The organism is Nocardia caishijiensis NBRC 108228 (genome assembly GCF_001612825.1).
GTDB lineage: Bacteria > Actinomycetota > Actinomycetes > Mycobacteriales > Mycobacteriaceae > Nocardia > Nocardia caishijiensis.
In genome coordinates, this window is record NZ_BDBE01000039.1 from 1 (window position 1) to 57,671 (window position 57,671).

Genomic DNA, 57,671 nt, shown 5'->3' on the forward strand with positions numbered 1-57,671 from the left:
CCCAGCGGAGCACTATCGAGGGTGTCGCAACTTCCATCGAGGTCGAGGGAAGTCCCAGTCGACGATAAGACACGAACGAAGCCGGGGCCACCGGTGTCCGGTGGCCCCGGCTCCGTGTCGAGCTGGATCAGCCGAGGTTCTTGTGGAAGAACGGCACCAGGCTCTCCAGCGCTTCGCCGGTGGGGCCGGGCTGGTCGTAAAGGTCGTAGTGCGAGGCACCCTCCACCACGACGAGCTGCTTCTCCTTCGACGCGGCACGACCGTAGAGCTCCATGCTCAACCGCTGCGACGCGAAGGCGCCGGGCTTGTCGCCGATGACGACACACAGCGGCTGGGTCAGGAAGACCTCGACGCGGTCATAAGCATCCCAGTCGGCGAGGGCGGCCTGGCGGCCGAAGTTGAAGCTGGTCTTGCCACCGGGGGCCTGACCACGATCAGTCTTGTAGTAGTCGGTGGCTTCGAGCACATCGATATCATTGACGCCCGCCTGCTTGGCCGCGTCGACCGACGGCGGCAGCAGATCGTTGATCACCTGGGCCGCACCGCGTGCCTCCGCGGTGCGCTGCGCGGCGATGGCCTCGAGCATGCCCATCGGGTTGTACTCCGAGAACCCCTCACGCATCAGCCGACCGACGTTGCTGCCGACCACGGTGCCCAGCGCCTTGATCCGGCGGTCGATCTTGGTGGCAGCCACGGCGTAACCCGCGCCACCGCAGATCGCCAGCACACCGATGTTGTCCGCGTCGACGTACGGCAGGGTCACGAGATGGTCGATCACGAAGCTGAAGTCGCTGGTCCGGAAACCGGGATCCTCGACCGAGCGCGGATCGCCACCACTGTCACCCTGGAAACTGGCGTCGAACGCCGCCACCACGAAGCCGGCCTCGGCCAGCGCCTTGCCGTAGATGTTGCCCGAGGTCTGCGCCTTGCAGCTGCCGGTGGGATGGGCGGAGACGATGGTGGGATACACCTTCGACTCGTCGAAACCCGGCGGGAAGTAGATATCGGTCGCGATGTCCCAGGCCCAGCCCTTGACCGCCACTGTCTTGATGTTGTCTGCCATGACCTTTCCTTCTCCCATTCGCTAGCTACTCACTGGCTATAACTACAAGCTACGGCCGCCTCAACGGTGATAGAAGGGCAGAACAGTGCCTAGGAAGAATCCTTCCCACTCTGACCCGATGTCGCCGACCGGAGCATGGGGGCACAGCTACCCGCCCGCTTCGCCTTCGATCGAACCGGTGATAGGACTGAACTGATGAGCGGCACCGCGTCGCTGACCGCCACTTCATGACGCGCGCTTCTGTCGAAAGGCCGGGCTGAGATCGGTTAAGTCGGTGCGATTTATAGTTAGATACGCATATCTCCACTTCTAACTATTCTGCCGACCCCACACGAAATCGAACCGAAACCATGGCTGGCAAGCAGCCTGCGCAGCAATTGAGCGAGAACACGGCTGCGGCAGCCATCTAGTTAGCCGCCTGATCGCTAGGTATTGAATCTCCCCCGCGTGTCGATATTCCGACACGCCGATGGCCGGGTGACCTGAACACAAGCGCCTACATGTGCGCAGCTGAGAGTCGGGGCTGAAGCGGTCCTGCGGAAACACCGAACTGCGACGCGACCAGTGGATCACCGTAAGGTGGGCCCGCAGTTGAGATTCGAACCCGCTGCTAGACCACCCAAGTGGATCGTGTCAGCGCGTTCCGTCTGTGACCGTTTTTGTGACCGTTTTGAGCGAGACACGCCGGTATCCGCGGTGATCTCCGGTGACGACGGAGGCCCGCATCGGATGTCTCCGATGCGGGGCCTCGAACGAAAAGTGCTGCTACGAGCTACTTTTCAATCACTCGCCATCACTACTTCTGCGCAGCCTTGAACTCACGACGGCGACGGTGCAGGATCGGCTCGGTGTAGCCGTTGGGCTGCTTGGTGCCTTCCAGGACCAGTTCCTTGGCGGCCTGGAACGCAATGGAGTCGTCGAAGTTCGGCGCCATCGGGCGGTAGGACTTGTCGCCCGCGTTCTGCCGGTCGACGACGGGGGCCATGCGCTCGAGGCTGGCGATCACGTCGGCCTCGGTGACGATGCCGTGGCGCAGCCAGTTGGCGACCAGCTGGCTCGAGATGCGCAGGGTGGCACGGTCTTCCATCAGGCCGATGTCGTTGATGTCGGGCACCTTGGAGCAACCGACACCGTGATCGATCCAGCGGACCACGTAGCCCAGGATGCCCTGGGAGTTGTTGTCCAGCTCCTGACGCTTCTCCTCGTCGGACCAGTCGGTGGACTGAGCCAGCGGGATCTCGAGGATCTGGTCGACGGTGGCGCGCGGGCCGCCCTTGGCGATCTCGGACTGCCGCTTGAACACGTCCACCTGGTGGTAGTGGGTGGCGTGCAGGGTGGCGGCGGTCGGCGAGGGCACCCACGCGGTGTTGGCGCCTGCCTTGGGGTGGCCGATCTTCTGCTCGAGCATGCCCGCCATCAGGTCGGGCATGGCCCACATGCCCTTGCCGATCTGAGCCTTGCCGGGCAGGCCCTTGGCCAGGCCGGTGTCGACGTTCCAGTCCTCGTAGGAGGTGATCCAGGTCTGGGTCTTCATCTCGGCCTTGCGGACCATCGGCCCGGCCTCCATGGAGGTGTGGATCTCGTCGCCGGTGCGGTCCAGGAAGCCGGTGTTGATGAACACCACGCGGTCCTTGGCGGCCTCGATCGAGGCGGCGAGGTTGACCGTGGTGCGGCGCTCCTCGTCCATGATGCCGACCTTGAGGGTGTTGCGGGTCAGGCCGAGGACGTCCTCGATCCGGCCGAACAGCTCGTTGGTGAATGCGGCCTCGTCGGGGCCGTGCATCTTCGGCTTCACGATGTAGACCGAGCCGGTGCGCGAGTTGAGGCGCTGGGTGTCGCCGTTGAGCGAATGGACGGCGATCAGCGAGGTGATCAGCCCGTCCATGATGCCCTCGGGGACCTCGTTGCCCTCGGCGTCGAGGATCGCGTCGGAAGTCATCAGGTGGCCGACGTTGCGGACGAACAGCAGCGAGCGGCCGTGCAGCACCAGTTCGGAACCGTCGAGCGCGGTGAAGACGCGGTCGGGGTTCATGGTGCGGGTGAAGGTCTTGCCGCCCTTGGTGACCTCTTCGGCCAGGTCGCCCTTCATCAGGCCGAGCCAGTTGCGGTAACAGACGACCTTGTCCTCGGCGTCGACCGCGGCGACCGAGTCCTCGAAGTCCATGATCGTGGTGAGCGCGGACTCGAGCACGATGTCTTTGACGCCTGCGGTGTCGGTGGAACCGATGGGCGAGGAGGGATCGATCTGAATCTCGATGTGCAGACCGTTGTGCTTGAGCAGCACCGAGGTGGGGGCCTCGGGGTCACCGAGGTAGCCGACCAGCTGCGAAGGATCGGCCAGGCCGATGTCGGTGCCGTCTTCCAGGCCGACCTCGAGCTCGCCGTCGACGATCTTGTAGTACGACGAGCCGATGTGCGAACCGGTGATCAGGGTGACGGCGTCGTCGAGGAAGTTGCGGCCCCACTCGATGACCTTGTCGCCGCGCACGCGGTTGTAGCCGGTGCCCTTCTCGGCGCCGTTGGCCTCGGAGATGGCGTCGGTGCCGTAGAGCGCGTCGTAGAGCGAACCCCAGCGCGCGTTGGCGGCGTTGATCGCGAACCGCGCGTTCATCACCGGCACCACGAGCTGCGGGCCCGCGGTGGTGGCGATCTCGGCGTCGACGTTGCCGGTGCCGATCTGGAACGGCGCGGGCTCGGGCCGCAGGTACCCGATCTCGGTGAGGAACTGCTTGTAGGCGCCCTTGTCGTAGTTCGCGCCGGGGCTCTCCTGGTGCCAGGCGTCGAGCTTGCCCTGGATCTCGTCGCGTTCGGCCAGCAGGGCACGGTTGCGCGGGGCAAGGTCGTTGATGACCTGTTCGGCGCCTGCCCAGAACGCGGCGGAATCTACGCCGGTACCGGGAAGCGCCTCGTTCTCGATGAAATCGTGGAGAACGCTCGCCACTCCGAGCCCGCCGACCTGAATCCGCTCTGTCATCTACTGCCTCACTTCGGTTGAAAACCGGCTGGAAAAAGTCGATGTCATGTTACCCGTGGGTACAGGTGACATCGCGTGTGGGTGGAACGCCCGGCGGACGTCACGCATTCCGCCACGCCGAATCGTCGGGGGCCGACGGCTGGGCGTGGCGAACCACCTCTCGATTGTAGGTTCCCGCCCACTGGCGTCGTGCCGGGCCGAACACGGGTACAGCAACCACCGGAGGTCCACAAAATGGCGAGGTGGACGCACTAACCTTCGTCGCATGGGTGCCCCCAGCAATCCCGGCGACGACAGCACGCCCGGCGGGGCGACACAACGGCCGATCCACCCGGTGGCCGACAAGCGCTCGGTGAACAAGCCCGTGTTCCTCACCGCCGCCGGGCTCGTGCTCGCCTTCGCGGTCTGGGCCCTGGCCTCGCCGACGAGCGCGGAGAGTGTCGTCGGCGAGGTGAAGACCTTCATCTCCACCTGGTTCGGCTGGTGGTACTTCGTGCTGGCCACCGTGATCCTCGGACTGGTCGTGTTCCTCGGCGCGGGCCGGTACGGCCGGTACCGGCTCGGGCCGGAAGAGTCGCGACCGGAGTACAGCCTGTTCTCCTGGACGTCGATGCTGTTCGCGGCGGGCATCGGCATCGACCTGATGTTCTTCTCCGTCGCCGAACCGGTCTACAACTACCTGCACCCGCCGGAGGGGCCAGCCCGGACCGACCACACCGCCCGCGAAGCGGTGACCTGGACGATCTTCCACTACGGCATCACCGGATGGGCGATGTACGCGCTGATGGGCGGTGCGCTGGCGTACTTCGCGTTCCGGCACAACCTGCCACTGACCATCCGCGCCGCCCTCTACCCGATCTTCGGCAAGCGGGTGCACGGGCGCTGGGGCGAAGCCATCGACGTGGCGGCGGTGCTCGGCACCATCTTCGGTATCGCCACTTCGCTGGGCATCGGCATCGTCCAGCTCAACTACGGCCTGCACGAACTGTTCGGCGTGCCACAGGGCAAGGCCGCCCAGATCGGGTTGATCGCCCTGTCGGTGGCGATCACCACCATCTCCGCGACCACCGGCGTGGACAAGGGCATCCGGCGGTTGTCCGAACTCAACGTCATCATGGCGATCGCCCTGTTGATCTACATCCTGGTGGCCGGTCGCACGTCGTTCCTGCTCAACGGGCTCACCCAGAACGCGGGCGACTACCTGTCGACGTTTCTGGACCGCACCCTGAACACCTTCGCGTGGGAACGCAATCCGGAGACGCCCAATCAGCCCTCGACGTGGCTCGACAGCTGGACGCTGTTCTTCTGGGCCTGGTGGGTGGCGTGGGCGCCGTTCGTCGGGCTGTTCCTCGCGCGCATCTCGCGCGGACGCACCCTGCGCCAGTTCATCTTCGGTGTGCTGGTCGTGCCGTTCAGCTTCACCCTGCTGTGGATCTCGGTGTTCGGCAACAGCGCGTTGCAGGTGGCGCGCACCGACGAGCAGTTCGCCGAACAGACCGCGGCCCGTGCCGAACTGGGCTTCTACTCCCTGCTCGAGCAGTACCCCGGCGCCACCTTCCTGCTCGGTATCGCCACCGTCACCGGGCTGCTGTTCTACGTGACCAGCGCCGATTCCGGCTCGCTCGTGATGGGCAATTTCACCTCGAAGCTGCCCGATCCGATGGCGGACTGCGCGCGGAGCACGCGCATCTTCTGGTCGGCCGCGATCGGGCTGCTCACCCTGTCGATGCTGTTCGCGGGAGCGGGCGGATCCATCACGACGTTGCAGAACGCGACGATCATCATGGGTCTGCCGTTCTCGTTCGTGCTGGCGCTGATCGGGATCGCCATGCTGCGCGCGGTGCGCAACGAGTCGTTCAAGATCGACAGCTACCGCGCCGCGTTGCCCAACGCCATCGCCGCGGGACGCGGACCGAGCGAGCACGGTAGCTGGCGGCGCAGACTGCTCGCCACCGTCCACTACCCCGGCCCGGCCTCGACCCGGAAGTTCCTGAACAACACCGTGGTCCCGGCCATGCGTGAGGTCTCCGAGGAGCTGGCCAGGATGGGACTCACCGCGCACGTCGACGAGTCGGGCACCCACGAGGGACTGCCGTATCCGAGGTTGATCGTCGACCAGGGCACCGAGACCGGTTTCGAATACGGGGTGTGGCCGGTTTCGGCGCCCGCGCCGTCGTACGCGGTGCTGGCCCAGCGCTCGGGTGACCGGTACTTCCGCTGCGAGGTGTACCTGGCGGAGGGCTCGCAGGGCTACGCGCTCAACGGGTACAGCCGCGAACAGGTGATCGGCGACATCCTCGACCAGTACGAACGTCATCTCGGCTATCTGTACCTGCGCCGCTCGGCCACTGATCACCACGAACCCGAATCCGTCGACACCGACGAATCGTGAAGGGACAACCATGAGCCAGACCCTCTACATCGATGGCACCTGGCGCGCGGCGGCGTCGGGCCTCACCCGTGAAATCCGCTGTCCGGCGGACAATTCCGTGGTCGGCACCGTCGCCGAGGCAGGACCGGAGGACACCGGGACCGCCATCACCGCCGCCCGGCGTGCCTTCGACACCGGACCGTGGCGCACCACCACCGCCGGGGAACGCGGTGATCTGCTGCTCGACATCGCCGACGCGATCGAGCGCAGACGCGAACAGTTCGTCGGCGCCGAGACCCTCGACACGGGCAAGCGGCCCTACGAGTCCGAGATCGACATGACCGATATCGAGAACTGCTTCCGGTACTTCGGCAAGCTCGCCGCCGAGGACGCGGGCCGGGTGGTCGACGCGGGCAACGCCGACATCGATGCGCGCATCGTCTACGAGCCGGTCGGGGTGTGCGGGCTCATCACACCGTGGAACTATCCGCTGTTGCAGGCCGCGTGGAAGGTGGCTCCGGCGCTGGCCGCTGGCAACACCTTCGTCCTCAAACCCGCCGAACTCACCCCGCACACCGCGATCCTGCTGATGACCGTCCTCGACGATCTCGGGGTTCCGCCGGGCGTGGCCAATCTCGTTCTCGGCGCCGGGCCGACGGCGGGTGCGCCGCTGTCATCGCATCCCGACGTCGACCTCGTGTCGTTCACCGGCGGGCTGTCCACGGGTCGCGTGATCGCCCGCGAGGCGGCGGCGACGGTGAAGAAGGTGGCTCTCGAGCTGGGCGGCAAGAATCCGAACATCGTCTTCGCCGACGCCTGCGACACCGACGAGCGCCTCGCTGTCTGCGTCGACAACGCCCTCAACGCGGCCTTCCTGCACTCCGGTCAGGTGTGTTCGGCGGGCGCGCGGCTGGTGATCGAGGAGTCGGCCCACGACCGGTTCGTCGACGAGTTGGTCCGACGCACCCGGCAGATCCGCCTCGGCCTGCCGTTCGCCGACGGCACCGAGACCGGCCCGCTGATCTCCTCCGCGCACCGCGACAAGGTGGCGGCCTATGTGGAGCAGGCCCGCGCGGACGGTGCCGATATCCGCACCGGCGGCACCTTCGCCGTCGGCGACCAGGGGTCGGGCACGCTCGACAACGGCTGGTTCTATCTGCCGACCGTCATCGATCGGGCGAATCGCACGATGGCGTGCGTGCACGACGAGGCCTTCGGGCCGACGGTCACGGTGGAGACCTTCACCACCGAGGAAGAGGCGATCGCCATCGCCAACGACACCGAATACGGCTTGGCGGGCGCGGTGTGGTCCAGCGATTCCGCGCGGGCGCGGCGGGTGGCGGCCCGGGTGCGCGCGGGCACGGTGTGGGTGAACGACTTCGGTCCGTATCTGCCGCAGGCCGAGTGGGGTGGTTTCGGTCGCTCCGGTGTCGGCCGCGAACTCGGGCCGTCCGGGCTGCACGAATATCGCGAGGCCAAGCACGTGTACGAGAACCTCCGGCCGGGGATCACCGGCTGGTTCGAGCTGCGGGAGGACCAGCGGTGAATTCCTACGACTATGTGATCGTCGGCGCCGGTTCGGCGGGTGCGGCGCTGGCCGCACGCTTGTCGGAAGACCCGTCGGTGACGGTGTGTCTGCTCGAGGCGGGCCCGTCCGATGTCGACGATCCGGCGATCCTTCGCCTGGACCGCTGGATGGAACTGCTGGAATCCGGCTACGACTGGGACTACCCGATCGAGCCGCAGGAGAACGGCAATTCGTTCATGCGCCACGCCAGGGCCAAGGTGCTCGGCGGCTGCTCGTCGCACAACAGCTGCATCGCGTTCTGGGCACCACGCGAGGACCTCGACAGCTGGGAACGCGAACACGGCGCGACCGGTTGGGGCGCGGACTCGGTGTACCGGCTCTACAGCCGCATCGAAACAAACGATGCCCCCGGCGAGCACCACGGTCGCAGCGGGCCGGTGCACATCATGACGGTGCCACCGAAGGACCCCTGCGGTGTGGCGGTGCTCGACGCCTGCGCGGAGGTCGGGATTCCGCGTGCGGAGTTCAATGCCGATCGCACGGTTGTCAACGGCGCCAACTTCTTCCAGATCAACAGCCGCACCGACGGCACCCGTTCCTCGTCGTCGGTGAGCTATCTGCACCCGATTCTGGACCGGCCGAATCTCACCATCCGGACGGGTGCGTGGGCCAAGCGGATTCTCATCGAGGACGGGCGCGCGGTCGGTGTGGAGTACACCGACAACGCTTTCGGCCGGTCCAGCCGGGTCACCGCCGAGCGCGAGGTGATCGTCTCGGCCGGGGCGATCGACTCACCGAAGCTGCTCATGCTGTCGGGGATCGGACCGGCAGATCACCTGCGCGAGAACGGGATCGAGGTGCTCGCCGACTCACCCGGCGTCGGGGCGCACCTGCAGGATCATCCCGAGGGGGTGATCGGCTTCGAGACCAAGCAGCCGATGGTGCGCACCTCGACGCAGTGGTGGGAGGCGGGCATCTTCACCACCACCGTGGACGGCCTCGACCGGCCCGATCTGATGATGCACTACGGTAGCGTTCCCTTCGACATGCATACCCTGCGCCAGGGGTATCCGACGGCCGAGAACACCTTCTGCCTCACGCCCAACGTCACCCACGCTCGTTCGCGCGGCACCGTGCGGTTGCGGTCGCGCGACTTCCGCGACAAGCCGCGCGTGGACCCGCGCTACTTCACCGACGCCGAGGGACACGACATGCGGGTGATGATCGCGGGGTTGCGGAAGGCCCGCGAAATCGCCTCCGCCGCAGCGCTTTCGGAGTGGGTCGAGCGGGAACTATACCCGGGACCACAAGTACGGACCGATGCCGAACTGGCCGACTACATCCGCCGCACCCACAACACCGTCTACCACCCGGTCGGAACTGTGCGGATGGGCGTACTCGACGACCCGATGAGCCCGCTCGACCCCGAACTGCGGGTGAAGGGTGTCGCGGGCCTGCGCGTGGCCGACGCCTCGGTGTTCCCGGAACACACCACGGTGAATCCGAACATCACCGTCATGTTGGTCGGCGAGCGGTGCGCTGAACTGGTGGCCGCCAGCCGAAAGTAGTTCACTCCGAGTCCACTCGCCGCACTTCGGTGGTCGCGGCGGTGACGACCGCGCCTGCCCGATCGCGCGGGCGTAGTTCGGCGAGTGGCCGACCGTCGCGGTCCACGAGTGTCGAGCGGGGCTCGTCGTCAGCGAAGGCGTGACTCTCCCCCCACTGCCGCAGCGCGACGACGACGGTGAACAGGTCCAGTCCAGCGGGCGTCAACTCGTAGACGTACCGTTTGCCGCTGGCGGTCGCGCTGGTGCCCAGGATGCCGTCGTCGACGAGTCGGCGGAGGCGGTCGGCGAGGATGTTGCGCGCGATCCCGAGCCGCTGCCGCAGCTCGGTGAACGACGCCGGTCCGTCCATGGCGTCGCGCACGATGAGCAGACTCCACCGATCACCCACCAGGTCGACAGTTCGCGCGACCGGGCAGGTGGCATCGGTCCATTCGCGGTCGTCACGGGTCATCGGAGCCATGAGCCACCTCCTGATTGGTTGCAATTCGAAACCATTATTGCTTACCTTTGATTTGGTTTCATTTTGCTACTCTTTGGAGGTCCGGTGGGTACACGACTGACGCGAGCACAACGGGTAACCCTGGCGGTGGTGTGCGCCGCGGCGGTCTCCACGATCTATGCGATCCAGCCGGTTCTCGCCGTGGCGGGGGCGGAATTGGGGCTGTCGCCGCAGTCGTCGGGTGTCTTGATCGCCGCCGGGCAGATCGGGTACTTCGCCGGGCTGATTCTGCTGGTCCCGCTCGGCGACCTGATGGACCGCCGTCGGCTCATCGGAGGCATGCTCACGCTCACCTCGGTCGGGGCCGCGATCACCGCCCTCGCGCCCACCGGTGTCGTCGCGGTCGGCGGGCTCGCGGTCGCCGGGGTGTTCGCGGTTGTCGTCCAGGTGACCGTGGCATATGTCGCCGCCGTTTCCGCGCCCGGTGAACGGGGCCGCAATATCGGCGCTGTCACCTCCGGCGTGGTGATGGGCATCCTCGGGGTCCGTGTCGTCGCCGGTCTGCTGGGTGACACGCTCGGCTGGCGGGCGGCCTATACGGCGCTCGCGGTGCTCTGCGCGATGCTCGCCGCCCTCACCCGGAAGTTTTTGAGCCCGGACATCAGAACCCGCGATGATCGGTACACCCAGGTGCTGCGGTCCACGGGACGGCTGGTTACCACGGACCGGCTGTTTCTGAGCCGGGGCTCGATCACCTTCTTCGTCTTCGCGTCCTTCGGATCGCTGTGGAGCGGCCTCGCGCTCCCCCTCGCTGCACACCCCTGGTCGTTGGGCACGACCGAGATCGGACTGTTCGGGCTGTTCGGTCTCGCGGGCGCTCTCGGCGCGGGCCGGGCCGGGCGGTGGGCCGATGCCGGTCACGCGCAGCGGGTCACCGGCTCGGCCCTGCTGGTGCTCGCCGTGTCCTGGTTGTTCATCGCGCGAACCGGGACAGCGGCACTGCTCGTCGTCGGCGCCGTACTGCTCGATTTCGCTGTCCAGGCTGTGCACGTGAGCAGTCAGCATGTGCTGACCACCGCACATCCCGACCGCGCGGGCAGCGTCATCGGCGCCTACATGGCCTTCTACTCACTGGGCTCCGCGCTCGGCGCGGTCACCACGACCTGGGCATACGCCATGTGGGGTTGGTGGGCGTCCTGCCTGTTCGGCGCGCTCTACGCCCTGGCCGGGTTCGCTGCGTGGGCGGTGGCCCAACTCGCACGCGTCGGCGTCACAGCTCCGCCGGAATCACTCTCGGCGCCGGTGGGATGCGCTGTCGCCGACCGAAAATAAATGAGCCGACATTCCGGACACGGTGTGTCACCATGATTCTCACGACGGTGTATCGCGTCAGGCGAGACCGGCAGAGCACGTAGAGAGGAGGAGACGACCGTGAAACCAGCTGTACGACAGCATGATTCGAAGTTCGGATATCAGAGCACCACCGAGACGCGCGAAGCCGGTCGTCTCCCCATCGCGCACTGAGCGCACCCCACCTCTCCCTTCCGCTCGCTTCTTCGAAACATGGTGATTCCGATGATGATTCGTCATGCCGTCGTGCCGACGGCGCCCGCTGCCGACAACTGGATACACAGCCGCGTGCTGGTGCTCAACGCCAGCTACGAGGCGCTCGACGAGATCACCGCCGATCGCGCGGTGACACTGCTGCTCAGCGGCGCCGCCGAATCCGTCATCGACCGGATGCCACGCTTCCCGATTCGTTCGCAGCACCTCGAGGTGGCGTTGCCGGAGACGATCCGGTTGCTGCGCTACGTCTACCTGGCGCATGTGCGGCCGGTCGGCGAAGACAGCCGCGCCACCCTGGCCGGGGTGCTGCGACGTGACAAGCACCGCTGCGGCTACTGCGCGAACTGGGCGGCCACCGTCGACCACATTCGCCCGCGCAGCCGAGGTGGTCCCAACACCTGGGGCAATCTCGTCGCCTGTTGCGCCCCCTGCAATACGGCAAAGGCCGACCGCACCCCGGAAGAGGCGGGGATGCGCCTGCTGTGGGAGCCCAAGGCCCCCGACCCGCTCGCCCGCACACAGCGCCGGATCTGGAAGGAGTACGCGCCGTGACCACCGCATTGACCGACCTGCTCACCCTGTCCGACTCCGGTCGGTGGCATCGCGCCGCCTGCCGGGGCGACCCCAACCACGAGGCGTGGTTTCCCTACCCGTCGCAGGACTTCGACTACGCCCGTCGCATCTGCGCCGGTTGCCCGTTGCTCGCGGGGTGCACCGAGTACGCGGCGCGCACCGGTCAGTCCGGGGTGTGGGGTGGCCGTGAATACGATCGCGGCCGCGTGATCCGCGAATGACCCACCGGGGGCCGGGCGTCGACCACGACGCCCGGCCCCCGGCCGTGAGCTGCGGCGATGCGACGAGGGATGCGCGGTGCGCCGCCCGGACCGTGAGTCCTTAAACTTGCCGCGTGGGTACACATCGCAGCGGGACCAGATCTCGAAGTATCAGCAAAGGTCCGGTTATCGCGGCAGCGGTGCTCGTGCTCGTGCTCGTAGCCGTGTTCGCCTGGTTCCAGCTGCGTGATCGCGCCGCCGAATCCGATGTGGCCGCCGCCGCGGAATGCGTGGAGGGGCCCGCCGCGCTCGATGTCACCGTCGACCCGGCCGTCGCCGGTCCGGTGCGCGCGGCCGCGGAACGGTTCAACGCGACCAAGCCGCGCGTGCGTGACCACTGCGCGCGCGTCGAGGTGACGGCCCGCCCGTCGGCGGCACTGGGCGGCGCGCTGGCCGATACCAGCACCTGGGATCCCGCGCTCGGCCCCAAGCCCGGACTGTGGATCGCCGATTCGAGCCGGTCGATCGAGCTGGTCCGGGTGCCCGGGCTGATCGAGGGCACCCCGGCCTCCATCGCGACGAGTCCCATCGTGCTCGCGGTGCCTGATCAGTTGCGACAGGCACTCGAACAGCACCAGATCACCTGGGCCGACCTGCCCCGATTGCAGCAGGGCTCGCTCGACGAGATCGGGCTGACCGGCTGGGGCGGGCTGCGGATGGCGCTGCCACCCGGTGACGCGACCACCGCGGCCGCTGCCGCGATCGGTTCCGCGGTGTCGGGCACCGACCCGCTCACCGAGCAGGCCGCCGCGTCCGGACAGGTGGTCGCCGCCATTTCCGGTCTGGCCGCCGCTGCCGAGAAGCCCGCCGACCTGACCACCGCGATGGCCGCGATCAGCGCGGATCCGGCCGCGAACGACATCCACGCCGTGGCCGCTACCGCCCAGCAACTGGGGACCGGCGGGCTCACCGCGTTCCGTCCGGCGGGCACCGCGCCGCTGGCGGATTACCCGGCGGCCGTGCTGTCCGGTCCGTGGGTCGATACGATCCAGAACCTCATCGCCTCGCGCTTCATCGACTTCCTGCGCGCCCCCGAGCAGGCGGCCGCCCTCGCCGCCGACGGTTTCGGCCCGGCCATCGGCTCGGCACCCGCCGATCCGGGCAAGGCGGCACTCGAGAAGGTGCGCACCACCATCGACAACCCTGTGCTCGGCGTGAATGCCACTGTGCTGCTCGATGTCTCGTCGTCCATGGGAGCCACCGACGGCTCGATGACGCGCCTCGCCACGTCGGGCGCCGCGCTCGCCTCGACCCTGCAGGTGATGCCGCCCGATTTCGGGCTCGGTCTGTGGACGTTCGGCAAGAACCTCGACGGAACCGACCCCTACCAGGTGAACGTGCCGACCGGCCTGCTCACCGACACCCAGCGCAATGCCGTGGGATCGGCGGTCACCTCACTGAAGGCGAGCACGGCGAGTACCGACCAGGCGTATCCGAGTCTGCTCGCGGCCTACCGCGCGGCGGTGGCGAACCACTCCCCCGGCCGCACCAATTCGATCCTGCTCATCACCGACGGACCGGACGACGATTCCTCGCTGACCGGCGCCGACCTGCTCGCCCAGATCGCGGCGGCCAACCAGCCGGGCAAGCCGGTGCGGGTGGACATCATCGTGGTCGGCGGCGAAGGCACCCAGACCTTGCAGGACTTGTCCGCACAGACGGGCGGCACCTACACCCGGATGCCGACCAGCAACGATATCGGCTTCGGAACGGCCGTGGTCAAGGCGCTGACCACCCCGTAGTCAGCCGCCCCAGACGGCTCGTAAAGGGTCGAGCGCCTCGTCCACATAGGCGGCTACGGGCCGGTCGCCGCCGTCGAGGAACCACTGCTCGAGCGCGGCGAGGTAGCCGAAGATGAGCGCGTTGGTCGCCACCTTGGCCTGCGCCTCGGTGAAGCGGCCGGTCGAGGCGAGCAGCGGTGACAGCCGCTGGCTGGTGCGGTCGGCCGAGGCATAGGCCGCGCGCCGAACCGAGGGTTCGGTGAAGTGATAGCGCAGGCTGCGCCGCCACGGGCCCGGTTCGGTGCCCGATTCGTTCGCGCCCGTGTCGTACTCGCGGACGGACCGGATGAGACTGCCTATCGGATCGTGCGGGTCGACGACCTTCGCGAGCTGTTCGTCGCTGAGGTTGTCGAACTCGTCGGCGACGATGATGCCCTCCTTGGTGCCGAAGAGCCGGTAGACCGTCGAGGGTGAGACCTCGGCCGCGGCGGCGACCTCCTCGATGGTGACCGCGGCGAAGCCCTTCGCGTCGAACAGGTCGAGGGCGCGTTCCTGAACGGTGTGCATGGCGTTGAGCCGCCAGCGTTCGCGTAGTCCAGCCATGTGGCCAGGTTATCAGGAAGTCACTGTCTGGTGACTGCCACTTTCATTCAGACATTGACTGTCTGTAACAACGCTCGTACAGTCGCTGTCTAGAGACAGTGACTTTCTGAATCGAGTGTGCGATGACGATAACAATCGAAGGTCCCCAGGCGGAGCCGGTGACGCCTGCCCCGCCGCCGACCCTTGCGACATCGGTCCGCCCCTACGTCCCCGGCTTCGCCGTAGTGATGATCGCGCAGGTCATCGGTGCGCTGGCCGGGCTGGCGCCGTTGCTCGCGGTGGTCGAGGTGGGTCGGGTGCTGTTGTCGGCCGGTCCGGTGGATCACGACCGTGTGTGGCTCGCGGTGCTGGTCGGGGCGGTCGGTCTGCTGGTGCGGCTGGTGTTCACCGGTGCGGCGGCGGGGCTCGGGCATGTTCTCGACGGCCAGGTGCAGTTGGGGTTCCGAAGGCAGCTCGCCGCCCAGCTGGGGCGCGTCCCGATCGGCTGGTTCTCGGGGCGCCGGACCGGTGAACTGGCCAAGGTCGTCGGTGACGATGTGAGCGCGGTACACCCGGTGCTTGCCCACGCACCGGGCGAGCTGGTGTCGGCGTTCGTGGTGCCGCTCGTGTCGCTGGCATATCTGTGCACCATCGACTGGCGGCTCACCCTCATCACGCTCGCCCCGGTCCTGCTCGCACTCCTGCACGTACCGCTGCTCCTGTTGCCCGCCCGGGAACGTGAACAGCGGGAGTTCGACGCCGCGATGGGACGTATCGCCGACGCGGTGGTGGAGTTCGTGCAGGGCATCGCGGTGGTCAAGGCCTTCGGCGGCGGAGATCGCGCGCATCGCCGATTCCGCACGGCCGCCGACGAATTCGCCGACACCTTTCTGCGTTTCGTACGCGGCCTCGCCCCGGTGGCGGCCGGGATGCAGCTGGTCTTGTCGCCCCCGTTCGTGCTGCTGGTGATCCTGAGCGGGGGCACCTTCCTGCTCACCCGTGGGGAACTGGCCGCCGTCGATCTGCTGCCGTTCCTGCTGCTCGGGCTCGGCCTGACCGCACCGGTCGCGGCACTGCAACACGGTTTCGACGATCTGCAGGCGGCCGGTCACGCGATCGGCCGGATCAACGAGGTGCTCGCCGTGCGACCACTACCCGAACCCACGCGACCTGTGGCTCCGCGCGGGCACCGGATCGAATTACGGGACGTGCGCTTCGGCTACGACGACCGGGAGGTGCTGCGCGGTATCGATCTGGTCCTCGAGCCGGGTACCGTCACCGCGCTGGTCGGACCATCGGGCAGCGGCAAATCGACACTGGCACAACTACTTCTGCGATTCTTCGACCCGAGTCACGGCAGCGTCGTCCTCGGTGGCGCCGATCTGCGCGACATCGGCAGCGATCGGCTCTACCGTTCGGTGTCGTTCGTCTTCCAGGATGTGCGACTGCTGCGCGCCTCGGCGGCCGACAATATCGCGCTCGCGGAGCCCCACGCCGACCGCGAACGGGTGATCGAGGCCGCCCGGCTGGCCGGGATCCACGAACGGATCCTCGAGCTGCCCCACGGCTACGACACCGTCCTCGGCGCCGAGGCGGGCCTCTCCGGCGGTGAGGCACAACGTCTTTCGCTTGCGCGTGCCCTGCTGGCCGGCACTCCGGTGCTGGTGCTCGACGAGGCGACCGCCTTCGCCGACCCGCAGACGGAGCGGGCGTGGCGCCGGGCGATGGCGACGCTGCGCGGTGCCCGAACGGTGCTCGTCATCGCCCACCGACACGAAACCATCGCCGACGCCGACGTTGTCGTCCTGCTGCGGGACGGCGTGATCATCGAGCGTGGCACGCCGAGCGGGTTGCTTGCCGAGGACGGCGCGTTCGCCGCGTTGCGGCGGGCCGAACAAGGAAGCGAGTTGTCATGATCCGCACGCTGTTACGGGTGCTCGGGCATCAGTACGCGGGCCCGGTGCGCCGGACCGTGGTATTGATGGGCATCACCGCCGTACTCGAGGGATTGTCGTATTTGCTGCTCGTCCCGGTGCTGCGCGAGTTGTTCGGTACCGACCCCGGACGAGCCTGGCCGTGGCTGATCGGGTTCGGTGGCGCCGTGGGGATCTACGCCGCGCTGCGCTACGTGAGCGACCTGTCGGGATTCCGTTCGGGCACAACGCTGTTGCGCGGCACCTACCACCGCATCGGCGACCACCTCGCCCGTCTGCCGGTCGGCTGGTTCGGCCCCGACCGGGTGGGTGAGGTGTCGGTGCTGGCCAGCCGAGGCGTGCTCGAGGCGATGGGGGTGATCGCGCACCTGCTCAGCCCGTTCATCACCGCGACGCTGACACCGGCGACCATCGTGGTGGTGATCGCGCTCTTCGACTGGCGGCTCGGACTCGCCGCGCTGATCGCCGTCCCGCTCGTGGCCGTGGTGCAGATCCGGGCGAGCCGTGCGCTGGCGGCCACCGACGCCGAACGGCATGCCCGCGACCACGAGGCAGCGGGCCGCGTCATCGAATACCTGCGGGCCCAGCCGGTGTTGCGCGCGGGTGGGCGCAACACCGAACGGTTCGGCCTGCTCGACAACGCGTTGCGCGATCTGCAACGTGCCACTCGTCGGTCGGTGCGCGCCGCACTGCCGGGAATGGTCGGTCTCACCCTGGTCGTGCAGACCATGTTCACCGCGTTGCTCGCGCTCGGCGCGTACCTGGCCCTCGGCGGCCGGATCGGCGCCGCCGAGCTGCTGGCGATCCTGGTACTCGCCGCCCGATGCGCCGAACCGTTGCTGTCATTGGCCGATCTGGGCGGCAAGCTGCGCAGTGCGCACTCTCAGCTCAGCCGCCTGGACGAACTGCTGAGCACCGCGCCCCTGCCCGTACCGCGCGACCCGGTGCGGCCGGTTCGCCACGATCTCGAATTCGACGCGGTCGGTTTCGTGCGCGACGGCCGCACTGTGCTGGACGGGCTGACGTTCCAGGTGCCGCAAGGTCAGCGGTTCGCGATCGTCGGGCCCTCCGGTGCGGGGAAATCCACGGTGCTCCAACTGCTGGCGCGGTTCCACGATGTCGACTCGGGCGCGGTGCGCATCGGCGGTGTCGACGTCCGCGACATCGACACCGCGACCCTGATGTCGTCGGTCGCCATCGTCTTCCAGGACGTGTACCTGTTCGACGGCACCATCGAGGACAACATCCGCCTCGGTCGCCCCGACGCCACCGACCCCGAGGTGCGGGTGGCGGCGACCGCGGCCGGGCTCGACGAGGTGGTCGGCCGCCTCCCCGGCGGCTGGTCGGCCGCGGTCGGCGAGGGCGGTGCCCTGCTGTCCGGCGGTGAGCGCCAACGGGTTTCGATCGCCCGAGCGCTCCTGAAAGACGCACCCATCGTGCTGCTGGACGAAGTCACCTCAGCACTCGACCCCGCCAACGAAGCGGCCGTCCACCGCGGCATCGAACGCCTGATGGCCGGACGAACCGTCATCGTCGTCGCCCACCGCCTGCACACCGTCCGCACCGCCGACCGCGTCCTGTTCCTCGACAGGGGCCATGTCGTCGAAGAGGGCGACCATCACGGACTCGTCGAAAAGGGCGGGCGCTACGCGGATTTCGTCGCAATCACCGACGCTACGATCACGGCACGTTGATGGTGGAGGGGCACCCGCACCACATGGGCAGGTTGCCGGTCCGCGGCGAACCGGCCGCCCAAGACGGAGACGTGTTCGAACTGTCGGCGCTGCGTGGGGTGTTTGTCACTGCACAGCACCGCACCTGCGTTGGCACTGTTCAGGCTCACGGTCGGGGACGTTTCCGTGCGGATCCACCGAGGTCAGCTCGGTGAAACCTCGACCAGCGCACCGGATTCCATGGCGACCCAGAGGTGGCCGGTGGAGTCCACGGTGAGTCCGTGGGGTTCGGCGCCGGGGAGGGCGAGGTGGTCGATCTTGCCGTCGGGGTCGATCCGGCCGAGGTTCCCGCTGGCCCATTCGGTGAACCAGAGCGCGCCGTCGGGGCCGGTGATGATCGCGTGTGGGCGTGAATCACGGTCAGGCAGGGCGTATTCGGTGATCGCGCCCGCGCTGTCGATCCGGCCGATCGCACCGACACCGATTTCGGTGAACCACACCGCGCCATCCGGTCCGGCACTGATGCCGACCGGTGCCGCCGACGGGATGGGCAGGGGGTGCAGTGTCACCGTGAGGTCGGTGTCGATGCGGCCGATCGCGTTGCCCTGGTTCACCGTGAACCAGACCGCGCCATCGGAGTCCGCGGTGATCATCGACGGCATGCCGTCGACCGCGGCGCCCTGAACGGCACCGTCGGAGGCGATCCGGCCGACTCGACCGGCCTGCAATTCGGTGAACCACATCCCGCCCGGCCCGGTACACACCCCGTACGGCCCGTCCATCGCCAGACTGCTCACCACGCCGTCGAGTGTGATCCGGCCCAAGCGGCCGCCGTGGAACTCGGTGAACCACAAGGCGTTGTCGTCCCCCGCGACGATCACCGTCGGTTGTCCGCCGACGGGGTCGAGAGCGAATGTCTCGATCTGCCCCTCGGCATATCGCCCGATGGCGCCCTGGGTCACCAGGGTGAACCACAACGCCCCGTCCGGTCCGACCGTCACCCCGTACGGTGCTCCGGCTACCTCGATCTCCCGAACTATCTCGCCGATACTCAACGATTCGATCCCCTCCTGGTCATGGGAACATCATCTCCGCCCCACCCGCCACCGTACCGATCGCCGCGATCTCGGGCAGATCGCGCCCACGCAGTGCCGAGCCGATAGCAGGAAGCAACCCTCTCCGCGTCCCGGGCCCGAAGAGTGCTCGCCCGTACTGAGGCAGGCACCGGATTCGTCCGTGGGATCTACCGCGCCACACTCGGATTCGTGCTCACGCCATGATGCTCGGCCGTCGTCGCGAATCCGGGCGTGGCGAGATAGAACCTCGCACTGATCCGAGCCCGCCGCAATAGGCCGCGAACACCAGCCCGGCCCGCCACGGTAAGGCACGAGCACGAATCCGAACCTGCGCGGGATACCTCGCACAATCCGGACGTGGCGCGGTCAGGCACGAGCGAGTCCGAGCCTGGCGCGGTATGCCGCAAGCACCTACACCGAGCCCGTCGCAGTAGGCCCGCGAGTATCGATCCGGGCCCCGCCGAACAGTATTCGGCGGGGCCCGGATGAGGCGGGATCAGTCCTGGTACGCGTCGAGCGGCGGGCAGGAGCAGACGAGGTTGCGGTCGCCGAACGCGCCATCGATGCGGCGCACCGCAGGCCAGATCTTCGGCCGGGCGTGCCCCACACCCCGCGGGTACACGGCGGTTTCCCGACTGTAGGGGTGGTCCCACTCGCCGACGAGGCAGGCCGCGGTGTGCGGTGCGCCGCGCAGCGGGTTGTCGGTGACGGGCCAGACACCAGCGGCGACCTGGTCGATCTCGCCGCGGATGGCGATCATGGCGTCGATGAAGGCGTCGAGTTCCTCGAGGTTCTCGCTCTCGGTCGGTTCCACCATCAGCGTGCCCGCCACCGGGAAGCTCATGGTCGGTGCGTGGAAACCGTAGTCCGCCAGTCGCTTTGCCACATCGTCGACGGTGACGCCGGTCTGCTTGGTGATCTCGCGCAGATCCAGGATGCACTCGTGGGCGACCATCCCGTTCTCGCCGGTGTAGAGCACGGGGAAGTGGGCGTCGAGGCGGCGGGCGATGTAGTTGGCCGAGGCGATGGCCGTCAGGGTGGCCGCGCGCAGTCCCTCGGCGCCCATCATCCGGATGTAGGCCCAGGTGATCGGCAGGATCGAGGCCGAACCGTAGTTGGCGGCCGACACCGCGTGCGAACCGTTCTCGAGCGGGTCGCCCGGCAGGTACTGCGCCAGGTGCGAGCGCACCGCCACCGGGCCGACGCCCGGACCGCCGCCACCGTGCGGGATGCAGAAGGTCTTGTGCAGGTTCAGGTGGCTCACGTCGCCGCCGAACCGGCCCGGACGGGCAAGTCCGACAAGGGCGTTCAGGTTGGCACCGTCCACGTACACCTGACCGCCCGCGTCGTGTACCAGCGCGCACAACTCGGCGACCTCGTGCTCGTACACGCCGTGGGTGGACGGGTAGGTGATCATGATGCAGGCCAGCCGCTCGGCGTGGTCGGCGATCTTGGCGCGCAGGTCGTCGAGGTCGATGTCGCCGTTCTCGCGGCACTTCACCACCTCGACCCGCATGCCGACCATGGCCGCCGAGGCGGCGTTGGTGCCGTGCGCGCTCGACGGGATCAGGCAGGTGTCGCGGTGATCGTCGCCGCGGTCGAGGTGGTAGCGGCGGATCGCGAGCAGGCCCGCGTACTCCCCCTGGCTACCGGCATTGGGTTGCAGGCTGACCGCGTCGTAACCGGTGATCTCGCACAGCCACTGCTTGAGATCGGCGACGAGTTTGCGGATGCCGGGCGAGTCCTCGGTGGGCGCGAACGGGTGCAGCCGGGCGAAACCGGGCCAGGTGATGGCCTCCATCTCGGCGGTCGCGTTGAGCTTCATGGTGCAGGAACCGAGCGGAATCATGCTGCGGTCCAAGGCGATGTCCTTGTCCGAGAGCGAGCGCAGGTAGCGCAGCATGGCTGTCTCGGTGTGATGGCGGGTGAACGCCGGGTGCGTCAGGTAGTCCGAGGTGCGGGTCTCGACGGCGACCGGTTCGGCGCCCGCGCCGGACTCGGGAGTCAGTGCGGTGCCGAAGGATTCGACGACGGCGGCGACGTGGGCGTCGGTGGTCGCCTCGTCGCAGGCGATCGAGACGTGGTCGGCGTCGACCAGCCGCAGGTTGATGCCCTTCGACTTCGCCTTGGCGACAACGGCTTCCGCACCACCGGGCACGTGCGCGAGCACCGTGTCGAAGAACGCGCCGTGCACCACCGCACCGCCGAGACCGGTCGCGACGGCGGCGGCGTGCTCGTGCACCCGGCGCGCGATGGCCCGCAGTCCGTTGGCACCGTGGTAGCTCGCGTACATGGCGGCGACGATGGCCAGCAGCACCTGGGCGGTACAGATGTTGGAGGTGGCCTTCTCGCGGCGGATGTGCTGCTCACGGGTCTGCAAGGCGAGGCGGTAGGCCGGGGCTCCGTCGGCGTCGACCGACACACCGACCAGGCGGCCCGGCAGCTGACGAGCGAACGCCGTGCGCACCGCCAGGTACCCCGCGTGCGGGCCGCCGAAGCCCATCGGCACACCGAAACGCTGGGTGGTGCCGAAGCACACGTCGGCACCCTGCTCGCCGGGCGGGGTCACCAGCGTCATCGCCAGCAGGTCGGCACCGGCGGCGACCAGCGCGCCACGTTCGTGGGCGGCGGTGAACACCTCGGTCCAGTCGACGATGCGGCCCGACGCGCCGGGGGTCTGCACGATCACGCCGAAGAAGTCGCCCTCGGGCAGCACCCCGGTGGACAGGTCGGCCTCGACGAGTTCGATACCGAGCGGCTCGGCGCGGGTGCCGATGATGGTCTTGGTCTGCGGGAACAGATCGGTGTCGAGCAGCAGCCGGTTGGACTTGGACTTGCCCGCGCGGCGCAGCAACGTCATCGCCTCGGCGGCGGCGGTCGCCTCGTCGAGCATCGACGCGTTGGCCACGTCCATGCCGGTCAGGTCCGACACCATGGTCTGGAAGTTGAGCAGCGCCTCGAGCCTGCCCTGGCTGATCTCGGGCTGGTAGGGGGTGTAGGCGGTGTACCAGGCGGGGTTCTCGAGCAGGTTGCGCACCAGCACCGGCGGGGTGAGCGTGTCGTAGTAGCCGAGCCCGATCATCGAGGTGGCGACGGTGTTGGCCGTGGCCAGACCGGACAGTTCGGCAAGCACCTCGTGTTCGGACGCGGGCGCGGGCAGCGCGGCGAGGCCGGACTCGTCGAGGATGGTTGCGGGCAGCGCCGTTGTCGCGAGCGCGTCGACGGACTCGACACCGATGGTCGCGAGGATCCGGGCGAGTTCGTCGGAATCGGGTCCGATGTGGCGGTCGGCGAACGAACGGGTCACGGCAGCTCCAGGTCGGGCGGGTCGGCCTCGTGGCCGACGGGTACCAGCCCTCCCCCTCTGTCTGTGCGCCTGAGAGATTCGGCGACCCGACCACTCGGCCGTGTCCCTTTCCCCGTGGGCGGGCAGCCGGATGCCACCGCTTTCCAGAGGCGTCGAATCACCGCGCGGTCCCTGTTGCCTGAGAGATTGACGGGGAGGTGCTGCTCCTTCGGCGCCCGGATTCTTACGATCCCAGGACTCTCCCGCACGACGGCGACGCCCCAACAGTCTAGTGGCAGCAAACCCTCGGCCGCGCCACCAGGGGCACGGCGGGGGTGTAGTGCTGGTCACTGTCGCGCACCCACCGCGATGGGCGGACGTTTCGATCCCGCTGCGCGCAACCGGTGAATCCGGCATCGCGCTGGGCGATCGTGAGGACATGACTTCCACCACCGCGTCCGCGATCACAGATGCCGAGCTCGACGCCGTCTTCGCCCCGATCTTCGACCGGATCGCCGCAGGTGCGGTGGCACGGGAGGTCGACCGGCGATTGCCGTTCGACGAGGTCACCTGGCTGAAGGAAGCCCGCTTCGGCGCCCTACGGGTACCGGTAGAGTTCGGCGGCTACGGTGCGAGCGTGCGCCAGCTGTTCCGGCTGCTCATCGACCTGGCGGCCGCCGAATCGAATCTGCCGCAGGCGCTGCGGGTGCACTGGTCGTTCGTGGAGGATCAGCGGCTGGCCGAGCCGAACCCGCGCCGGGAGCGGTGGTTGCGGGCGGTGGCCGCGGGCACCCTGGTCGGCAACGCGATCACCGAGCCGGGCGTGGGCGCGGTCGACCGGTATCGCACCCGGCTGACCGAGGACGGTGACCGGCTGCTCCTGAACGGGGTGAAGTACTACAGCACCGGGTCGCTGTTCGCCGACCACATTCTCGTCGCCGCCGACCGCGACGGTGAACGCGTCGGTGTGCTGGTCGACGCGAACGCCGAGGGGGTGACACAGCACGACGACTGGGACGGTTTCGGGCAGCGGCTCACCGCCAGCGGTACCACCGAGTTCACCGACGTCGTGGTGGCGCCCGACCGCATCCTCGGGCCCGGCTACGGTGTCGCGGGCCCCACCTACGGCACCGCCTACCTGCAATTGGTGCAGCTCGCGGTGCTCGCCGGGATCGCCGCTCGCGCCGAGCGCGACGCCAGGGACTGGGTGAGCGCGCGCACCCGCACCTATACGCACGCCTCGGCTGATCTGCCGCGCGAGGACCCCCTCGTCCAGCAGGTGATCGGCAGGTTGTCGGCGGCGGCGTTCACCGCACGCGCAACCGTCCTGGCCGTCACCGACATTCTCGACCGCGTCCTCGCCGCCGGGGCCGAGGACCACGGCGACCTCGCCGAGGCCGAACTGGCCGCCGCGCAAGCCCAACTCGCGGTGATCGACATCGTCCTCGCCGCCACCACACAGCTGTTCGAGCTCGGTGGGGCGTCCATCGTGTCCGAACAGTTGCGCCTGGACCGGCACTGGCGCAACGCGCGCACGGTCGCCGTGCACAATCCGGCGATCTTCAAAGCCCGCGCGGTCGGAGACCACCTGCTCAACGGCACCGAGCTGCCGTTCGGCTGGAGCGCGGGCGAACGCGGCGCGCACGTGACCGACCAGGTGACTCGATGAGCAGACCTATCCGGTTCAACGCGTTCGACATGAACTGCGTGGCACACCAGTCACCGGGACTGTGGCGGCACCCGCGCGACCAGTCCCACCGCTACACCGATATCGACTACTGGACCGAGCTGGCGAAACTCCTGGAACGCGGGCGGTTCGACGGCATCTTCATCGCCGACGTGCTCGGCACCTACGACGTGTACGGCGAAGACGACACCGCCGCGCTGCGCCAGGGCGCGCAGACCCCGGTCGCCGATCCCCTGCTGCTGGTGTCGGCGATGGCCGCGGTGACCGAGCATCTGGGCTTCGGCATCACCACCGGCACCGGGTTCGAGCACCCGTTCCCGTTCGCGCGCCGTATGTCCACCCTCGATCACCTGACGCGCGGGCGCCTCGGCTGGAATGTGGTGACCGGGTATCTGCCTTCGGCGGCGAGAAATTTCGGTGACGACGATCAACTCGATCACGACGAACGCTACGACCGGGCCGACGAATACCTCGAGGTGCTCTACAAGCTCTGGGAGGGTTCCTGGGAGGACGACGCGGTGGTCCGCGATGCCGATCGCGGCGTCTACACCGATCCGGCGAAGGTGCACCACATCGGCCACTACGGCAAGCACTACACCGTGCCGGGAATCCACGTCTCGGAACCGTCGCCGCAGCGCACGCCGGTGATCTATCAGGCGGGCGCCTCACCGCGCGGTGTGCGGTTCGCGGCCGAGAACGCCGAGGCGATCTTCATCGCTGGCCCGTCCAAACGTGTTCTGGCCCAGACTGTTTCCCGGGTGCGCGACGCTTTGGAGGCGGCCGGGCGCGGACGGTACGGGGCCAGGATCTACGCGCTGGCCACCATCATCACCGACGAGACTGACGACGCGGCCCGAGCCAAGCACGAGGAGTACCTGTCGTACACGAGCGTCGAGGGCGGCCTGGTGTTCATGTCGGGCTGGATGGGCATCGACCTGTCGCGCTACGACCTCGACGACCCGATCGGCGAGGTGCACAGCAACGCCATCCAGTCGGCGGTGGCGGCGTTCCAGGAATTCGACGACGACGGCCGCGAGTGGACCGTGCGCGACATCGGACGCTGGGCGGGTATCGGCGGTATGGGACCGGTGTTCACCGGTTCCGGGGAAACGGTGGCCGACCTGCTGCAGGAGTGGGTCGCCGAAACCGATCTCGACGGATTCAACCTCGCCTATGCCATCACTCCCGGCACGTTCGAAGACATCGTGCGCCACGTTGTTCCGGTCCTGACCGAGCGCGGCGTGTACCGCACCGACTACGAGCCGGGAACATTGCGCAACGCGCTATTCGGCAGCGGTGATCGATTGCCCGCGCACCATCGTGGTGCCGAATACCGCGTCGGCGGTCCGCGTTCGACCGTGCTGCCGCACGCGGTGTCACGGCCGGGAACGGTGAGCGACGCGGGCACGCGGGAATGAATTCGCGCTGATCGCAACACTCTTCATTCGGTGCAGGTCAGCGCAGTATTCCGGTATGACATCGCAGACTTCCGTTTCCCGCTCCACTCGTTCGGCCGCGGTGATCGGCGCCGGTCAAACCGGCGTCACTGCGGCGCTAGGACTACTCGACGCCGGTTTCACCGTCACCCTCTACAGCGACCGAGATCAACGCGCACTGCGCGACGAGGTCCCCGCCACCGGCACCGCTCTCGAATTCGGTGAGACTCAGCAGGCCGAGGCCGCGCTGGGGCTCGACAGCTACACCGCACGCGCACCCCGTCACACCGGACTCAGTGTCCGCATCGCCGGGCCGGAGAACGCCGAGTTGATCGCGTTCGACGGCACCTTCGACGGCTATGTCGGGGTCGCGGTCGACACCCGACTCAAGGCCGACGAACGACTCACCGCCTTCCGCGCGCGTGGCGGCCAGTTCGTCGTCGACAACGTCACCCCGCAGTCCCTGGACGCCATCGCCGCCGCCAACGACCTCACCCTGGTCGCCACCGGTCGCGGCGGGTTGTCCGATCTCTTCCCGATCGACACCACCCGCACCGTCTACGACAAGCCGCAACGCTCGCTGCTCACTGTCACCGTGACCGGCCTCGGCTACGACTCCGGCGTGTTCGCCCACCGCGGCCCAGCCGGGGGCGCGCACAGTCTGTTCTCCATCCTGGCCGAACAGGGCGAAGCGTGGTGGGGCCCGTACCTGCACAAGGATGTGGGCCCGAGCTGGGCTTTCCTCGGGTGGGCCCGTCCCGGCAGCGACTGGGAGACCCGATTCGCCGCCGCCGATTCCGCCGAATCGGCGTTGCGGATCGTCAAAAACCTCTACCGCGACTACATCGACTGGGATCTGCCGGAAGTGCAGGCCACCCAGGTGATCGCCGAAGACCCGCATTCCTGGCTCAAAGGCGCGGTACGACCGGTCGTGCGGGCAGGCGTCGGACGCACCGAGAGCGGCCACCCGGTCGCGGCCCTCGGTGACACCGCCGTGGCCTACGACCCGGTCGCCGGGCAGGGCGCGCAGAGTGGACTGATCCAGGCCCAGCGCTTGGTCGCGGCCGCTGCCGTGCACGACGGACCCTTCGACGAGCAGTGGATCACCGAGCAGTACGCCGCGTTCCTCGCCGCTCGTAGCGATGCGGCCGCCAAGGTGACCCGGCTGTTCCTCAGCGACCCCGAGTTCGCCGACATCGGCGGCCAGTTCTTCGCCACCGCCGCCGTCGACCCGCGCTTCGCCTCGGCGCTGGTCGGGCTGCTGCACCGGCCGCAGCCCTTCCTCGCCATCGATACCCCCGACGACGCGGCCGCCTACATCACCCAGGTCACCGGCGTGGACGCGGGCGAACTGCTGGCGAAGTTCGCACCGGCGGGCCGCTTCGAGCGCTCGACCTACGCCCCGGTCGCCGTCGGATAGCGACAGCCCGCCCCCGTCCGCACAAACTCTGGAGCAGTTATGACAACCGAGCGGATCGCCGATCAGATCCAGTTCGCCTACTGGGTGCCGAATGTGAGTGGTGGCCTGGTCACCAGCGATATCGAACAGCGCACCAGCTGGGATTACGAATACAACAAGAAGCTCGCGCAGACCGCCGAACGCAACGGCTTCGACTACGCCCTCTCGCAGGTGCGCTACACCGCCTCCTACGGTGCCGAATTCCAACACGAGTCCACCTCGTTCAGCCTGGCCTTGCTGTTGGCCACCGAACGGCTGAAGGTGATCGCCGCCATTCATCCCGGGCTGTGGCATCCGGCGGTGCTCGCGAAATTCGGCGCGACGGCCGATCACCTCTCCAACGGCCGGTTCGCGATCAATGTGGTGTCGGGCTGGTTCGCGGGCGAATTCCAGGCCTTGGGCGAACCGTGGCTCGAGCACGACGAACGGTATCGGCGCAGCGGCGAATTCTTGGAGGTGATCCGCAAGATCTGGACCGAGGACGAGGTGAACTACGGCGGCGATTTCTACCGCATTCGCGACTTCACCCTGAAGCCGAAACCGCTGAACACCCCGGACCGGCCCAATCCCGAACTGTTCCAGGGCGGCAATTCGACCGCGGCCCGACGCAACGGCGGCCGCTACGCCGACTGGTATTTCTCCAACGGCAAGGATTTCGACGGCGTCACCGAACAGCTCGACGACCTGCGAACCGTCGCCCGGGAAAACGATCGTGAGGTGAAATTCGGGCTCAACGGGTTCATCATCGCCCGCGACACCGAGAAGGAAGCGCGCGATACGTTGCGCGAGATCATCGAGAAGGCGAACAAGCCCGCGGTCGAGGGTTTCCGCGACGCGGTGCAGCAGGCAGGTGCGTCCACGAGCGACCGCAAGGGTATGTGGGCGGACTCGTCGTTCGAGGACCTCGTGCAATACAACGACGGATTCCGCACGCAGCTGATCGGCACACCCGAGCAGGTGGCCGAGCGGATCGTCGCCTATCGCGACCTCGGGGTCGACCTGATCCTCGGCGGCTTCCTGCATTTCCAGGAGGACATCGAGTACTTCGGAGCCAAGGTGTTGCCGTTGGTTCGTGAACTCGAGGCGGCCCGGGTGCCCGCGACGGTGGTCGGCTGATGACCGCGGCCACCGCCGGACGCATCACCTCCGCCGACCAGGCCCTGACCGTCGCGGCCGAGCTCGCTCGCGAGTTCGCGCCCGGCGCCGCCGCCCGTGATCGCGACCGCGAGTTGCCGTACGCGCAGCTTGATCGGCTGTCGTCCTCGGGTCTGCTCGCGATCACGGTTCCCGCCGAATTCGGTGGGGCCGATCTGGCGCCGAGCGTGGTCACGGAAGTGGTGCGGCTGCTGGCGGTGGCCGATCCGAACATCGCGCAGATCCCGCACAGCCATCTCGTGTATGTGAATCTGCTACGCCTGGCCGGTACCGACGAACAGCGACGCGAATATTTCGGATCGGTGCTCGGCGGTGCGCGCATCGCCAATGCCCAATCCGAACGCGGCGGCCGAACCATCACCGATATCTCGACCGCGCTGCGTCCGGTGGACGACGAATTCCGGATCGACGGCACGAAATACTATTGCACCGGCTCGTTGTTCGCTGATCTGCTGGCGGTGCTGACCCGGCTCGACGACCCGGACGCGCGCAGTGGCCTGCCCGCGGGCGAATACATCGCCTACCTACCGGTCGACACGCGAGGCGTCCGGATCGTGGACGACTGGAACGGCCTCGGCCAGCGCACCACCGGCAGCGGCACCGTCGAATTGGACGGTGTGCGGGTGCGCGCCGGGCAGCTCGTCCCCCGGGCGAAGGCCCTCGCCGGGCCCACCGCCTACGGCGCGTACGCCCAGCTCCTGCACGCCGCGATAGATACCGGTATCGCACGCGGAGCCCTCACCGCGGCAACAGAATTCGTGCGCGAACATGCCCGGCCGTGGTTCGAAGCCGGGGTCGACCGTGCCATCGACGACCCGTTGCTGATCCAGCGATTCGGCGAGCTGGTGGTGACGGTGGCGACCGCCGAAGCGACCCTGACCGCTGCGGCGACCGCCGTCGATTCGGCGATCCGTGCCCCGGGAGCCGACGAACAGAGCGCGGCCGGTCAGGCGTCCCTCGCCGTCGCGACGGCCAAGATCGTCGCAGACCGCGCCGCCATGGACGTGTCGAGCGCACTGTTCGAGGTGAGCGGAACCCGCAGTGCCGCAGCGGATCTCAACCTGCACCACTTCTGGCGTAACGCGAGGACGCACACTCTGCACGACCCGGTCCGCTGGAAATACCATCACCTCGGCCGTGCCCTACTCCACGGCACTCCGCCGCCCGCCCACGGCACCTTCTGACTGCTCGACCGACGGCCGAACGACACCCCACACACGTGATCGCGCGTACACGGGGTCGCCGCGTACGCGCGAGACTTCGCGCTAACCCGTCTTGCGGTTCTCCCTGGCCTTACGCCGGTAGGACAGTTCGTCCTCCGGGCGATCGGTGATGGCGGTGGCGCGTTCGGCGGGGAAGTCCGCGATGGCGCCGGTCAGTTCCCGCATGGCGCCGCTGACCGCGATTCCGAAGACACCCTGCCCGCCCTGCAGTAAATCGACGACTTCCTCGGGTGAGGTGCATTCGTACACCGAGGTGCCGTCGGAGAACAGCGTGATCCCGGCCAGATCACCCACGCCACGACTGCGCAGGTGATCGACCGCGATCCGAATGTTCTGTAAAGAGATGCCCGCGTCCAGCAGCCGCTTCACGATCTTGAGGACCAGGATGTCCTTGAACGAGTACAGCCGCTGGCTCCCCGACCCCGCCGCGCCCCGGATCGACGGGACGACCAACCCGGTCCGCGCCCAGTAGTCGAGCTGACGGTAGGTGATTCCCGCGACCTGACACGCGCTCGGCACCCGGTAACCGACCAGATCATCCGGAACCGAGTCGTCCGGGAACAAGCCAGGCTGCACTACATCCTGCGTTTGCTCTTCCACTGACCGCTCCTTGCTCTGCCGACGTTCTCGAGTACCGGAGTCACGACGGATGTTGCCCGACTTTCGAGGTTACTCCTGTCATTGTCGGACCCATACGGTCATCGGACCAAGCACCGTGAGCGGCGATTCCCTCGACCTCTACTTCAGGGTCAGGAAATAGTCCGGCCCTAGCTGTCGGTGGCCTTGAAGTCGTCGGGCGACACCGAGTCGAGGAATTCCTTGAACTTCTCGACCTCGTCCTCGCGCTCGTCGGGCATCACCAGCCCGGCCTCGGCGAGCACCGGTTCCTCGGCGAAGATCGGGCATCCCACGCGCAACGCGATGGCTACCGAGTCCGACGGTCTGGCCGAGACCCGCAGGTCGCCGTCGAAGACCAGATCGGCGTAGAAGGTGCCTTCCTGCAGATCCACGATCCGCACTTCCTTGAGGGTGTGCCCGAGTTCGGTGATGAGAATCTTGATCAGATCGTGAGTGAGCGGACGAATGGGGGTGACCCCCTCCTGCTCGAGCACGATCGCGGTGGCCTCGGCCTGCCCGATCCAGATCGGCAGATACCGCTCGCCCGCCGCCTCCCGCAGCAACAGCACGGGCTGGTTCTGTGGCTGCTCGACACGGATGCCGATAACACGCATCTCACTCATGCTGTCACACCTCGCATGCTCGGGCGGCCTCCGTGGTTACGCTCCGCTGCCGCCTCCGGCCGCTGACCTCTCATGCGTAGTCCTGCCTCCCATACTCGCCGCCGACGGCACGACCGCTGCCCCGCCCGGTATCACCGAGTCTAGGCGAATCGACCCACCCGGCGCTCGCGCGTGTCAGCTACCCAACGCGTTGCGCACGGCGGCTTTCACCAGCGCCGCATGCAGGTTCAGCGACAACGCGGCCAATTCGCGCACGGTTTCCTCCGCGCGAGCCCGCGCGTCGGCGTCACGGCTCTTCGCGATCGGTGCGGCGATCTGGGCGACCAGCGCCGCCTCCCGATCGGCGGCGAGCTTGAACGCCCGCAGATGCCGTGCCTCCAAACCGAATTCGGCCATCGCCTTGGCCGCGCGCGCCAGCGTCACCGCGTCGGCTTCGAAGAATCCGCCCGCGCCGGGGACGATGAGACCGGCACGCAGCAAATCGTCCAGGAAACGGTCCTCGATGCCCGCCTTGGCGAGCAGATCGGCGCGGGTGAGCCGCACCGCGACATCGAAACGCAATTCTTCGGGCGTGATCTCCCCCGGAACGACACCGAGGCGGCGCGGCGCGGCGGGCGCGTCGTCCTCGTCGTTGTCGGGCACGGAGCCGGACCGCCGCCCGGCATCCGTGACACCACGCAGGGAGTGCGCGCGCGCTCGCGCCTCACGCACGCCCAGCGTCGCAGCACCGCTGTCGATCGCTTCCAACTGCTCCTTGATCACCTTCAACGGCAGGTACTGATCGCGCTGTGCGGTGAGCACGAAGCGCAGCCGTTCGTAGTCGGCCACCGAGAACCGCCGGTATCCCGACGGTGTCCGTTCCGGCCGGATCAGGCCCTCCGATTCGAGGAACCTGATCTTGGAGATGGTGATGTCGGGAAAATCTGGTCGCAGCAGGTCGAGCACGGAGCCGATCGACATCCCTCCGCGCGCCCACTGCGCCGCCCCGGTCACAGCACTGTGCCCTGCACGGACACCAGCACCGGACGGGTCATCGCGAACCCGCGCCCGTCGACGACTCACCGGCCTGCGCGCGCGGACCCGTCAGGAAGACCAGCCGGAACTTGCCGATCTGCACCTCGTCGCCGTTCTGCAACTCCGAGGAGTCCACCGGCTCCCGGTTGACGTAGGTGCCGTTGAGGCTGCCCACGTCGACGACCTGGAACGAGTCGTCGTCCTGCCGGAACTCGGCGTGCCGACGGCTGACCGTGACGTCGTCGAGAAAGATGTCACTGTCGGGGTGACGACCGGCCGACGTGGTCGGCTGGTCGAGCAGAAAGCGCGAACCCGCGTTCGGGCCGCGCTTGACCACCAGGAGGGCGGCACCGACCGGCAGGCCCTCGACGCCCTGCACCGGCTGTTCACCGGCCGGCTCTCCGGAGCGCGACGAATCGACCTCGTTGAGGAAATCCGCGCGGAAGACCGATGTCGTCTCGGCCGCGGTCTCCCCGTAACCCGGGTCCCTGTTCTCGCTCACCGTTTCTCTCCTCCTCGAACCTGATTATCCATGCAAGCAGGTGCTGTCTTCGGCATTGACCGTACCCTGCCGGGGCGTGCCCGTGCAGGGAGAACTGTGAAGGCTTCGTCAGCCCCCGATAACTCCTTGATAACCCGCCGCATCCAGCAGTTCGGCGAGTGCGGCGTCCAGGCTCGCGGCGTCGTCGAACGCGAGCTCGAACAACCAGCCCGCCTCGTACGGGTCGCTGTTGAGCGTCTCCGGCGCCTGGACCAGATCCTCGTTCACCGCAACGACTTTGCCGGACAGCGGGGCGTAGATGTCGGACACGCTCTTGGTCGATTCGACCTCGGCGATGCTCTCGCCCGCGGTGACGTCGGCGTCGGCCTCGGGAAGCTGGACGAACACCACGTCACCGAGCTGCGACTGGGCGTAGTCGGTGATGCCGACACGGACCGCCGTCGGGCTGGTCCGCCGCACCCATTCGTGCTCCTCGGTGTAGTGCAGATCCTCAGGGGTCCGGGTCACAGGACGTCCTTTCGTCGTGAACGTTGCACGCAACAGTAACGGCTAGCTCCCTCGGTGCGGCACAGGCGGTATCGATCGTGCGACCGCGACCGCCAGGCCTGCGTAGAGCACCCCCGTCCACACGTACAGCGCGGTGCCCCAGACCAACAGTGCCCAACCGAACGCCCAGCCGAAACCTGCCCCGACCCAGTCCATTTCCCCGGTCAGCAGCCACGGCAGGCCCGACATCAGCGCGAAGGTGGCGGCTTTGCCCAGGTAGATCACTTCCGGTGCGGGCAGCTCGCGCCGTTTGTACACCGACAGCGTCAGGGTGAGCACGAGATCACGAGCGACCAAGATCACTGCCAGCCACCACGGGATCAGTCCGCGCAGGACGAAGGCGGCCAGGGTCGTCAGCAGGTACAGCCGGTCGACGAACGGGTCGAGCAGGGCACCGAGGCGCGAGGACTGATCGAGCAGCCTGGCCAGTTTGCCGTCGAGGAAATCGGTGAAGCCGCTGGCGATCAACAGGGCGAAAGCCCAGCCGTCGGCGTGTTCGACCAGCATCAACCACAGGAAAACAGGGATGCCGATGAGACGGACAACGCTCAGGGCGTTGGGCACGGTCAGGATGCGGTCGCTGAACACGCCACCGCCGTCGGTGTCGCGTGTGCCCGGCGTTCCCGATTCGGTTGCCACGCCCCTGCATACCGCACCGACCCCCCGGCGCGCCATCCGGCCACGCCGAAACGCGCGCCCATTTCGGTGCGGGCGGTGGATCGTGGCGCTGTCGGCCCGGGAAACCCGCTAACCTCGACAGTCGTGTCCGACAGTGGTATTGATCTGCGCTCCTCCGTCTCCCCCGAGCAGGCCCGCGCGCGCGGCCGTGCCGCCGCCGAACGGGTGCCGGTGACCGAGCGTGATCGCCCGGCCGAGAGCCCCGACCGGCCCGGGGTGCTCGAGTTCGTCGAAGCGAGCAACCAGGGCAGGCTCGAACACCTGATCCCACTGCGCATCGCCCGGATGACGGCCTCGCCGTTCAGCTTCTTCCGCGGCGCGGCAGGCCTGATGGCGGCCGACCTCGCGGCCGGTCCGGACAGCGGCCTGCCCGCCCAGATCTGCGGCGACGCGCACGCCGCCAACTTCGGCCTCTACGGCACCCAGCGCGGCGAGATCGTGATGGATATCAATGATTTCGACGAGACGATCTCGGGTCCGTGGGAATGGGATCTCGAGCGCTTGGCCGCGAGCCTGGTCCTGGCCGGACGTGAGAGCGGTGCCGATTCCGACGACTGCCTGCGCGCGGCCCGCGATGCCGCGGGCTCCTACCGCCGGACCGTCGCCGGGCTCGCCGAACTGCCGTTCCTGCAGTCCTGGACCGATCTGCACGACGAGTCGATTCTGACCAAGGCCAAGGCTCAGGACCTGCACGACGACTTCAAGAAGGCGGCGAAGAAGGCGCGCAAGAACACCAGCGCCAAAGTGGTCGCGAAACTGACCGAGCACATCGACGACCACGAAACCGGCATCCGCAGGCATTGCTTCATCAGCGACCCACCGGTGCTCACCGCGGTCGACGAGCATGTCCGCGAAGCGGTGATCGACGGTCTGGAACGCTACGCCAACACCATCCGCGAGTCGCGGCGCACGTTGCTGTCGCGGTTCGCGGTCTCCGATGTCGCGTTCCGGGTCGTCGGCACCGGCAGTGTCGGGCTGCACAGTTACGTGGTGCTGCTGCACGGCAACGACGGCGAGTCGCTGGTGCTGCAGGCCAAACAGGCCCGGCCGTCCGCACTCGCCCCGTTCCTGCCCGAGACCACCCACCGGCACGAAGGCGAGCGCATCGTCGCCGGGGCGCGCAGCGTGCAGTCCGACACCGACATCCTGCTCGGCTGGACGACCATCGACCTCGACACGCCGCTGCCGTTCATCGTGCGTCAGTTCCGCAACTTCAAGGGCGCCATCGACCCGGCCGGGTTGTCGGCCGACGATCTCGACGACTACGGCAGGCTCGCGGGCGCCCTGCTCGCCCGCGCGCACGCGCGTTCGCTCGACCCGCGCACGCTGGCCGGATACCTGGACGGCGACGGTGACGACGACGATCGTTTCGAGGAGGCGGTGGCCCGCTTCGCGGTGCGCTACGCCGACCGCACCGAAGCCGATCACGCGGAGTTGGTCGCCGCGGTGGAGGCGGGCGAGATCGTCGCCGATTCCCGCTGAGCCGCGCGGCGCCGACCAGGTACCGTCCGCATCCTGACCGGCTTCGGAACTCGAGCGAGCTACGATGTAGGGCAACGGTTCTCGGCTTGCGGCGCCACCGACCAAGAAGGGCGGACCTCCATGCTCGTGCGCGTGCAGAATGCGGCAGGCACCGATGCCGAGCGGGCACTGATCAATTGGTTGCGCACCTGGAAGGACCCGTCGCATCCGCACGGCGTCGCCACTATCAACTGCAGCCTGTTCCACAACGATCGGCTGCACCAGTTCGACGCGGTGGTCTGGACACCGACCAGCTGTGTGGTGATCGAGGCCGAGACGTTCACCGTGGCCCAGGACGGTGTGCTCGAGATCCCGCTCAACGGTCCCTGGATGGTCTCCGGTGAGCTCGCGCGGTTCGCGGGTGGCGAGAAGTCGACGCCGCTGGAACGCTCCCGGGAGCACACGTTCGCACTGCAGGACTACCTGGCCGCGCGTGGGCTCGGGCAGCGCGCGGTGCACGGTCTCGGATTGATCGTGCCGCAGCCCGGTGCCGATATCGATATCCATCAGGGCTGGCACGACCCGAGCTTCGACGTGGTCGTCACCGACGATCCGTACCGGCTCGAGCAGTACTTCGAGGTGCTCGCCGAGAAGGAACACAATCGGTGGACGGCCAACGACATCGCCATCGCCTTTCGTGGCCTCGGCATCCTGCCGTACCTGCCCGCCCCGCAGGACCTGCTCAACGAGGGATTCCTCGGGCCGATCGATGTGACCCTGTGGCACGGCGGTCCCACCCAGGCGCAGGCCGAGGCGTACGCGGACGAGCAGGCGCGGCTCGAGCAGGAGGCGCAGTCACGCCGTGGTCTGGTGGCGCCCTGGTACAGCCCCTGGAAGCTGTATCCGCGCGTCGACGGTGATCTCGATTTCGGGCGCGCGTTCCTGCGGATCGTTCTGGCCGTCGGCATGATCATCGCGATCGTGTGGGTGTTGTGGTTCGTGGTCACCGCCGTGCTCACCTACGGCCCCGCCTGAGCCGGACGCTATCGTCGGGGCCGTGATCCGCCCCGACCAGGCGCTGCGCGCGACCGTCCTCACGACCTGCGCGAGTGTCACGGCGCTGATCCCGCTGACGTTCCCGGCCGACGACGGACCGACCGATATCGACCGCGCCGTCGCCGAGCCGGTGCGGCGTTCGCTCTCCCCCGAGTGGGGCTCGATTCTCGTCTCACCGAGCCACAACGCGATCGTGCTGATCGGCTTGCTGGCATGTTGCTGCTGGTTTCTGCTGCGGCGACAACGGTGGCGCGCGGTGGCGATGCTCGTCGTCCCCGGGGTCGCGGTGATGATCAACACGTGGCTGTTGAAACCTTTGTGGGACAGGCAGTTACACGACTATCTCGCCTATCCGAGCGGGCACACCGTCCACTTGGTCGCGGTCGCGACGACATTCGCCTGTCTGGTGACGAGCGCACGGGCGCGGCTCGCGGTCGTCGCGCTCACCGCACTGCTCCTGATCCCGATCACCCTCGGGATGATCGAACGGGGCTACCACCACGCCACCGATGTGCTCGGTGGCGCGGCGGCAGCGGTCACCCTCGCCGTCGCGGGGGTGTGGGCCCTCAGGTGCGGTCGAACACGCTGGCGTCGTGCAACATCGCGGCCCGCAGCATCGACTCCGGCACACCCATCGCCTCCACCAGCGTGAGCGCGTCGGGGCGCAACCGGTCGACGAGCTCGTTCACTCCGCGCCGCACCGCCTTGGCCCGCTCCACCGACATGAACCGGTGCATGATGTACCAGGACAGGTTCTCCTCCAGCGTGGAGTACACGTAGAGGTCGCAGACGGTTTCGGCCAGCGCCCTGGCGTCGGGATCGTCGATGGCGGCGATCCCGTCGACGAACTCCTCGAGCACCAGCCGGTCGATGTGGGCGGTCCCCGCGGCGAGGATGTGGTCCTGGGCGTTGTTGAACGCCTCGAACGGGCCGGTGTCCTCGGCACGGGCGCGCAGCCGGTGCGCGGCGGTGCGCAGCAGGTAGTCCTCGCGGTCGGCGAACAGCTGCAACTGCACGTCACGCTTGGACAGGTCGCCCTCGTCGACGGATTCGTCATTGCGGTCACGCAGCGTCTGAATGAGCTGGCGCACACCGGTATTACGGCGCACGACGTCACCGGCCATCGTCGCGGCGAAACGCACCCAGCCGAGGGCGTCCAGGTCACGGACCTCGTCGGCGTAGGCGGTGAGCAGTTCCTTGGCCACCAGCTGGGTGAGGACCACATTGTCGCCCTCGAAGGTGGTGAACACATCGGTGTCGGCCTTGAGCGTCACGAGACGATTCTCGGTGAGATACCCGGCGCCGCCGCAGGCTTCACGGCACTCCTGGATCGCGCGGGTGGCGTGCCGGGTCTGGGCGACCTTCAGGCCCGCCGCGCGCTTCTCCAGCGCACGCTGCGCTCCCGGCTCGACGTCGGCGCCGCGCTGGACGAGATCCATCCGGCGCACCAGGTCGTTCTGGGCGAAGGCGAGCGCGAACGACTTCGCCACCAGGGGTAGCAGCCTGCGCTGGTGGCTGCGGTAGTCGAGCAACAAGGTTTCCGCGCCGGTGTCGGGGTCGGCGAACTGGCGACGCGCCAGGGCGTAGCGCACCGCGATGCTCAGTGCCACGCGAGCGCCCGCCGCGGCGGCACCGCCGACGCTCACCCGGCCGCGCACGAGCGTGCCGAGCGTGGTGAAGAAGCGCCTGCTCGGGTTCTCGATCTCGGAGCTGTAGGTGCCGTCCGGCGCCACATCGGCATACCGGTTGAGCAGGTTCTCGCGCGGGATGCGCACGTTGTCGAACACGATGCGGCCGTTGTCGACACCGGGCAGACCGCCCTTGCGGCCGTCGTCGGAGGTCGTGACACCGGGCAGATCGGCGCCGTTCTCGTCGCGGATGGGCACCAGGAAGCAGTGCACGCCCTGGTTGGTTCCGTCGGTGACGAGCTGGGCGAACACGGCCGCCATCCGGGCGTGCTCGGCGGCACCACCGATGTAGTCCTTGCGCGCCGACGGGGTGGGGGTGTTCACCACGAATTCCTGGGTGGCCGGATCGTAGGAGGCCGTGGTCTCGAGGACCGCCACGTCGCTGCCGTGCCCGGATTCGGTCATCGCGAAACAGCCGAGCAGGTCCAGCGAGATGAGCCGCTTGATGTAGTCGCGGTGCCGCTCGGTACCGAGGTTCTCCACCGCGCCACCGAAAAGCCCCCACTGGACACCGGACTTCACCCACAGCGAGAGGTCGGCGTAGGCCAGCATCTCGAGGCCGGTGACCGCGCCGCCCGGGTCGCCGGTGCCGCCGTTCTCGGGTCGGAATCCGCGCTCGGGGTAACCCATTTCGGCGATGACCCGCATTTGTTCGAGTACCCGTGCGCGGGCTTGCTTCAGGTCGAGTTCGGGATCGCCGGTGAAGCGGTTGTCGGCGAGCTGGGTACGTGCCTGTTCCCTGACCGCGCGCCACGGTCCGTCCAGCGCTGCGCGGAGGTGTTCTGCCGTCGTCGATGTGCCGGTAGCCATGCCTTCGACCATAGCCCGGTCGGCGGCGCGCCGGTGGCGGCGAAACTCTGACACGGCACCTCTTGTGGACCGATTGAACACTCGTTTAGTATATTGAACATGTGTTTAACCAACAGCCCGTTTCGCAAGGATCCGCCGCCGACCTGAGCACCGCCGCACGTATCCGCGACGCCGCGATCGACCTGTTCGGAGAGCTGGGATTCGGCGTCGGCGTGCGTGCCATCGCCACCGCCGCCGGGGTATCACCGGGCTTGGTGAATCACCACTTCGGATCCAAGGACGGCCTGCGCGCGGCGTGCGACGAACGAGTGATCGAGATCATCCGTGACGAGAAGTTGCGGGCCATCCGCGCCACCGGTCCGACCGGGATGCTGGACGCGTTGGCCGAGATCGAGATCTACGCACCCCTGGTGGCCTACATGCTGCGCAGCTTCCAGGCCGGCGGACCGCTGGCCGAGTCACTGCTGGAGCACATGATCGACGACGCCGTCCAGTACACCCAGACCGCCGTCGACGAAGGCCGCATCAAACCGAGCCACGATCCCGTGGCCCGCGCCCGCTATCTGGTGCTCTGCCATGTCGGAGCCATGAACCTCTATCTGCAGATGCGTAGTCAGCGCGAGGGAAAACTCGACTACCGCAAGGCGATTCGCGAGCTGTCCACCGAACTCACCTTCCCAGCCGTCGAGCTCTACACCCAGGGCATGCTGACCGACCCGTCTCTGCTCGACTCTCTCCTCGAGGAGTAGCCATGCCGTCCCCCTCCCAGCAGGTCGTCGAAACCCGGGACCTGCGCAAAACTTTCGGTCGCTTCACCGCTCTCGACGGACTCGACCTACAGGTCGGGCCCGGTGAGATCCACGGGTTCCTCGGACCCAACGGTGCTGGCAAGTCCACCACCATCCGCATTCTGCTCGGCGTGCTTCGAGCGACCGGCGGTTCGGCACAGTTGTTCGGCCGCGATCCGTGGGCCGACGCGGTGGCGCTGCACGAGCGGATCGCTTATGTACCAGGCGATGTCACGCTGTGGCCCTCGCTGTCGGGCGGGGAAACCATCGATCTGCTCGCCCGGATGCGCGGTGGCCTCGACCGGACGCGCCGAGCCGAGCTGATCGAGCGATTCGAACTCGACCCGACCAAGAAGGCACGCACCTACTCCAAGGGCAACCGGCAGAAGGTGGCGCTGGTGTCGGCGTTCTGCGCCGAGGCCGATCTGCTGATCCTCGACGAACCGACCTCGGGCCTGGATCCGTTGATGGAGCAGGTCTTTCAGGAATGCGTGCGCGACGCGGCCGCGCGTGGTGCCACCGTGTTGCTGTCGAGCCACATCCTCTCCGAGGTGGAACACCTGTGTGACCGGGTGACCATCATCCGCGCGGGGCGCACCGTGGAATCCGGTTCGCTCGGTGCACTGCGTCATCTGAGCCGGACCGCGATCACCGCCGAATTGATCGGCGACCCAGGGGATCTGAGCGCGCTTGCCGGTGTCGACGATCTGGAGCGCGACGGCTCGACCCTGCGCTGCCAGGTCGACGCCGACAACCTCGGTGCCCTCATCCGGGTACTCGGCGATGCGGGCGTCCGGAGCCTGACCAGCACTCCCCCGACGCTCGAAGACCTCTTCCTGCGCCACTACCACGTGGACCAGCCCGAGCAGGTGCGCGCATGAGCACGCTCACCGCCACCGGACCTTTCACCAAAACATCGCGTGCCGCAAGCGAATTCACCGGAACCGGGCAGATACTGCGGCTGGCGCTGCGCCGCGACCGGGTGGTCGCCCCGCTGTGGACGGTGCTGATCGGGCTGATGCCCGCGATCCAAGTGGTGTCGATCAAGGATCTCTACACCACCCAGGAACAGCTCGACAGCTTCGCCACGACGACGGCCGCCAGCCCGGCGCTGGTCGCCATGTACGGCCCGGTGTTCAGTTCGGCCCTCGGGTCGATCGGCACCTGGAAGGCCGGGGCCATGTACGCGCTCATCGCGATCGCGGCCGCGCTCACCGTGGTCCGGCACACCCGGGTCGAGGAGGAGACCGGGCGGGCGGAACTGGTCGGCGCGACGCGGATCGGCCGCTTCGCCGGTCTCACCGGTGCGCTCCTGCTCACCTACGGCGCGTCCGTTGTCGCTGGAATCGTCTGTGCGGCTTCGTTGCTCGCGACGGATCTGCCCCTGGCCGGGTCGGTCGCGTTCGGTGCGGCACTGGCCGGTTCCGGTGTCGTCTGGGGCGCGGTCGCCGCGGTCGCCGCGCAGCTGAGCACCGGCGCGAGGATCGCGCGCGGTATCGCCCTCGGCTCTCTCGGTGCGGCGTTCGCGGTGCGGGCGGTCGGTGACGCGGGTAACGGGGTGCTGTCGTGGTTCTCCCCGGTGGGGTGGTGCTTGCAGATCCGGCCCTTCGCCCAGGAACGCTGGTGGGTGCTCGTGCCACTGCTCACCCTCGGCGCCGGTGCGACACTGCTCGCCTACCACCTGCTGCGGACCCGTGACCTCGGCGCGGGTCTGCTGGCCGACCGGCCGGGACCGGCTACGGCGGGCACGGCGCTGGCGGGACCGTTCGGATTGGCCTGGCGGCTGCAGCGCGGCTCACTGACGGCCTGGACCCTCGGTTTCGTGCTCTACGGCCTGCTCATCGGTGGCGCGGTGACGGGTGTCGGCGACATGCTCGACAGCAGCGAATCGCTGCGTGATGCCATCACCACGCTCGGCGGTTCGGACGATCTGGAGCAGTCGTTCATCGCCTACGCGGTCGCGATGCTCGCGGCCGCCGCGTCGGCCTACTCGGTGTCGGCGGTGCTGCGGCTGCACGAGGAGGAGAACACCGGCCGGACCGAAAGCGTGCTGGCGGCCGCCGTCGGCCGCATCCGCTACGCGGGCAGCCATCTGCTGTTCGCCCTCGGCGGTCCGGCGGTGGTCCTGCTGACCTCGGGGCTGGCGATCGGGATCGTCTGGGGCGCGACGGGTGGCGACCCGGGGCGCAGGATCGGTCAGGCGCTGGCGGCGGCGGCCGTGCAACTGCCCGCCGTGTGGGTGGTCACCGCCGTGGCGGTGCTGCTCGTCGGCGTGCTGCCCCGGTTCGCGCCGCTGAGCTGGGGCGTGCTGAGTGCGATGGTGGTGGGTTTCCTGCTCGGCTCACTGGGCGGATTCCCGCAGTGGGTACTCGATCTCGTGCCGTTCGTGCATCCGCCGAAGCTGCCTGGTGCGGAGTTCTCCGTCACGCCCGTCGCGTGGTTGCTCGCGGTCGCGGGAACCGGCATCGCGGTCGGCCTGGTCAGCTACCGTCGCCGCGATCTGCGCTGACTACGATCGGGCCGGTGCGCGTTCGGCGCACCGGCTCAGTACGCGCCTTCGCCCCGGGTGACCACGCCGATGGTCCGCGCGATGAGGGCGACATCCAGCACCATCGACCAGTTCTCCACGTACGACAGGTCGAGGCGAACCGAATCCTCCGGTGACAGGTCCGAGCGCCCGCTCACCTGCCACAGGCCGGTGAGCCCCGGCTTCACCAACAGCCGCCTGCGCATCTCGCCGTCGTAGGTGTCGACCTCGCGCTGCACCTGCGGCCTCGGCCCGACCACACTCATCTCGCCGCGCAGCACATTGAAGAACTGTGGCAGCTCGTCGAGACTGTACTTGCGCAGGAACCGACCGACCGGAGTCACCCGTGGATCGTCTTTGACCTTGAAGAACACCGGGTTTCCACCGTGCTCGGCGATGAGCTCGTCGACGACGGTATCGGCGTCGGGGCGCATACTGCGGAACTTGATCATCCGGAACGGCACACCGTCGCGGCCGATCCGCTCCGAGAGGTAGAACACCGGACCGGAACTGCTGAGCTTCACCGCCATCGCGATGGCGAGCAGGACCGGAGCGCTGAGCAGCACCACCGTGGCGGCGAAACAGAAGTCGAACAGCGCCTTTCGAGTGGATTTGGCCCGTCCGTAGCGCGGCCGATCGATGTGCAGCATCGGCATCCCGGCCACCAGCCGGTGATTGAGGCGCACCCCGGCGATGTCGACCACACCCGGTGCCACGATCAGATCGACGCCGAGCGGGTCGAGTTCCCATGCCATGCGCCGCAATTCGGCCGGACCGAGATGGTCGGTCGCGGCCACGGCCACCGAGTCGGCGCCGCTGCGGCGCACCGCGTCGAGCACCGAGCGGTCGTCACCGAGAACCGATGCGCCACCGAGTGTTTCGACCCGCTCCCCCGACCCGGTCGGCACGCACACACCCACCACCCGGTACCCCGAGGCCGGATCGTCGGTGAACGCCGTCGCCATGGCGTGCGCGGCTTCGGGTGAGCCGACGACGAGCACCGCGGTATGGCAGCGGCCCTCGGCGCGCAGGCTGCGCAACTGCCAGCGCCAGGCCAGCCGTCCGGCGATCAGCCCGAACAGCCCGGCGGGCAGGGCGATGGCCAGGTAGCCGCGGGCGAATTCGATGCGGAACAGCAGGGCGAGGATGGCGAGCACACCGAACAGGCGCAGGCTTGCCGAGACCAGGCGGCGGAATTCCTCACTGCCGGTACCGATCACCTGGGGTGTGCGGGTTCCGTACCCGTGCAGCAGGCCGAGCCAGCCGAGCGCGAGGGCCAGCGACACCGCCGAGTAGCCGATCTCGTACGGCAAGGGCCAGGCCAGTGTCGAGTCGACGGGTCCGTCGAATCGCAGCGCCTGCGCGGTGCCGACGGCACCGACCACGGCGACGACATCGGTGACGACCAGGCGGCGCACGAACGCGCTCTGCCAGGTCTCCCGTCGCGAGTCGTGCACCGCGTGCACGCCGGTGACGGCATCCATCTCGCCACTACTGGTGAGCTCGTAGCTCATGAACCGACACACCTCCCCTATCGGGAGTCGAACCCTTCCGATCGCCGGCGACCAGAACGCGACCTTGCGATGGCCGCTACGCCCCTCGATTCGAAACCCGTGGGACGATCGTTACACACCGCCGAAATTCCTCCACATCGAAGCGCAAGCGCCGCAATGCGATCCAAAGATTAGCCCAGCGGATGCGGAAACGGTGGACGAGACTTCGTGAGGTCGATGGCTTTTCGGCATGAATACAGGAAAATACACTCATCGAGTGGGTGATATCACATTCCATCGAGGAACGGTCGCCTTCGCCGAGAATTAGCCGATCATGGCGCCACCTGGCACTTTCCCGAAAAAGACCACTCCCGTGTCTCCCAGGTCGCAAATCTTCCTGTCGGCTATTGCCGGAGGTGCGCTGTAACGTCTCGTCCCGCAGGACCGAAGTCCGGCATGTCCGGCATCGGCCGCGACAATTCTCGTGTCTGATGAAGGTGGCCCCGTGCAATGTCGGCTGTGTGATTCCGGGCGGCTCACGAGCGTGCTCGACCTGGGCGCCACCCCGGCGTGTGAGAGCTTCCTCGACGCCGCGCTGCTGGAGACTCCCGAAACGACCTATCCGCTGCATCTGCGGCTGTGTGAACAATGCCTGCTGTTGCAGATCCCGGCGCTGATCACCCCTGAGGACACGTTCACCGAATACGCCTATTTCTCGTCGTTCTCCGACAGCTGGGTGCGCCACGCCGAGGATTTCATCGAGACGGCGGTGGACCGCCTTGGGCTGGGTGCCGACTCGTTCGTCGTGGAGGTGGCGAGCAACGACGGGTACCTGCTGCGGCACGCGGTGGCACGCGGTGTCCCGTGCCTTGGCATCGAGCCGTCGGTCAATGTCGGTGCCGCCGCCCGCGCGGCCGGGGTACCGACGGAAACCACGTTCCTGCACGAGGATTCGGCGGCGCGGGTGCGTGCCGAGCACGGTCCGGCCGATCTGGTCGTCGCCAACAACGTCTACGCCCACATCCCCGATCTGCGCGGCTTCACCCGCGCGTTGCGGACCCTGCTCAGCGACGACGGTTGGCTCAGCATCGAGGTACACCACGCGCTGAATCTGGTGCGCCACGGCCAGTTCGACACCATCTACCACGAACATTTCCAGTACTACACCGTGTATTCCGCGCAGCGCGCGCTCGCGGTCGGCGGCCTGACGGTCGTGGATGTGGAGTTGCTCGACACCCACGGCGGGTCGCTGCGGCTGTGGGCCCGCCCCGATGCCGTCGCCGAGCCCGGACCCCGGGTCGCCGAGGTGCTCGACCTCGAGCGGGCGGCCGGGCTGCACACCCCGGCCGGATATGCCGACCTGGCACCGCGCGCGCAGTCGGTGCGTCAAGAGTTGCTGCGCTTCCTGCTCGACTGCCGTGCGCGGGGCAAGCGGGTCGTCGGCTACGGTGCTCCCGGCAAGGGCAACACCCTGCTCAACTACTGCGGCATCCGACCCGACCTGCTCGAGTACACCGTCGACCGCAACCCCTACAAACACGGGCGCTACACCCCGGGCACCCGCATCCCGATCCATCCGCCGGAACGCATCGACGCGGACCGGCCAGACGTGGTGCTCGTGCTGCCCTGGAATCTCGAAACCGAGATCACCGCGCAGCTGCGCCACGTGACCGAATGGGGCGGCGAACTGGTCTACCCGCTGCCGGTGCTGCACCGCGCCGAGCTGGAAACGAAAGTGAATCGATGAAGGTCGTGTTGTTCTGCGGCGGATACGGCATGCGCATGCGTGGCGGGTCCGACGACATCGTGCCCAAGCCGATGCAGCTGGTCGGCCCGCGACCGCTGCTGTGGCACGTGATGCGGTACTACGCGCACTTCGGGCACAAGGAGTTCGTGCTGTGCCTCGGTTACGGGGCCGAGCACATCAAGAATTACTTCCTCACCTACCAGGAGACGGCGTCCAACGACTTCGTCATCCGGGACGGGCAGGTCGAACTGCTCGGTACCGACATCAGCGACTGGTCGATCACCTTCGTCGACACCGGGGTGGAATCGGCGATCGGTGAGCGGTTGCGCCGGGTGCGCGAGCATCTCGACGGTGACGAGTACTTCCTGGCCAACTACGCCGATGTACTCACCGACGCACCGCTCGACACCATGATCGAGAGTTTCCACGCCTCGGGGGCGGCGGCGTCGATGATGGTCGTTCCGCCGCAGTCGTCGTTCCACTGTGTCGACATCACCGACAGCGGCGAGGTGAAGGACATCATGCCGGTGGCGCGGATGCCCCTGTGGGAGAACGGCGGATTCTTCGTGCTGAGTCAGGAGATCTTCGATCTGCTGCCGCCCGGTGGCGATCTGGTCGCCGACGCGTGCGGGACGCTGGCCGGGCAGGGCCGCCTGTTCGGGTATCGGCACCTGGGTTTCTGGAAGCCCGCCGACACCTTCAAGGAGCGCGCCGAACTCGACGACGCCTACCGCAACGGATCGCGGCCGTGGATGGTGTGGGAATCGGCGTGATCGGTTTGTTCACCCGCCCGCCGAAGCGGATCGCGGTGCTCGGCGCGCACTGTGACGACATCGCCATCGGCATGGGCGCCACCCTGCTCGCGCTCACCGGTGCCGACCCGGAGGTGCAGGTGCGTGCCCTGGTGCTCTCCGGTGGGGGCACCGCGCGCGAGGACGAGGAACGGGCGGCGCTCACCGCGTTCTGTTCCGGCACGACACCCCAGCTCGAGGTGCTCCACGTGCCGGACGGGCGCGCGCCCGCGCACTGGGACCGGATCAAGGACGCGCTCGCCGCGTTCCGTCGAGGCGGTGAACCCGAGGTGGTGTTCGCGCCGCATCGTGGTGACGCCCACCAGGATCACCGGTTGCTCGCCGAGCTGGTGCCAACCGAGTTCCGTGACCACCTGATCCTCGGTTACGAGATCCTCAAGTGGGAGACCGACACTCCCGCGCCCACGCTGTATCACCCGATGGATGCCGAACTGCTGCACCGCAAGTCGCGGTTGCTGCACGAACACTATCCGTCGCAGACGGGCCGCGACTGGTTCGACGAACAGGCCTTCCTCGGGTTGGCCCGGATGCGTGGCGTGCAGTGCCACGCACCGTATGCCGAGGCGTTCGTGCTCGACAAAGCGATCATCAGATGGGAACAGACGTGAACATGCGGGTACTGGTCACCGGACATCAGGGGTACCTCGGCACGGTGATGGTTCCGCTGCTGCGGGCGGCGGGCCACGAGGTCACGGGCCTGGACATCGGGTACTTCGCCGACTGTGTGCTCGGCGAATTCGCGGGCGACCCGCCCGGTCTCGCGGTGGATCTGCGGGAGGTGACGGTCGAGCAGCTGCGCGGATTCGACGCGGTGATCCACCTGGCCGCGCTGTCCAACGATCCGCTCGGTGCGCTGGCGCCCGAGATCACCTACGACATCAACCACTACGCCTCGGTGCGGTTGGCGCGGCTGGCCAAGGAAGCCGGGGTGCGTCGGTTCCTGTACGCCTCCACGTGTTCGGTGTACGGGGCGGCGGGCGAGGACCTGGTCACCGAAGCCGCGCCCCTACGTCCGATCACGCCCTATGCCGAGAGCAAGGTGCGGGTCGAAGACGACGTGGCGGCGCTGGCCGACAGCGACTTCGTGCCGGTGTTCCTGCGCAACGCGACGGCATTCGGTTTCTCGCCGCGTTTGCGCGCCGACATCGTGCTCAACAATCTGGTCGGTTACGCGGTGCTGACCGGTGCGGTGAAGGTGCTCTCCGACGGCACGCCGTGGCGTCCGCTGGTCCACGCCGCCGACATCGCGACCGCCTTCGGGATGTGCCTGACCGCACCGGCGGCCGACGTGTCGTGCCGGGCGTTCAACATCGGCACCGAGGTCAACAACCTCACCGTCGCCGAGATCGCGGGGGCCGTGGTCGACGCGGTGCCGGGTTCGCGGTTGGTGATCACCGGCGAGAGCGGCGCCGATCCGCGCTCGTATCGGGTCGACTTCTCGGCCGCGCGTGCGGTTCTCGGTTTCGAGGCGGCGTGGACGGTGCCCGCGGGCGCGGCGGAGCTGTTCGACGAATACACCGCTCGAGGACTCAGGTCCGAGGCGTTCTTCCAGCGGTTCACCCGGCTGCCGCACCTGCGGGGACTGTGCGAGGCGGGTGTGCTCGACGACCGGTTGCGCCGAATCAGTGCGCGGGCGTCAGCGTAGCGCGCAGCCGCGCCCAGCTGCCCGCGCGCGCGTCACGGTCGGAGACGACCGTCACCGGCAGCGGCCAGTCGATGTCGAGCTCGGGGTCGTGGTAAGCGACCCCGAGGTCTTCGGCCGGGTCGTGCGGGCGATCGATGCGATAACACACGTCGGCGATGTCGGTGAGCGCCTGGAAACCGTGCAGGAACCCCGGCGGCACGTACAGGTGGTGGAACAGTTCGTCGTCGAGGCGGAAGGCCTGCCGCGCACCGAATGTGGGCGACCCGGGGCGGATGTCGACGAGCACGTCGTGGACCGCGCCGTGGGCGCAACGCACCAGTTTGGCCTCGCCGCGACCGCCGCGCCCGTGCATGCCCCTGATCACCCCGCGCACCGACCGCGACTGCGAGTCCTGCACGAATCCCGCTGCCGCACCATCGATTCCGAGGTGGGCATCGAATTCGGCGGCGTCGAAGGTGCGGGTGAACAAGCCGCGGTCGTCGCGGAACGGCTCGGGGACGAGCACAACCACGTCGGCCAGTTCGGTCGTTTCGATACGCACGAGGACATCCTGCCATGACTCGCCGATGCCGAGGCTGCGGTGACACCGCGCTGCGCACCCTGCTCGACCTGGGCACCGTGCCCGCCGCCGACCACTTCCCCCTTCGGGATTCGCCGGTGCGCGCCGCCGAGTCGGGCCACCCGTTGCGGATGGACCACTGTGTGGCGTGCGGACTGGCCCAGCTCGCCGACGACGACACCGTCACCGCGGAACCGCGCGGAATCGAACCGCAGGCGCTGCGCGATCAGGCGGCCGACGCGATCGGCCGGGTGCGTGCGGCCGGACTGCTCCTCGGCGCCACGGTGACCGAATTCGGCAGTCCGCACGGCGGTACCTGGTTGCCGCTTCCCGGTTTCACCGCGGCCGCCGGTCCCACCGATGTGGTCCTCGACTGTTTCGGCATCATGCACGAACCCGACCAGCGCGCCGCTTTCGCCGCCCGCGCCGCCGCGACCGCACCCGGGGGCGTGCTGCTCGTGCAGTTCCATTCGCTGGCCGCGATCGTGGCGCAGGGGCAGTGGAATGCGTTGCGGCACGGCCACTTCGCCTACTACTCGCTGGCCTCCTTGCGTGGCCTGCTGGCCGCGGCAGGGATGAGCGTCGTGACGGCATGGGAATTCGACCTCTACGGCGGGACGGTGCTGGTGGCCGCCCGGCACGGAGAGCATCCCGCCGATCGGGCTGTCGAGGAACTGCTGGCCGCCGAGGCGCGGGTGCTCGAGCGCGCGAGCGCGCTGCAGCAAGTGGTGGACAATCATGTCGGCGCGCTTCGCGACTGGTTGGAAAGCGCTGCCTCGCGGGGGCTTCGAACCTTCGCCTACGGTGCCGCCTCCCGCGCCGTCGCCCTCCTGGCGATGGCGGGCGCGCACCGGGAACTCCTCGCCGGGGTAGCCGACGCCTCGCCCGGCAAACAGGGTCGACGCATGCCAGGAACCGACGTCCCTATCATCTCCCCCACCGATCTGGTTGCGGCCGAGCCCGACGCTGTCCTGCTCACGCTCCCCGATCTCCTCCGCGAAGTCCGAACTTCCCTCCCGCAACTCGACGGCCGCTGGTTCGTCGACGATCCCGTCCGCCCGCGAAAGGTCGACCGGTAGCCGATTCCCGGCAACTCGTCGTCTCCTGTCCACACGACCCACCGGAAACCCACGCCGAGCGCGCACGGTTGATGGGCCCACCGATCGAAGGACGGCCGGTACGCCACGGCCCACCGGGCCGACTCACCGAGGGTTACGGTGAGTCCGGTGCTGCCGACGTCGAGTTCCCGGCCGGTGTCGACATCGCTCGGTCCCCGTCGCCGACCACCGTGTCGAACATGTGCGGGCGGGTCCGGGTGCGGTTGTGCCTGGTGGCGATCTTCGCGAGTCCCGCTTCGCGGAGCCGAGCGCGCAGTGGGTGATCCTCGGTGATCCGGCTCAGCGCCTCGCGCAGGGCGTGTGGGTCGTCGGGGCGGACGCATACCGCGGCGTCGGTGCTCACATTGCCGCCGTGGTCGGTGGCGACGACCGGGACGCCCACGCTCATCGCCTCGAGCACCACCAGTGGTCCCGCTTCGGGGAGGACACTGGCCGAAACGAGGACGTCCCAGCCTCGGATGGTCGGCAGTGGGTCGACGTGGCCGAGGAAGCGCACACGACCGGCCAGGTCGGGCTGGGCCGCGCGGTCGCGCAGTCGCGCCAGGTACGGTTCGTCGCCGGGCAGTGCCTGTCCCGCGATCTCGACACTCACGTCGGGAAGTGCCGCGACGGCTTCCAGCAGCACGTGGTGGCCCTTCCACTCGGTGATCACACCGAGGATGCCGACCACGGGTCGCGAGCGAACCACCACGGGTGCGGGCTCGACCGGCCACGGCACCCCGAGCCAGGCCACCTCGGTCTCGATCCCGAGCGCACGCACCGGCGCCGCCGCCCGTTCCGACACCGCGACGGCCCGTGCCAGCGCCATCCGACCGATCCGCGCAACCGCGAATTGTCTTGTGCTGGCGAGAATGTCGTGTACCAACCACACGGTGTCACGGCGCCGGGGCACCGACATCGCCACGGTGGGCAGGGCCATCGTCGAGTTCACCACCAGCCGTGCCCGGCCACCGCGCGAGGCCTTGCGCAACGCGGCGGCGGCCGACACCCAGTGCCACAGCATCACCAGTGCGGCCGCGAACCGCGCACCGCCCTGCTGACCCGACAGGCCGAGTTCCGGGATCGCAACATGCCCCACCGAGTCGGGCAGCCGCTCGCTGAGCGCGCCGACCGGACACGCCACCCGCACTCGGTACCCACGCACGACGGCCACCTCGATCAGATCGAGCATCACCTTCTCGGCGCCCGAAGCCTGCGCGCTGTGGGCGACGAACAGCAGGTCCCGCTCAGCGCCCGGCACGCAGCACCTCCGCGTGGTTGCGCACCACGGTCACCGCCGGTTTCTCGGAGTAGTCGCGACGCAGCAACCCGAAGTTGTCCTCGAGGTTGTGCGGGTCGCCGCCCGCGTCGACCAGCGAGTAGACGAAAACGGGGCCGACATCGTGGATGGCGGCGACCATGCCGAGTCCCTGATCGATGATCTGGGCCTGCACGTCCTCGCTCACGGCGCGGGCTCCGGAACCGGTGGGCGCACCGAACTCGGTGGGCCACAACTTCATCGTGGTGTCGTGGTTGGCGTCCATGATGCGGCGGATCCGCATGAGGTTGCCGAAGGCGTTGTACCAGCTCTGTGATTCCGGCAGCTCCGGGTACGAGTACGGATGCACCGCGACGGCGTCGAAGTCGGGCGCGGCGCCGAGTGCGTACAGCGCTTCGACGAAGGTGGTTGGGGCGATGTCGCGGCCGTCGTCGGTGGCCGGTGCCAGCCCGCCGACGATGACCTGCCCGTGCGGCTGACGTGCGCGCACCGCGAGCGCGGCCTGGCGCAGCAGGTGCGCGTAGGTGGCGACGTCGGGTTTCGGGGCGAAGAAGGCCGACACATTGGGCTCGTTCCAGACCTCCCAGTGCGAGATCTGGTCGCGGTAGTGCGCCACCGCGTCGCCGACGAACCGCCCGAACAACACCGGTTGCGGCGCGGTCTTGCTGCCGCCGTCGCCACCGTGCTGCCCGGCCCACGCGGGCGCGTAGGTGAGGATCGCCAACACCGACAGGTCGTGGGCGCGCGCGGCGCGCACCGCACGGTCGGTGGCCGTCCAATCCTGTTCGCCGCGAACGGGTTCGATCACCGACCAGTCGATGTCGATGCGCACCCAGGTGGCGCCGGTCCGCGCGACCAGTCCCATCTGCCGGTCGAGTTCGGCGGCGTCGAGCTGCAGCCAGCTGTGTCCGCCCGAGATACCGAGACCGTTGCGCACCACCGGATCAGTCTCGGCCGTCGGCTCCGGCGCGCACCCGAGGACTGTCGCCATGACGACCACGGCGGTCAGTCCCGCCCGAGCGATTCGCCACAGTGTCATCGGTGTCCGGTCCTCGCAAACTTCGTATGGTCAATCCCTCGGTCCTTCGCATGATGCTTCCGGCGAAGAGAACGTATATCAGGCAGGCCAGCGCGCAGGTGAGAATCCACGGGGGCGCCCAGTGCCGCTGGGCGAGGCTCGCGGCGACCACGACGGCGACCGCGACAGCGGTGATCGCGGCGACGGTCGTAACCGGGAGCAACCGACGCAACCGGACCGTCGCCAGCACCGCGACCCACACCGAGATCAGCAGCACCACCTGGGCGATCAGCCCGGCGATCGCGGCACCCTCGTAGGACATCCGGTCGATCAACGGCCACGCGGTCGCCAGATTCACCGCGAGCGCCAGCCCGGCGATCCACGGGATCAGGGTGTTGCGCCCGGTCGCCATGAGCGCGACCAGTCCGAGGTTCGCCACCGCGCCGAGCAGACCCGCCGTCACCTGGATCCGGCCCGCGTCGGCGGCTTGGACGAAATCCGCGCCGAACAGCAGACCGATCACCTGACCGGCGACCGGCCAGAAAGCTACGACCGCGAGCAGCCCGAGGGCGATCAGCGCGGTGTTCGCCTGCCGGAAGTAGCGACGGAAACGGGGCGGGTCGTCGGGCCACAGGGCGATGAGCAGGGTCGTCAGGGGCGCGACGACCGAGACGGCGGCGGTGTCGAGCAGGTCGGCGAATTTCATGCCGACGGCGAACAGGCCGACGGCTTCGAAGCTGTCGGCGTGCCCGAGCAGCAGCAGGCCGACCTTCTGCAACATGATGATGAGCGCCAGGCCGATGCTCAGCGGCAGCGCTTCGCGCAGCATCGGTCCCCACCAGCGCAGCTCGACGCGCCGGGCCGGGATCGGTCCGCCGAGACCGCGGCTCACCGCGACGATCTTCACCGCGACCGCGACCACCTCGTAGGCGATCGCGGGCACCACCACCCACAGCAGCGTCGGTGCCCACAGCACTGCGGCGATCGTGAGCGCCAATTGCACACAGCGCGCGAGGGATTCGGCGGCAGCGACCAGCGTCAGCCGCATCGTCGACTGAAACAGGATGGTCAGCGCGTGGCTCGGCGTGGCGATCACCACCACCAGGCCCGCGAGCGCCGTGGCCGCGACCACCGGTGCGGGACAGCGCAACACGAGGACGTAACCGATGGCCAGGCCGTAGCCGAGCAGGCCGAGGACGGTGCGCAGCACGATGAACGAGGCGGCCACCTCGGAGGCCTCGGTGGGGTCGCCGTGCACGAGTTTGCCGATGACCGCGCGTCCGACACCCAGATCGGTGACGATCGCCAGCATGCCGAGCAGGCCGAAGACGAAGGAGAAGTAGCCCCATTCGACCGTCGGCAGCGAGCGCGCGATGAGGGTGGTGCCGAGCAGGCCGAGCGCCGCGGCGAAGATCCGGGCGGCCAGCATGGCGGCGGAGTTGTTGGCCGCCGCGCGACCCGATTGCGCACGGCGCCTGCTCTCGGCTTGCTCGTCGAGAGCGGCGCTCTGCTCGGTCACGGCAGGAGTCCAGCGGTGCGATACGCGGCGACGGTGGCCTCGGCGGTGGCCTGCCAGCTCAGCTTCTCCATCGCTACCAGACCGCGCTCGCGCAGCTCCCGGTTGGCCGCCTCGTCGTGCAGGAGCGGGCGTAGGGCACGGACCCAGGCGTCGGGATTCCTGCCCTCGACGAGGATCGCGCCGTCGCCGCAGACCTGCGGGAGCGCACCCACAGCGCTGGCGACGACGGCGCCGCCGCAGGCCATCGCCTCCACCGGCGGCAGCCCGAAGCCCTCGTATTCCGAGCAGTAGGCGACCACGGTCGCGGCCGCGTAGAGGGCGGGCAGGTCGGCGAGATCGACGTACCCGAGCCCGATCGCCGAGGCCGGTGCCTGCGGGCCGTCGGACCCGGCGCCCGCCAGCACGAGCGGGATGTCGAGTTCGCTCGCCACCTGCGCGAGCATGCCGACCTGTTTGCGTGGCTCGACGGTGCCGACCTGCAGCACGAAGCGTGGCGGCAGTGCGTACCGGGCGCGCACCCGCGCCACGGCGGTCTCGTCGGGCACCGTCGCCCAGGCCGCCGGGGCCAGCGGGACCACGACGGCCTCGCGGCCGAAACGGTCGGCTATGCGTTGCGCGGTGAATTCGGAGACGGCGATGAGCAGGTCGGCGCGGGTCAGCGACAGGCGAAGCAGCAGTTGCTCGCCGCGCGCCCGGTAGCGGCTGAATGCCCACGGCACGTCGAACACCGACAGGTCGTGCACGGTGCTCACGGTGGCGCGGGGGCCGGTGAGCGGGATGTCGACATCGAGTCCGTGGAACACGTCGGTCCCGCGCTGCGGAGCGATGCCGTGCCAGGCCCGTCGTGCGCCCGCCGAGACCGGCCGGGTCACCGCCGCGATGCCCTCGGGCAACACGGGCGCGGCATCGGCCTGGACGAGTGCCGTCAACGCGGTTCCCGGCAGCAGCCCGGCCATCCTCGCCAGCAGCTCACGCTGGTAGGTGGCGACGCCCGCCCCGTTCGGCCGGAACGCCAACGCACCGAAACAGAGTGCGCCGCTGGAAGTTTCGATCATGACGCCACCTGTTCGGGGACAGAGTTCGGCTCGGCGGTCACCGGTCGTCGTTGCGTGACCGCACAGCCGACGACGGCGGCGAGCAGCCAGAAATAGAAGTCGGTCGGGAAGATCTCGAAGTAGCTGGACGCCAATGCCGCGACCGCGCTGGCGAGCACGGACGCCGCGACGCCGAGTGCCAGCGCGGAATCCGGGCCGCGCAGGGCGCGGGCGCCACGGAACGCCAGCAGGAAGATCACCACGAGGATGGCGCAGAACAGCCACACCCCGATCGGCCCGAGCTCGATGAGCAGCTTCACGTAGTAGTTGTCGGGCTGATAGGGGCGCCCGTAGATCTGGACCTCCCCGGTGGCGTACGGCATGTTCTCCGCCATCGGCCCGAGTTCCTCGACGAGCAGTCGCGCCGCCGCCGCACCGGTGGAGCCGAGCCCGTCACCGAAGGGGTGGCTGCCGACGGTGCGCATCACGGTGTTCCAACCGGTGCTGCGATCGGCCAGGCTCGACGAGGAGAACAGCGAACTGCTGGCCTGCGACGACACCGCGATGCCGCCGACGACGACCACCGCGACCGACCCGAGGATCACCGGCATCAGTTGGCGCCGGTACCGCACCACCGCCAGCAGCAGCGCGCCGACGAGCAATCCGGCCAATGCCGCGCGCACCACGCTCGCGGCGGCGCCGAGCACCAGGATCGGGGTGGTCATCAGGAACATCCGATTGCGTGCGCGCCGTGGATCGGCCAGCGCCACCGAGCCGCCCACCAGCAACACTGTCACCAGGTAGAAGGCATACGGGAACGGCTGGTTGAAGGTGCTGAACGAGCGCAGGAGACCACCGGCGAAGCGGATCGTCTCGTTGTACTCGTAGCCCATCTTCGCCAGTCCGGCACCGCCGATCGCCTGCTGGGCCAGGCCGAACGCCGCGATGCCGACCGACTCGACCATCATGATCGTCACCAGCAGGTCGCGGTCGCGCGCAGTGAACGGCCGCAGGTAGAGGATCAGCGGGACCACGACGAAGTAGAAGAACGTGATCTTGATGGCGAACAGGCCGAGGGTTCCGGCGGTGACGAACGCCGAGACCACCCCGAACACACACAGCGCGGCACCGAGGGGCACCCACGGCAGCGTCGGACGCGGTTCGGTCTGGCGGTGCGGCACGAACAGGGCCACCACCAGCGTCAGGCACAGCAACGCTTCCTTCCAGCCCGCCACCTGCATCCACCCCGGAGCGATCTCGAGCAGACCGTTGAACGGGACGAGCGCCGCGACCAGCAACACCCCGCGCTGGGGGCGGAACCGGATCCAGCGCAGAAAGACCCAGCCCACCGGGATGGCGGCCAGGTACAGCAGCGAGCTCATCGCGCCTCAGCCCCGCCCGGCCAGTTGCCTGGCCCGAGCACCGAGACGGACCACGGCCTGGCGCGCCACGGTGACATCACCGGCGAACACATCGACCGGGCGCACCAGCTCACGGTGTTCGCGGCGGGCGTGATGGTTGAAACGCACGACGTCGGAGAACTTGCTCAGGGTCGAGGTGGTCGAGGAATGATTGAACATCGACGCCCGGCTCACCGCCAGCGGCCGGTTGTGCCCGAAGAACCCACCGCGAGCGCACAACCGGGCGACCAGGTCGATGTCCATCGCGTAGAAGAAGTCGGTGCGGAAACCGCCGGTCGCCTCGAATTCGCGGCGGCGGAACAGGAACGCGGCGGTGGGGCACAGGTCGTCGGGCAGTTTGCGCACGAAGGTCCGTATCGCGGCCCGCGAGGACCTGCGCCCGATCAGCCCGGCCAGCCCACGGGCACGGGCCAGGACCGCGCCCTCGTCGTCGATGACGTCGAATTTCGCGCCCGCGACGGCGATTCGCTCATCACGCAACGTCTCGACCTGCGCGGACAGGCAATCCGGGGTGATGAGGTCGTCGGCGCAGACCAGTTTCACCAGCTCGCCGTCGGCGAGGCTCATCACCCGGTTCCAGTTCTCGGTCATCGGGAGCACGGTGTCGTTGGTGTGTAGCCGGAGGCGTTCGTCGCGCATGGATCGCACCAGGTCGCCGGTGCCGTCGGTGCTGGCGTTGTCGAGAACGACGATCTCGATGTCGCCGAAGTCCTGAGCCCGGATCGAGTCGATGGTCTCGGTGATGGTGCGGGCCGCGTTGAAGGCGGGGACACACACCGAGACAGGCACCCCCACCACAGCACATCCTCCAAGACACTCAGCGGGCCCGCGTCACGCGGCGGGTGCCCGTTCGCGTGCACAGTACCCGCCGGGCAATCGACATTCACATCGAGAAGCAGAGCAAGAATGTTTCGCAATTCCCAGTACGGGTACTCATGACGCTCGCCACACTGCTCAGAGTTCGCTCCGCAGCGGAACCCCAGCTAACATCGCTGCACAAGATCGGCGAAATGTGGGGACAGCGTGAGCGAGACCGACCCGGCGGACACGGGCGCCGATACCCCCGCCATGTCCGGGGTGAACATCGCCGACCATCTGCGCGCGTTGCTGCGCGCCCTGCCGATCGCCCTCGTGGTCGCCGCGATCGTCGGCGGCGTGGTGTGGGTCGTCCGTGACGGAAGCTCCCGCACCTATGAGGCGAGTCTGACGGCGCAGATCTCACAGCAGTCCATCGGCGCTGTCTTCAACGAACTCACCCAGCCCTACATCGTGCTCGTCACCGAGAGCCGGGTGCTCTCGGATGTGGTGAAGAACGGGCTCGCGCCGTCGGAACAGGATCTGCGTCCCCGGGTGTCGGCCATGACCGGTCCCGCGCCCTCGCTGTTGATCATCAAGGCGCAGGCGGGTTCCCCCGAACAAGCCGAGAAGTTGGTCTTCGCGGTGCAGCAGTCCCTGGACAGTGTCGCCTCGCAGATGCGCACCGAGGCGATCGCCCGTTCGGCGGCCGATCTCGAGACGCACCGGCGTGCGGTGGAGGACACGTTCACCAAACGCCTGTCCGACGACCCGTTGCGCCCGGAACTGAGCTTCGACGCCAGGGACGTGGCCCGCGAGATGGAATTCCGACAGGTGCTCGGCATGCCGCGCCTGACGGTGGTGGCCAATCCCCGCTCGGAGCTGGTCGCCCCGCATCCGGTGCAGGAGGGGCTGTTCGCGGCCCTGGCCACCTTGATCGTGGTGGCGGAGTCGGTGGTGCTGGCGCGTGGTGCGATCGCGCGGCGTGGGGGTCTGCGGCGCGGGGGCGCGAAGCCGGACCCGACGAGTCCCGAACCGGTGCGACCGGCGGCCGCGCCACCGGATCTCACGAAGGCGGAATCCACCGACCGCCAACCCACCGCCGCGCCTTCGCGCACGGACACCGCGACCGTGCCACACGTGACCGGCTCCGCGAGCGTGCACTACGACCCCGAGACCACGGTGCTGCCACGGCAGTGGCCGGTGCGGGCCGCGCCGGTCGCCAAGTCGCCCGGTCCGCGCGAGAACTGAGGCGCGGCGTGTCGCGCACGATCACCGAGGCGCCGACCGCGTTGTCGAGCCCGACCTTCGGCCCGGTCCGGCACGGGGACAGTCTCGTTCGCCTGCGCCCGCCGCGACTGTCGGAC

At 68.3% G+C, this 57,671-nt stretch carries 48 protein-coding genes and 1 riboswitch (1 of these 49 running past the window's edge); of the genes, 27 read left to right on the forward strand and 21 right to left on the reverse strand.

What is annotated here, in order from left to right:
• Window positions 1–127: 127 nt before the first annotated feature.
• Together NC7_RS21370 and NC7_RS21375 are read right to left on the reverse strand one after the other, a co-directional pair.
• Complete coding sequence (locus NC7_RS21370; protein WP_067985915.1) at window positions 128–1,063, reverse strand: alpha/beta hydrolase; 936 nt, start codon at window positions 1,061–1,063, stop codon at window positions 128–130.
• A gap of 796 nt (window positions 1,064–1,859) precedes the next feature.
• On the reverse strand, window positions 1,860–4,037 hold the full coding sequence (locus NC7_RS21375) for a malate synthase G (RefSeq protein WP_067985917.1): 2,178 nt from the start codon (window positions 4,035–4,037) through the stop codon (window positions 1,860–1,862).
• A 265-nt stretch (window positions 4,038–4,302) separates the two neighbouring features.
• Between NC7_RS21375 and betT the strand changes: the two genes are divergently transcribed.
• From betT to NC7_RS21390, 3 genes are read left to right on the forward strand one after another with little or no spacing between them, the layout of a single operon-like run.
• A complete protein-coding gene (betT, locus tag NC7_RS21380) occupies window positions 4,303–6,429 on the forward strand; it encodes a choline BCCT transporter BetT (protein ID WP_084458671.1) in 2,127 nt (708 codons plus the stop codon).
• A gap of 10 nt (window positions 6,430–6,439) precedes the next feature.
• A complete protein-coding gene (locus NC7_RS21385) occupies window positions 6,440–7,954 on the forward strand; it encodes an aldehyde dehydrogenase family protein (RefSeq protein ID WP_067985919.1) in 1,515 nt (504 codons plus the stop codon).
• Window positions 7,951–9,504 (forward strand): GMC family oxidoreductase, encoded by a 1,554-nt coding sequence (locus tag NC7_RS21390; protein WP_067985922.1) that lies wholly within the window; start codon window positions 7,951–7,953, stop codon window positions 9,502–9,504. The genes NC7_RS21385 and NC7_RS21390 overlap by 4 nt, the downstream gene beginning before the upstream one ends.
• Before the next feature lies 1 nt (window position 9,505).
• Here NC7_RS21390 and NC7_RS21395 read toward each other — a convergent pair whose 3' ends face one another.
• Entirely contained in the window at window positions 9,506–9,964 is a 459-nt protein-coding gene (locus tag NC7_RS21395; RefSeq protein ID WP_067985924.1) for a winged helix-turn-helix transcriptional regulator, read from the reverse strand.
• Window positions 9,965–10,048: 84 nt separating this feature from the next.
• Between NC7_RS21395 and NC7_RS21400 the strand changes: the two genes are divergently transcribed.
• The 4 genes from NC7_RS21400 to NC7_RS21415 all read left to right on the forward strand — a co-directional run bounded on the left by NC7_RS21400 (window position 10,049) and on the right by NC7_RS21415 (window position 14,084).
• Window positions 10,049–11,275, forward strand: coding sequence for an MFS transporter (locus NC7_RS21400; RefSeq protein ID WP_157102126.1), 1,227 nt, complete (start codon window positions 10,049–10,051; stop codon window positions 11,273–11,275).
• Between the two features lie 243 nt (window positions 11,276–11,518).
• Entirely contained in the window at window positions 11,519–12,061 is a 543-nt protein-coding gene (locus NC7_RS21405; RefSeq protein WP_067986282.1) for an HNH endonuclease, read from the forward strand.
• Entirely contained in the window at window positions 12,058–12,303 is a 246-nt protein-coding gene (locus NC7_RS21410; RefSeq protein ID WP_067488664.1) for a WhiB family transcriptional regulator, read from the forward strand. Before NC7_RS21405 ends, NC7_RS21410 begins: the two co-directional genes overlap by 4 nt.
• Window positions 12,304–12,416: 113 nt before the next feature.
• Window positions 12,417–14,084, forward strand: a complete 1,668-nt coding sequence (locus NC7_RS21415; RefSeq protein ID WP_084458672.1) for a substrate-binding domain-containing protein — start codon at window positions 12,417–12,419, stop codon at window positions 14,082–14,084.
• Here NC7_RS21415 and NC7_RS21420 read toward each other — a convergent pair whose 3' ends face one another.
• On the reverse strand, window positions 14,085–14,666 hold the full coding sequence (locus tag NC7_RS21420; protein WP_067985926.1) for a TetR/AcrR family transcriptional regulator: 582 nt from the start codon (window positions 14,664–14,666) through the stop codon (window positions 14,085–14,087).
• Window positions 14,667–14,788: 122 nt separating this feature from the next.
• Here NC7_RS21420 and NC7_RS21425 point away from each other — a divergent pair, with 122 nt between their 5' ends.
• Window positions 14,789–16,561 carry an ABC transporter ATP-binding protein gene (locus tag NC7_RS21425; RefSeq protein ID WP_067985928.1) on the forward strand — a complete coding sequence of 591 codons (1,773 nt, stop codon included), beginning with the start codon at window positions 14,789–14,791 and terminating at the stop codon, window positions 16,559–16,561.
• The gene (locus NC7_RS21430; RefSeq protein ID WP_067985929.1) at window positions 16,558–18,273 is read left to right on the forward strand and encodes an ABC transporter ATP-binding protein; all 1,716 of its coding nucleotides are present in this window, start codon (window positions 16,558–16,560) and stop codon (window positions 18,271–18,273) included. The genes NC7_RS21425 and NC7_RS21430 overlap by 4 nt, the downstream gene beginning before the upstream one ends.
• A gap of 182 nt (window positions 18,274–18,455) precedes the next feature.
• Here NC7_RS21430 and NC7_RS21435 read toward each other — a convergent pair whose 3' ends face one another.
• Together NC7_RS21435 and gcvP are read right to left on the reverse strand one after the other, a co-directional pair.
• Window positions 18,456–19,307, reverse strand: coding sequence for a Vgb family protein (locus NC7_RS21435; protein WP_236573614.1), 852 nt, complete (start codon window positions 19,305–19,307; stop codon window positions 18,456–18,458).
• Between the two features lie 517 nt (window positions 19,308–19,824).
• Window positions 19,825–22,635, reverse strand: a complete 2,811-nt coding sequence (gene gcvP, locus NC7_RS21440; protein ID WP_067985931.1) for an aminomethyl-transferring glycine dehydrogenase — start codon at window positions 22,633–22,635, stop codon at window positions 19,825–19,827.
• A gap of 155 nt (window positions 22,636–22,790) precedes the next feature.
• Window positions 22,791–22,890: riboswitch (glycine riboswitch) on the reverse strand.
• Between the two features lie 163 nt (window positions 22,891–23,053).
• Here gcvP and NC7_RS21445 point away from each other — a divergent pair.
• From NC7_RS21445 to NC7_RS21465, 5 genes are read left to right on the forward strand one after another with little or no spacing between them, the layout of a single operon-like run.
• A complete protein-coding gene (locus tag NC7_RS21445) occupies window positions 23,054–24,283 on the forward strand; it encodes an acyl-CoA dehydrogenase family protein (protein WP_067986287.1) in 1,230 nt (409 codons plus the stop codon).
• Complete coding sequence (locus tag NC7_RS21450; RefSeq protein WP_067985933.1) at window positions 24,280–25,719, forward strand: LLM class flavin-dependent oxidoreductase; 1,440 nt, start codon at window positions 24,280–24,282, stop codon at window positions 25,717–25,719. Before NC7_RS21445 ends, NC7_RS21450 begins: the two co-directional genes overlap by 4 nt.
• 55 nt (window positions 25,720–25,774) lie before the next feature.
• Window positions 25,775–27,157, forward strand: coding sequence for a styrene monooxygenase/indole monooxygenase family protein (locus NC7_RS21455; protein ID WP_067985935.1), 1,383 nt, complete (start codon window positions 25,775–25,777; stop codon window positions 27,155–27,157).
• 39 nt (window positions 27,158–27,196) lie between these two features.
• Window positions 27,197–28,312 (forward strand): dimethylsulfone monooxygenase SfnG, encoded by a 1,116-nt coding sequence (gene sfnG / locus NC7_RS21460; RefSeq protein WP_067985937.1) that lies wholly within the window; start codon window positions 27,197–27,199, stop codon window positions 28,310–28,312.
• Window positions 28,312–29,535, forward strand: coding sequence for an SfnB family sulfur acquisition oxidoreductase (locus NC7_RS21465; protein WP_067985940.1), 1,224 nt, complete (start codon window positions 28,312–28,314; stop codon window positions 29,533–29,535). Before sfnG ends, NC7_RS21465 begins: the two co-directional genes overlap by 1 nt.
• A gap of 81 nt (window positions 29,536–29,616) precedes the next feature.
• Here NC7_RS21465 and NC7_RS21470 read toward each other — a convergent pair whose 3' ends face one another.
• The 6 genes from NC7_RS21470 to NC7_RS21495 all read right to left on the reverse strand — a co-directional run bounded on the left by NC7_RS21470 (window position 29,617) and on the right by NC7_RS21495 (window position 33,516).
• A complete protein-coding gene (locus NC7_RS21470) occupies window positions 29,617–30,174 on the reverse strand; it encodes a MerR family transcriptional regulator (RefSeq protein WP_133734085.1) in 558 nt (185 codons plus the stop codon).
• Window positions 30,175–30,341: 167 nt separating this feature from the next.
• The gene (locus NC7_RS21475; RefSeq protein ID WP_067488679.1) at window positions 30,342–30,815 is read right to left on the reverse strand and encodes a bifunctional nuclease family protein; all 474 of its coding nucleotides are present in this window, start codon (window positions 30,813–30,815) and stop codon (window positions 30,342–30,344) included.
• A 174-nt stretch (window positions 30,816–30,989) separates the two neighbouring features.
• Window positions 30,990–31,775, reverse strand: a complete 786-nt coding sequence (gene ftsR, locus NC7_RS21480; protein WP_084458673.1) for a transcriptional regulator FtsR — start codon at window positions 31,773–31,775, stop codon at window positions 30,990–30,992.
• Window positions 31,776–31,845: 70 nt separating this feature from the next.
• Window positions 31,846–32,331, reverse strand: a complete 486-nt coding sequence (gene odhI, locus NC7_RS21485) for an oxoglutarate dehydrogenase inhibitor Odhl (protein WP_067985944.1) — start codon at window positions 32,329–32,331, stop codon at window positions 31,846–31,848.
• A gap of 108 nt (window positions 32,332–32,439) precedes the next feature.
• Window positions 32,440–32,838, reverse strand: a complete 399-nt coding sequence (gene gcvH / locus NC7_RS21490; RefSeq protein WP_067985946.1) for a glycine cleavage system protein GcvH — start codon at window positions 32,836–32,838, stop codon at window positions 32,440–32,442.
• 42 nt (window positions 32,839–32,880) lie between these two features.
• Window positions 32,881–33,516 (reverse strand): CDP-alcohol phosphatidyltransferase family protein, encoded by a 636-nt coding sequence (locus NC7_RS21495; RefSeq protein WP_067985947.1) that lies wholly within the window; start codon window positions 33,514–33,516, stop codon window positions 32,881–32,883.
• 123 nt (window positions 33,517–33,639) lie between these two features.
• Here NC7_RS21495 and NC7_RS21500 point away from each other — a divergent pair, with 123 nt between their 5' ends.
• From NC7_RS21500 to NC7_RS21510, 3 genes are all read left to right on the forward strand, one after another.
• Window positions 33,640–35,037, forward strand: a complete 1,398-nt coding sequence (locus NC7_RS21500; RefSeq protein WP_067985949.1) for a DUF2252 domain-containing protein — start codon at window positions 33,640–33,642, stop codon at window positions 35,035–35,037.
• Window positions 35,038–35,169: 132 nt separating this feature from the next.
• Complete coding sequence (locus tag NC7_RS21505; protein ID WP_236573613.1) at window positions 35,170–36,051, forward strand: nuclease-related domain-containing protein; 882 nt, start codon at window positions 35,170–35,172, stop codon at window positions 36,049–36,051.
• Between the two features lie 22 nt (window positions 36,052–36,073).
• Window positions 36,074–36,724, forward strand: coding sequence for a phosphatase PAP2 family protein (locus tag NC7_RS21510; protein ID WP_067985953.1), 651 nt, complete (start codon window positions 36,074–36,076; stop codon window positions 36,722–36,724).
• Here NC7_RS21510 and NC7_RS21515 read toward each other — a convergent pair.
• Entirely contained in the window at window positions 36,639–38,570 is a 1,932-nt protein-coding gene (locus NC7_RS21515) for an acyl-CoA dehydrogenase family protein (protein WP_067986288.1), read from the reverse strand. The genes NC7_RS21510 and NC7_RS21515 overlap by 86 nt on opposite strands.
• A gap of 101 nt (window positions 38,571–38,671) precedes the next feature.
• On the opposite strand from NC7_RS21515, the gene NC7_RS21520 reads away from it, so the two are divergent.
• From NC7_RS21520 to NC7_RS21530, 3 genes are read left to right on the forward strand one after another with little or no spacing between them, the layout of a single operon-like run.
• On the forward strand, window positions 38,672–39,319 hold the full coding sequence (locus NC7_RS21520; protein ID WP_067985955.1) for a TetR/AcrR family transcriptional regulator: 648 nt from the start codon (window positions 38,672–38,674) through the stop codon (window positions 39,317–39,319).
• Window positions 39,320–39,321: 2 nt separating this feature from the next.
• Complete coding sequence (locus NC7_RS21525) at window positions 39,322–40,239, forward strand: ABC transporter ATP-binding protein (RefSeq protein WP_067985957.1); 918 nt, start codon at window positions 39,322–39,324, stop codon at window positions 40,237–40,239.
• Window positions 40,236–41,867, forward strand: coding sequence for an ABC transporter permease (locus tag NC7_RS21530; protein WP_067985959.1), 1,632 nt, complete (start codon window positions 40,236–40,238; stop codon window positions 41,865–41,867). The genes NC7_RS21525 and NC7_RS21530 overlap by 4 nt, the downstream gene beginning before the upstream one ends.
• 35 nt (window positions 41,868–41,902) lie before the next feature.
• Here the strand turns inward: NC7_RS21530 and NC7_RS21535 are convergent, their stop codons facing one another.
• Complete coding sequence (locus NC7_RS21535; protein ID WP_067985961.1) at window positions 41,903–43,399, reverse strand: sugar transferase; 1,497 nt, start codon at window positions 43,397–43,399, stop codon at window positions 41,903–41,905.
• A 484-nt stretch (window positions 43,400–43,883) separates the two neighbouring features.
• Here NC7_RS21535 and NC7_RS21540 point away from each other — a divergent pair, with 484 nt between their 5' ends.
• Genes NC7_RS21540 through NC7_RS21555 form a run of 4 tightly spaced genes read left to right on the forward strand, consistent with a single transcriptional unit; the run spans window position 43,884 to window position 47,582 of the window.
• Window positions 43,884–45,125, forward strand: a complete 1,242-nt coding sequence (locus NC7_RS21540; protein ID WP_067985963.1) for a class I SAM-dependent methyltransferase — start codon at window positions 43,884–43,886, stop codon at window positions 45,123–45,125.
• Window positions 45,122–45,898, forward strand: a complete 777-nt coding sequence (locus tag NC7_RS21545; protein ID WP_067985964.1) for a glycosyltransferase family protein — start codon at window positions 45,122–45,124, stop codon at window positions 45,896–45,898. The genes NC7_RS21540 and NC7_RS21545 overlap by 4 nt, the downstream gene beginning before the upstream one ends.
• Entirely contained in the window at window positions 45,895–46,545 is a 651-nt protein-coding gene (locus NC7_RS21550; protein WP_067986289.1) for a PIG-L deacetylase family protein, read from the forward strand. Before NC7_RS21545 ends, NC7_RS21550 begins: the two co-directional genes overlap by 4 nt.
• 2 nt (window positions 46,546–46,547) lie before the next feature.
• Window positions 46,548–47,582 carry an NAD-dependent epimerase/dehydratase family protein gene (locus NC7_RS21555; protein WP_067985966.1) on the forward strand — a complete coding sequence of 345 codons (1,035 nt, stop codon included), beginning with the start codon at window positions 46,548–46,550 and terminating at the stop codon, window positions 47,580–47,582.
• Here the strand turns inward: NC7_RS21555 and rfbC are convergent.
• Window positions 47,560–48,123 (reverse strand): dTDP-4-dehydrorhamnose 3,5-epimerase, encoded by a 564-nt coding sequence (gene rfbC, locus NC7_RS21560; protein WP_067985968.1) that lies wholly within the window; start codon window positions 48,121–48,123, stop codon window positions 47,560–47,562. The genes NC7_RS21555 and rfbC overlap by 23 nt on opposite strands.
• Before the next feature lie 14 nt (window positions 48,124–48,137).
• Here rfbC and NC7_RS21565 point away from each other — a divergent pair, with 14 nt between their 5' ends.
• Window positions 48,138–49,220 carry a class I SAM-dependent methyltransferase gene (locus tag NC7_RS21565; RefSeq protein ID WP_067985970.1) on the forward strand — a complete coding sequence of 361 codons (1,083 nt, stop codon included), beginning with the start codon at window positions 48,138–48,140 and terminating at the stop codon, window positions 49,218–49,220.
• A gap of 133 nt (window positions 49,221–49,353) precedes the next feature.
• Here NC7_RS21565 and NC7_RS21570 read toward each other — a convergent pair whose 3' ends face one another.
• From NC7_RS21570 to NC7_RS21595, 6 genes are read right to left on the reverse strand one after another with little or no spacing between them, the layout of a single operon-like run.
• Window positions 49,354–50,499 carry a glycosyltransferase family 4 protein gene (locus tag NC7_RS21570; protein WP_067985972.1) on the reverse strand — a complete coding sequence of 382 codons (1,146 nt, stop codon included), beginning with the start codon at window positions 50,497–50,499 and terminating at the stop codon, window positions 49,354–49,356.
• The gene (locus tag NC7_RS21575; RefSeq protein ID WP_067985974.1) at window positions 50,486–51,508 is read right to left on the reverse strand and encodes a glycoside hydrolase 5 family protein; all 1,023 of its coding nucleotides are present in this window, start codon (window positions 51,506–51,508) and stop codon (window positions 50,486–50,488) included. The genes NC7_RS21570 and NC7_RS21575 overlap by 14 nt, the downstream gene beginning before the upstream one ends.
• Complete coding sequence (locus tag NC7_RS21580) at window positions 51,462–53,054, reverse strand: oligosaccharide flippase family protein (protein WP_067985976.1); 1,593 nt, start codon at window positions 53,052–53,054, stop codon at window positions 51,462–51,464. Before NC7_RS21580 ends, NC7_RS21575 begins: the two co-directional genes overlap by 47 nt.
• A complete protein-coding gene (locus NC7_RS21585; protein ID WP_067985978.1) occupies window positions 53,051–54,109 on the reverse strand; it encodes a glycosyltransferase family 4 protein in 1,059 nt (352 codons plus the stop codon). The genes NC7_RS21580 and NC7_RS21585 overlap by 4 nt, the downstream gene beginning before the upstream one ends.
• Window positions 54,106–55,470, reverse strand: coding sequence for an O-antigen ligase family protein (locus tag NC7_RS21590; protein WP_067985980.1), 1,365 nt, complete (start codon window positions 55,468–55,470; stop codon window positions 54,106–54,108). Before NC7_RS21590 ends, NC7_RS21585 begins: the two co-directional genes overlap by 4 nt.
• Window positions 55,471–55,476: 6 nt before the next feature.
• On the reverse strand, window positions 55,477–56,304 hold the full coding sequence (locus tag NC7_RS21595; protein WP_236573611.1) for a glycosyltransferase: 828 nt from the start codon (window positions 56,302–56,304) through the stop codon (window positions 55,477–55,479).
• A 228-nt stretch (window positions 56,305–56,532) separates the two neighbouring features.
• On the opposite strand from NC7_RS21595, the gene NC7_RS29625 reads away from it, so the two are divergent.
• Window positions 56,533–57,555 (forward strand): hypothetical protein, encoded by a 1,023-nt coding sequence (locus NC7_RS29625; RefSeq protein WP_067985982.1) that lies wholly within the window; start codon window positions 56,533–56,535, stop codon window positions 57,553–57,555.
• A gap of 8 nt (window positions 57,556–57,563) precedes the next feature.
• Window positions 57,564–57,671 carry the 5' portion of a GNAT family N-acetyltransferase gene (locus tag NC7_RS21605; RefSeq protein ID WP_159372893.1) on the forward strand. Its footprint extends 1,275 nt past the window's final position, so the window shows 108 of its 1,383 coding nt (coding positions 1–108); it begins with the start codon at window positions 57,564–57,566; the stop codon falls past the right edge of the window.

Bases quoted from the DNA above. Each gene is read 5' to 3' on its own strand.
- NC7_RS21370 (WP_067985915.1), bottom strand. From the start codon at position 1,063: ATGGCAGACAACATCAAGACAGTGGCGGTCAAGGGCTGGGCCTGGGAC.
- NC7_RS21375 (WP_067985917.1), bottom strand. From the start codon at position 4,037: ATGACAGAGCGGATTCAGGTCGGCGGGCTCGGAGTGGCGAGCGTTCTC.
- betT (WP_084458671.1), top strand. From the start codon at position 4,303: ATGGGTGCCCCCAGCAATCCCGGCGACGACAGCACGCCCGGCGGGGCG.
- NC7_RS21385 (WP_067985919.1), top strand. From the start codon at position 6,440: ATGAGCCAGACCCTCTACATCGATGGCACCTGGCGCGCGGCGGCGTCG.
- NC7_RS21395 (WP_067985924.1), bottom strand. From the start codon at position 9,964: ATGGCTCCGATGACCCGTGACGACCGCGAATGGACCGATGCCACCTGC.
- NC7_RS21405 (WP_067986282.1), top strand. From the start codon at position 11,519: ATGATGATTCGTCATGCCGTCGTGCCGACGGCGCCCGCTGCCGACAAC.
- NC7_RS21420 (WP_067985926.1), bottom strand. From the start codon at position 14,666: ATGGCTGGACTACGCGAACGCTGGCGGCTCAACGCCATGCACACCGTT.
- NC7_RS21425 (WP_067985928.1), top strand. From the start codon at position 14,789: ATGACGATAACAATCGAAGGTCCCCAGGCGGAGCCGGTGACGCCTGCC.
- NC7_RS21430 (WP_067985929.1), top strand. From the start codon at position 16,558: ATGATCCGCACGCTGTTACGGGTGCTCGGGCATCAGTACGCGGGCCCG.
- NC7_RS21445 (WP_067986287.1), top strand. From the start codon at position 23,054: ATGACTTCCACCACCGCGTCCGCGATCACAGATGCCGAGCTCGACGCC.
- NC7_RS21450 (WP_067985933.1), top strand. From the start codon at position 24,280: ATGAGCAGACCTATCCGGTTCAACGCGTTCGACATGAACTGCGTGGCA.
- NC7_RS21455 (WP_067985935.1), top strand. From the start codon at position 25,775: ATGACATCGCAGACTTCCGTTTCCCGCTCCACTCGTTCGGCCGCGGTG.
- sfnG (WP_067985937.1), top strand. From the start codon at position 27,197: ATGACAACCGAGCGGATCGCCGATCAGATCCAGTTCGCCTACTGGGTG.
- NC7_RS21465 (WP_067985940.1), top strand. From the start codon at position 28,312: ATGACCGCGGCCACCGCCGGACGCATCACCTCCGCCGACCAGGCCCTG.
- NC7_RS21475 (WP_067488679.1), bottom strand. From the start codon at position 30,815: ATGAGTGAGATGCGTGTTATCGGCATCCGTGTCGAGCAGCCACAGAAC.
- ftsR (WP_084458673.1), bottom strand. From the start codon at position 31,775: ATGTCGATCGGCTCCGTGCTCGACCTGCTGCGACCAGATTTTCCCGAC.
- NC7_RS21515 (WP_067986288.1), bottom strand. From the start codon at position 38,570: ATGGCTACCGGCACATCGACGACGGCAGAACACCTCCGCGCAGCGCTG.
- NC7_RS21525 (WP_067985957.1), top strand. From the start codon at position 39,322: ATGCCGTCCCCCTCCCAGCAGGTCGTCGAAACCCGGGACCTGCGCAAA.
- NC7_RS21530 (WP_067985959.1), top strand. From the start codon at position 40,236: ATGAGCACGCTCACCGCCACCGGACCTTTCACCAAAACATCGCGTGCC.
- NC7_RS21535 (WP_067985961.1), bottom strand. From the start codon at position 43,399: ATGAGCTACGAGCTCACCAGTAGTGGCGAGATGGATGCCGTCACCGGC.
- NC7_RS21545 (WP_067985964.1), top strand. From the start codon at position 45,122: ATGAAGGTCGTGTTGTTCTGCGGCGGATACGGCATGCGCATGCGTGGC.
- NC7_RS21555 (WP_067985966.1), top strand. From the start codon at position 46,548: ATGCGGGTACTGGTCACCGGACATCAGGGGTACCTCGGCACGGTGATG.
- NC7_RS21565 (WP_067985970.1), top strand. From the start codon at position 48,138: ATGACTCGCCGATGCCGAGGCTGCGGTGACACCGCGCTGCGCACCCTG.
- NC7_RS21575 (WP_067985974.1), bottom strand. From the start codon at position 51,508: ATGGCGACAGTCCTCGGGTGCGCGCCGGAGCCGACGGCCGAGACTGAT.
- NC7_RS21585 (WP_067985978.1), bottom strand. From the start codon at position 54,109: ATGATCGAAACTTCCAGCGGCGCACTCTGTTTCGGTGCGTTGGCGTTC.
- NC7_RS21590 (WP_067985980.1), bottom strand. From the start codon at position 55,470: ATGAGCTCGCTGCTGTACCTGGCCGCCATCCCGGTGGGCTGGGTCTTT.